This is a genomic window from Cystobacter fuscus DSM 2262, assembly GCF_000335475.2.
In the GTDB taxonomy this organism is placed as follows: Bacteria; Myxococcota; Myxococcia; order Myxococcales; family Myxococcaceae; genus Cystobacter; species Cystobacter fuscus.
Genome location: NZ_ANAH02000007.1, coordinates 284,888 through 339,547, shown reverse-complemented (window position 1 = coordinate 339,547; position 54,660 = coordinate 284,888). Strand labels below are relative to the sequence as shown.

The 54,660-nt window shown below is 69.4% G+C and carries 55 protein-coding genes (2 of these 55 only partly in view); 20 read left to right on the top strand and 35 right to left on the bottom strand.

What is annotated here, in order from left to right; all coding sequences use genetic code 11:
• The 7 genes from D187_RS57745 to D187_RS13710 all read right to left on the bottom strand — a co-directional run.
• Positions 1-1,197 carry the 5' end (the start) of a phage tail protein gene (locus tag D187_RS57745; RefSeq protein WP_020918022.1) on the bottom strand. The gene continues 1,248 nt to the left of window position 1, outside the view, so only the first 1,197 of its 2,445 coding nucleotides appear in the window; the start codon lies at positions 1,195-1,197; the stop codon falls past the left edge of the window.
• A gap of 21 nt (positions 1,198-1,218) precedes the next feature.
• The gene (locus D187_RS13740; protein ID WP_002631206.1) at positions 1,219-2,019 is read right to left on the bottom strand and encodes a hypothetical protein; all 801 of its coding nucleotides are present in this window, start codon (positions 2,017-2,019) and stop codon (positions 1,219-1,221) included.
• On the bottom strand, positions 2,019-4,694 hold the full coding sequence (locus D187_RS13735) for a hypothetical protein (RefSeq protein WP_002631207.1): 2,676 nt from the start codon (positions 4,692-4,694) through the stop codon (positions 2,019-2,021). Before D187_RS13735 ends, D187_RS13740 begins: the two co-directional genes overlap by 1 nt.
• Positions 4,695-4,718: 24 nt before the next feature.
• The gene (locus D187_RS13730; protein WP_043429643.1) at positions 4,719-5,072 is read right to left on the bottom strand and encodes a hypothetical protein; all 354 of its coding nucleotides are present in this window, start codon (positions 5,070-5,072) and stop codon (positions 4,719-4,721) included.
• Between the two features lie 285 nt (positions 5,073-5,357).
• Positions 5,358-5,732: a hypothetical protein gene (locus D187_RS13720; protein WP_002631210.1), complete on the bottom strand. Its 375-nt coding sequence runs from the start codon at positions 5,730-5,732 to the stop codon at positions 5,358-5,360.
• 39 nt (positions 5,733-5,771) lie between these two features.
• Positions 5,772-6,206 (bottom strand): hypothetical protein, encoded by a 435-nt coding sequence (locus tag D187_RS13715; RefSeq protein ID WP_002631211.1) that lies wholly within the window; start codon positions 6,204-6,206, stop codon positions 5,772-5,774.
• Positions 6,207-6,216: 10 nt separating this feature from the next.
• Positions 6,217-6,615, bottom strand: coding sequence for a hypothetical protein (locus D187_RS13710; RefSeq protein WP_002631212.1), 399 nt, complete (start codon positions 6,613-6,615; stop codon positions 6,217-6,219).
• Positions 6,616-7,016: 401 nt separating this feature from the next.
• On the opposite strand from D187_RS13710, the gene D187_RS53825 reads away from it, so the two are divergent.
• Positions 7,017-8,216 carry an SIR2 family protein gene (locus D187_RS53825; RefSeq protein ID WP_081713684.1) on the top strand — a complete coding sequence of 400 codons (1,200 nt, stop codon included), beginning with the start codon at positions 7,017-7,019 and terminating at the stop codon, positions 8,214-8,216.
• A 9-nt stretch (positions 8,217-8,225) separates the two neighbouring features.
• On the opposite strand, the gene D187_RS13705 is transcribed toward D187_RS53825, so the two are convergent.
• From D187_RS13705 to D187_RS13650, 11 genes are all read right to left on the bottom strand, one after another.
• Positions 8,226-8,648 carry a hypothetical protein gene (locus tag D187_RS13705; RefSeq protein ID WP_002631213.1) on the bottom strand — a complete coding sequence of 141 codons (423 nt, stop codon included), beginning with the start codon at positions 8,646-8,648 and terminating at the stop codon, positions 8,226-8,228.
• Positions 8,645-8,974: a hypothetical protein gene (locus D187_RS13700; protein WP_002631214.1), complete on the bottom strand. Its 330-nt coding sequence runs from the start codon at positions 8,972-8,974 to the stop codon at positions 8,645-8,647. Before D187_RS13700 ends, D187_RS13705 begins: the two co-directional genes overlap by 4 nt.
• Positions 8,971-9,636 (bottom strand): hypothetical protein, encoded by a 666-nt coding sequence (locus tag D187_RS13695; protein WP_002631215.1) that lies wholly within the window; start codon positions 9,634-9,636, stop codon positions 8,971-8,973. The genes D187_RS13700 and D187_RS13695 overlap by 4 nt, the downstream gene beginning before the upstream one ends.
• Before the next feature lie 80 nt (positions 9,637-9,716).
• Entirely contained in the window at positions 9,717-10,178 is a 462-nt protein-coding gene (locus tag D187_RS13690; RefSeq protein ID WP_002631216.1) for a hypothetical protein, read from the bottom strand.
• A gap of 69 nt (positions 10,179-10,247) precedes the next feature.
• On the bottom strand, positions 10,248-11,486 hold the full coding sequence (locus D187_RS13685; protein WP_020918020.1) for a phage major capsid protein: 1,239 nt from the start codon (positions 11,484-11,486) through the stop codon (positions 10,248-10,250).
• A gap of 42 nt (positions 11,487-11,528) precedes the next feature.
• The gene (locus D187_RS13680; RefSeq protein WP_020918019.1) at positions 11,529-12,293 is read right to left on the bottom strand and encodes an HK97 family phage prohead protease; all 765 of its coding nucleotides are present in this window, start codon (positions 12,291-12,293) and stop codon (positions 11,529-11,531) included.
• Positions 12,294-12,311: 18 nt separating this feature from the next.
• Positions 12,312-13,676, bottom strand: coding sequence for a phage portal protein (locus tag D187_RS13675; RefSeq protein WP_020918018.1), 1,365 nt, complete (start codon positions 13,674-13,676; stop codon positions 12,312-12,314).
• Between the two features lie 23 nt (positions 13,677-13,699).
• Complete coding sequence (locus tag D187_RS13670) at positions 13,700-15,232, bottom strand: DNA-packaging protein (RefSeq protein WP_020918017.1); 1,533 nt, start codon at positions 15,230-15,232, stop codon at positions 13,700-13,702.
• Positions 15,232-15,867 (bottom strand): hypothetical protein, encoded by a 636-nt coding sequence (locus D187_RS13665; protein ID WP_020918016.1) that lies wholly within the window; start codon positions 15,865-15,867, stop codon positions 15,232-15,234. Before D187_RS13665 ends, D187_RS13670 begins: the two co-directional genes overlap by 1 nt.
• Before the next feature lie 809 nt (positions 15,868-16,676).
• Complete coding sequence (locus D187_RS13655; protein ID WP_002630160.1) at positions 16,677-16,952, bottom strand: hypothetical protein; 276 nt, start codon at positions 16,950-16,952, stop codon at positions 16,677-16,679.
• A 48-nt stretch (positions 16,953-17,000) separates the two neighbouring features.
• Entirely contained in the window at positions 17,001-17,243 is a 243-nt protein-coding gene (locus D187_RS13650) for a hypothetical protein (RefSeq protein ID WP_002630159.1), read from the bottom strand.
• 468 nt (positions 17,244-17,711) lie between these two features.
• Between D187_RS13650 and D187_RS13645 the strand changes: the two genes are divergently transcribed.
• Genes D187_RS13645 through D187_RS49845 form a run of 3 tightly spaced genes read left to right on the top strand, consistent with a single transcriptional unit; the run spans position 17,712 to position 18,938 of the window.
• The gene (locus D187_RS13645) at positions 17,712-18,032 is read left to right on the top strand and encodes a hypothetical protein (RefSeq protein ID WP_245591705.1); all 321 of its coding nucleotides are present in this window, start codon (positions 17,712-17,714) and stop codon (positions 18,030-18,032) included.
• A 57-nt stretch (positions 18,033-18,089) separates the two neighbouring features.
• On the top strand, positions 18,090-18,320 hold the full coding sequence (locus D187_RS13640; RefSeq protein WP_002630157.1) for a hypothetical protein: 231 nt from the start codon (positions 18,090-18,092) through the stop codon (positions 18,318-18,320).
• A gap of 60 nt (positions 18,321-18,380) precedes the next feature.
• A complete protein-coding gene (locus D187_RS49845) occupies positions 18,381-18,938 on the top strand; it encodes a hypothetical protein (RefSeq protein ID WP_002630156.1) in 558 nt (185 codons plus the stop codon).
• A gap of 83 nt (positions 18,939-19,021) precedes the next feature.
• On the opposite strand, the gene D187_RS13630 is transcribed toward D187_RS49845, so the two are convergent.
• The 6 genes from D187_RS13630 to D187_RS13600 form a co-directional block, all read right to left on the bottom strand.
• Positions 19,022-20,179: a helix-turn-helix domain-containing protein gene (locus tag D187_RS13630; RefSeq protein WP_076606157.1), complete on the bottom strand. Its 1,158-nt coding sequence runs from the start codon at positions 20,177-20,179 to the stop codon at positions 19,022-19,024.
• Positions 20,163-20,825: a hypothetical protein gene (locus tag D187_RS13625; protein WP_002630154.1), complete on the bottom strand. Its 663-nt coding sequence runs from the start codon at positions 20,823-20,825 to the stop codon at positions 20,163-20,165. The genes D187_RS13630 and D187_RS13625 overlap by 17 nt, the downstream gene beginning before the upstream one ends.
• Before the next feature lie 155 nt (positions 20,826-20,980).
• A complete protein-coding gene (locus D187_RS13620; protein ID WP_002630153.1) occupies positions 20,981-21,544 on the bottom strand; it encodes a hypothetical protein in 564 nt (187 codons plus the stop codon).
• Positions 21,545-21,875: 331 nt separating this feature from the next.
• Positions 21,876-22,691, bottom strand: a complete 816-nt coding sequence (locus tag D187_RS13610; RefSeq protein WP_002630151.1) for a hypothetical protein — start codon at positions 22,689-22,691, stop codon at positions 21,876-21,878.
• A 64-nt stretch (positions 22,692-22,755) separates the two neighbouring features.
• Positions 22,756-23,223, bottom strand: a complete 468-nt coding sequence (locus D187_RS13605) for a hypothetical protein (protein WP_002630150.1) — start codon at positions 23,221-23,223, stop codon at positions 22,756-22,758.
• A gap of 98 nt (positions 23,224-23,321) precedes the next feature.
• Positions 23,322-23,522 (bottom strand): hypothetical protein, encoded by a 201-nt coding sequence (locus D187_RS13600; RefSeq protein WP_002630149.1) that lies wholly within the window; start codon positions 23,520-23,522, stop codon positions 23,322-23,324.
• 86 nt (positions 23,523-23,608) lie between these two features.
• Here D187_RS13600 and D187_RS13595 point away from each other — a divergent pair, with 86 nt between their 5' ends.
• From D187_RS13595 to D187_RS13585, 3 genes are all read left to right on the top strand, one after another.
• Positions 23,609-24,409: a hypothetical protein gene (locus D187_RS13595; RefSeq protein WP_002630148.1), complete on the top strand. Its 801-nt coding sequence runs from the start codon at positions 23,609-23,611 to the stop codon at positions 24,407-24,409.
• Positions 24,410-24,954: 545 nt separating this feature from the next.
• On the top strand, positions 24,955-25,194 hold the full coding sequence (locus D187_RS13590) for a helix-turn-helix transcriptional regulator (protein WP_043429633.1): 240 nt from the start codon (positions 24,955-24,957) through the stop codon (positions 25,192-25,194).
• A gap of 4 nt (positions 25,195-25,198) precedes the next feature.
• Positions 25,199-26,422 carry a tyrosine-type recombinase/integrase gene (locus tag D187_RS13585; RefSeq protein ID WP_002630146.1) on the top strand — a complete coding sequence of 408 codons (1,224 nt, stop codon included), beginning with the start codon at positions 25,199-25,201 and terminating at the stop codon, positions 26,420-26,422.
• Here D187_RS13585 and D187_RS13580 read toward each other — a convergent pair.
• Positions 26,419-27,882, bottom strand: a complete 1,464-nt coding sequence (locus tag D187_RS13580; RefSeq protein ID WP_020918014.1) for a sigma-54-dependent transcriptional regulator — start codon at positions 27,880-27,882, stop codon at positions 26,419-26,421. The genes D187_RS13585 and D187_RS13580 overlap by 4 nt on opposite strands.
• Positions 27,883-28,356: 474 nt before the next feature.
• On the opposite strand from D187_RS13580, the gene D187_RS13575 reads away from it, so the two are divergent.
• The 12 genes from D187_RS13575 (at position 28,357) to rpmE (ending at position 40,959) form a co-directional block, all read left to right on the top strand.
• Entirely contained in the window at positions 28,357-29,115 is a 759-nt protein-coding gene (locus D187_RS13575) for an OmpA family protein (RefSeq protein WP_002621269.1), read from the top strand.
• 27 nt (positions 29,116-29,142) lie between these two features.
• Positions 29,143-29,577 carry a chemotaxis protein CheW gene (locus D187_RS13570; protein WP_002621268.1) on the top strand — a complete coding sequence of 145 codons (435 nt, stop codon included), beginning with the start codon at positions 29,143-29,145 and terminating at the stop codon, positions 29,575-29,577.
• Between the two features lie 3 nt (positions 29,578-29,580).
• Positions 29,581-29,952 (top strand): hypothetical protein, encoded by a 372-nt coding sequence (locus D187_RS13565; RefSeq protein ID WP_002621267.1) that lies wholly within the window; start codon positions 29,581-29,583, stop codon positions 29,950-29,952.
• On the top strand, positions 29,949-31,748 hold the full coding sequence (locus D187_RS13560; RefSeq protein WP_002621266.1) for a methyl-accepting chemotaxis protein: 1,800 nt from the start codon (positions 29,949-29,951) through the stop codon (positions 31,746-31,748). Before D187_RS13565 ends, D187_RS13560 begins: the two co-directional genes overlap by 4 nt.
• Positions 31,745-33,601 carry a methyl-accepting chemotaxis protein gene (locus tag D187_RS13555; RefSeq protein ID WP_002621265.1) on the top strand — a complete coding sequence of 619 codons (1,857 nt, stop codon included), beginning with the start codon at positions 31,745-31,747 and terminating at the stop codon, positions 33,599-33,601. Before D187_RS13560 ends, D187_RS13555 begins: the two co-directional genes overlap by 4 nt.
• Positions 33,598-36,051: a hybrid sensor histidine kinase/response regulator gene (locus D187_RS13550; protein WP_002621264.1), complete on the top strand. Its 2,454-nt coding sequence runs from the start codon at positions 33,598-33,600 to the stop codon at positions 36,049-36,051. Before D187_RS13555 ends, D187_RS13550 begins: the two co-directional genes overlap by 4 nt.
• Before the next feature lie 69 nt (positions 36,052-36,120).
• Positions 36,121-37,179: a chemotaxis-specific protein-glutamate methyltransferase CheB gene (cheB, locus tag D187_RS13545; RefSeq protein WP_002621263.1), complete on the top strand. Its 1,059-nt coding sequence runs from the start codon at positions 36,121-36,123 to the stop codon at positions 37,177-37,179.
• Positions 37,180-37,186: 7 nt separating this feature from the next.
• Positions 37,187-38,512 carry a CheR family methyltransferase gene (locus D187_RS13540; RefSeq protein ID WP_002621262.1) on the top strand — a complete coding sequence of 442 codons (1,326 nt, stop codon included), beginning with the start codon at positions 37,187-37,189 and terminating at the stop codon, positions 38,510-38,512.
• Between the two features lie 77 nt (positions 38,513-38,589).
• A complete protein-coding gene (locus D187_RS13535) occupies positions 38,590-39,441 on the top strand; it encodes a tetratricopeptide repeat protein (protein ID WP_002621261.1) in 852 nt (283 codons plus the stop codon).
• Positions 39,438-39,569: a hypothetical protein gene (locus D187_RS58720; RefSeq protein ID WP_281171778.1), complete on the top strand. Its 132-nt coding sequence runs from the start codon at positions 39,438-39,440 to the stop codon at positions 39,567-39,569. The genes D187_RS13535 and D187_RS58720 overlap by 4 nt, the downstream gene beginning before the upstream one ends.
• 123 nt (positions 39,570-39,692) lie before the next feature.
• Positions 39,693-40,547: a 5'-nucleotidase gene (locus D187_RS13530; RefSeq protein WP_245591704.1), complete on the top strand. Its 855-nt coding sequence runs from the start codon at positions 39,693-39,695 to the stop codon at positions 40,545-40,547.
• Positions 40,548-40,668: 121 nt separating this feature from the next.
• On the top strand, positions 40,669-40,959 hold the full coding sequence (rpmE, locus tag D187_RS13525) for a 50S ribosomal protein L31 (RefSeq protein WP_002621258.1): 291 nt from the start codon (positions 40,669-40,671) through the stop codon (positions 40,957-40,959).
• Positions 40,960-41,055: 96 nt separating this feature from the next.
• Here rpmE and D187_RS13520 read toward each other — a convergent pair whose 3' ends face one another.
• From D187_RS13520 to D187_RS13500, 5 genes are all read right to left on the bottom strand, one after another.
• The gene (locus D187_RS13520; RefSeq protein ID WP_002621256.1) at positions 41,056-42,468 is read right to left on the bottom strand and encodes a hypothetical protein; all 1,413 of its coding nucleotides are present in this window, start codon (positions 42,466-42,468) and stop codon (positions 41,056-41,058) included.
• A gap of 356 nt (positions 42,469-42,824) precedes the next feature.
• Positions 42,825-43,976: a BMP family ABC transporter substrate-binding protein gene (locus tag D187_RS13515; RefSeq protein ID WP_002621254.1), complete on the bottom strand. Its 1,152-nt coding sequence runs from the start codon at positions 43,974-43,976 to the stop codon at positions 42,825-42,827.
• A 19-nt stretch (positions 43,977-43,995) separates the two neighbouring features.
• Entirely contained in the window at positions 43,996-44,859 is an 864-nt protein-coding gene (locus D187_RS13510; protein WP_002621253.1) for an ABC transporter permease, read from the bottom strand.
• A complete protein-coding gene (locus tag D187_RS13505; RefSeq protein WP_002621251.1) occupies positions 44,856-45,911 on the bottom strand; it encodes an ABC transporter permease in 1,056 nt (351 codons plus the stop codon). Before D187_RS13505 ends, D187_RS13510 begins: the two co-directional genes overlap by 4 nt.
• Complete coding sequence (locus D187_RS13500) at positions 45,908-47,464, bottom strand: ABC transporter ATP-binding protein (protein WP_002621249.1); 1,557 nt, start codon at positions 47,462-47,464, stop codon at positions 45,908-45,910. The genes D187_RS13505 and D187_RS13500 overlap by 4 nt, the downstream gene beginning before the upstream one ends.
• Before the next feature lie 380 nt (positions 47,465-47,844).
• On the opposite strand from D187_RS13500, the gene D187_RS59205 reads away from it, so the two are divergent.
• A complete protein-coding gene (locus D187_RS59205) occupies positions 47,845-48,582 on the top strand; it encodes an immunity 52 family protein (protein ID WP_043429631.1) in 738 nt (245 codons plus the stop codon).
• A 16-nt stretch (positions 48,583-48,598) separates the two neighbouring features.
• Here the strand turns inward: D187_RS59205 and D187_RS13490 are convergent, their stop codons facing one another.
• The 5 genes in view from D187_RS13490 to D187_RS13470 are tightly spaced (each overlapping or abutting the next) and all read right to left on the bottom strand, a layout consistent with a single transcriptional unit that may run on beyond the window.
• Positions 48,599-49,750 (bottom strand): VWA domain-containing protein, encoded by a 1,152-nt coding sequence (locus D187_RS13490; RefSeq protein ID WP_002621245.1) that lies wholly within the window; start codon positions 49,748-49,750, stop codon positions 48,599-48,601.
• Entirely contained in the window at positions 49,734-51,965 is a 2,232-nt protein-coding gene (locus tag D187_RS13485; protein ID WP_002621243.1) for a DUF5682 family protein, read from the bottom strand. Before D187_RS13485 ends, D187_RS13490 begins: the two co-directional genes overlap by 17 nt.
• Entirely contained in the window at positions 51,962-53,047 is a 1,086-nt protein-coding gene (locus tag D187_RS13480) for an ATP-binding protein (RefSeq protein WP_002621242.1), read from the bottom strand. The genes D187_RS13485 and D187_RS13480 overlap by 4 nt, the downstream gene beginning before the upstream one ends.
• The gene (locus tag D187_RS13475) at positions 53,044-54,549 is read right to left on the bottom strand and encodes a DUF5691 domain-containing protein (RefSeq protein ID WP_002621240.1); all 1,506 of its coding nucleotides are present in this window, start codon (positions 54,547-54,549) and stop codon (positions 53,044-53,046) included. Before D187_RS13475 ends, D187_RS13480 begins: the two co-directional genes overlap by 4 nt.
• A protein-coding gene (locus tag D187_RS13470) for an SWIM zinc finger family protein (RefSeq protein WP_002621238.1) crosses the window boundary here: on the bottom strand, positions 54,546-54,660 show its final stretch. The gene runs 1,211 nt beyond the window's last position; 115 of the gene's 1,326 nt are visible here — the last part of the coding sequence; its start codon lies beyond the right edge, outside the window; the stop codon is at positions 54,546-54,548. The genes D187_RS13475 and D187_RS13470 overlap by 4 nt, the downstream gene beginning before the upstream one ends.

Below are 54,660 nucleotides of genomic sequence, written 5' to 3'. Positions count from 1 at the left end.
GCGCGTGGTGCCCCCGGAGACGGAGAGGGAGTGCGTCACTTGGCGCATGGCGAGCGTCTGGGCGTCGACGAAGTGCACCCCGTTGGGGGCGAGGCGCGCCAAGTCGGCCAGCTCGAGCCCGGGGTGTAGCGCCACCTCCACGCTCACCCCGAGCGAGGCCGAGGACAAGTCCGCGAGGGCCGCGTCGGCCAGGCGCCCGGCGGCCGCCTGGGAGCGGATGTTGCTGGCCGCCCCCTCGGCCACGCGCATGAAGCGCGGCACCATGGAGCCATCCGGCGCGCGGTACCCGTAGCGAGCGGTGGCGGCCGCGTCCTCGCGCACCACCACCTTGCGCTTGGGCTGCCCCGTCACGTCCAAGTCGCTCGCGTCCGAGTACACCACCTCCACGAGCGTCCGCACGTCCGCGAGCGAGGTGGAGAGCCCGCCGAGATCCTTGTAGTCCTTCGGGCCCCATTCCCAGACGGGCTCGGAGGCGCTCCTGTCGGGCACCCACAGCCACAGGCCCCAGTCTCCGGTGTCCGGGCGCAGCTTCCAGCGCCACTCGGCGCCTCGAGCGGTGGCGAGCTTCGCGAGGGCGTCGGCCACGGGCTCCACGGCTTGGTTGTAGGGGCCCAAGTCCCAGGCCAAATCGGTCGGCACGTAGAGGCCGAAGGCAGACAGGTGCGAGTCATTGAGAATGGACTGGCACACCGTCTGGAGGGGCGTGCCCGCGGTGGTTCCGTACGGGTGCTCCTGGCGCAGCCATACGTCCTGCAGCACGCCCGCGAAGTCCCGGCCCTTGAAGGTGAGCACCACGTCGCCGGCGTCCACGTCGTCCACCCTGCCGTAGAAGAGGGGCAGCCAGTCCCCGGGGCCGGGCTCGCAGCCCAGCGCGGAGAGGCCCACCTCCACCCGGAAGGCGCGTCCCGCGTCCAGCAGGGGGGAGTAGGCGCCGGCGAGGTTGTTGGCGCGCGAGTCCGTCACCAGGGGCGAGAGGGAAAGGCCATTCACCTCGCGCAGCACCCGCACCGTGGCCTGGGCCACCGGGCTGTCCAGGGACTCGTCCACGTCCACCCCCTCGAGGAAGTCCCGGCCGAAGAGGGCGGAGAGGTTGTGCCAGGTGGTGCCGTCCGGGCCGAGCACGCGGACGCGGCCGCGCACGGTGTAGCCGGCGGGGCAGGAGAGCAGGCGAAGCTGGGAAGGGGAGAGTGGGCGCATGCCCCGGGAGAAGGGCCGCTCTCACGTGCCGTGCAGGGAGAAGTCGAAGGACTCCCCCACGGTGGTGAGGAGCACCTCGGCGCGGCCCGCGCCGGCCTTGCCCAGCACGAGCTGCCCCTGGGCGGGGAAACGGGGACCCTGGGCCACCACGTACGGCAGGGCAGGCCAGCCGCGCGCGCTGTGCCAGGCGTACAGGTGGGGCACCCACGCCGAGGGCACCGAGTAGGGCAGGGCCACCACGTCGTCGAAGTGGGTGGCAATGCCTTGCATGCCCATGTCTCCCAGCACGACGTAGCCGTCTTGGGCCTGGGCAAAGGGGTAGCCCCCGCTCGCATCCACGCGCTTGCCGTCGACGTGGAGGGACAGCCCGCCGGCGGCGTAGAGGATGTGTCTCCAGGGCCCCGTGCCCTCGCGCACCCAGCCCATGAAGGTGCCGCCCTCGCCCTCGTACCCCTGGGTGCCCACGTTCCACCCCACCACGGAGCTGGGGGCGACGCTCAGGCAGGCGCTGCCGTGCCTCGCGCCCACGGTGGAGCGGGTGGCGCCCGTGGCGCTGAGCGGCGCGAGCTCGCGCGAGGTGTAGAGGTACCCGGCGGCGTCCTCGAAGGTGAGCACGTGCCCCGCGCCCTCCACGAGGCCTCGCACCGCCACCGCCTCCGGCAGGGAAAGCAGCCCCGTGGTGAAGCGGAAGTCCTTCTTCTTCACCCGGCCAGTGTCACGCGGCCAGCCGTTGAAGCTGCGCGCCACCTCGCCGAGCGTCACCGGCTCCCACTCCGAGGCGGTGCACTCCACCGGCACCCCGTTGACTCGCAGAAGGGCCATTACCCGCCCTCCACCGCGTACCGGCCCGGGCCCGCGCGGGTGCCCCGGTTGCGGAAGGAGAGGTTGTTCAAGTGCTGCTCGAGCTTGGCGAGCGCGCGGCCCGTGTCCTCGCCAGAGACGTTGACCGTGCCGATGGCGATCGCCGGGGCGGCCGTCTGCGCGGGCGCGGCCTGGGCGGTGCTCGGTGCCAGGCCAGCCGGCAGCAGGGGCGAGGTGCGCGCGTCCTGGGCCTGGAAGCGCCGCTGGGCCACGCGCCACGCCGCCGGCACGTTGGTGAGGCTCTCCGTCGCCTCCTGCAACGCCTTCGTGTTCTTGATGGTGGCCGCCGTCTCGGCCGCCTTCGCGCGGGCCTGCTCGTAGGTGAGGTTGAGCAACTCCTCCTGGGACTGCTTCAGCGCGTCCCGATCCACCTTCACCGCCTCCAACTCGTCGGCCACCTTGTTGAGTCCGTCGAGGAAGGGCAGGTGCGCGAGCGTTCGGAGCAGCAACTGCACGCCCTCCACCAAGCCATTCCACAGCCAACTGATTCCCCGGACCAGGGCCAGGAGCGCGACGCCGAGCATCTTGAGTCCCTCGAAGAGCATGCGCAGGGCGGTGTCGACGAGCAGCTTGATGGGCATGGCGACGAGCTGCAACGCCCCGGCGAACATTTGCAACAGGGGTTCCAACACCTGGAGGACCTCGCCGATGACATAGAAGACGGGCACCAGGGGCTCGAGGAGTTGCCCGATGAAGCTGAACACCGGGCCCAGGGCGTTGGCGATGATCGGCACCAGGCGCAGCACCGACGCCACCAGGGGTTGGAGTGGCACGAGGAAGGAGCCCAGCGCGTCCGCCACCTGCTGGATGACGGTGTTCACCATCTCGATGATCTGCTGAAACCCCTCGGACTGGGTGAGTAGGTCCAACCCCACGGCCACCGCCGCGCCGACGGGCCCGCCCACCATGGCTCCCTGCCCGGCTGACTGCACGAGGCCCTGGAGATTGCCGGTGCGTGAGGCGAGATTGGACGCCAGCGCCTCCCGGGCGTCCGCCACGGCCTCCGCCAAGCGCCGGGCCTCGTCTCGCGAGGCCCGCCAAGCCTCCACGGCTTGCTCGGCTTCTGCTGCCTGGGCGCGCCGGGCGTCCTCCGCGGCCTCCAGACTGGCTTCCGCCTGCAACTGGGCCATCTCGCTCGCCTCCTGCGCTTCTCTCTCTACCTGGCGCACCGTCTCCTCGATGGCGGCAGCCTCTGCGGCGAGGGCCTTGTTCGCCGCCGCCGCGTCCTCGTAGAGAGCCTCGCGCAGGCTCGCGTCCTGCTTCTTCACCCAGTCTGCATACCGCGCGGCCGCGGCCTCCCGGTCGTCGGGCGCGCTGACGGAGGATGGGTCTCCCACCTTGGGCATGAGGCCCTGGAGCCAGTTCTCGATCTGCTCCTTCATGCCGGCGAGCCCGGTGTCCTGAAAGAGGTCCTTCAACCCCCCGACGCTCTCGCTCAGCCCGTACCCGATGGCCTGCCCCGTCTCCTTGCCGATGCTCTTGAGTACCGCGCCGGCGCTGGCGAGCTTCTGCCGGGCCGCGTCGACCACGGGGGAGACTTGCCCCACGATGGCCTTCACCATGCCGGTGCCGGACAGCTTCTGGACCTGGGCGAGGTTGTCGGCCCAATTCTCCCGTCCAGCCTTCCGGGCGACCTCCTCGGCGAAGGCAGCCACGGCGCGGACCTTGGCGGCGAGCACCTCGAGGAACGCGGACGCCAGCCCCAGGGCGAACTCCATGAAGGCGTCGAAGATGCCGACGAACGTGTCCTTCACCTGCGCGGCCAGCCCCCGGACGGACTCGCCGACACCGGCGAGGACCTCCTTGAGGCCCGCTCCGCCCCGGTTCCAGGCCCGGTAGAGGGAGCCCGCGAGGAGCACCAGGGCCGCGACGGCGGCGGTGATCGCCAGCACCGGGGCACCCACCGCAAGGAGGGTGGGCAGCATCGACTTGAACGCCGACCCGAGCCCGCCCGCTTGCCCCGGCAGCGCCCGGAGGTTGGCGGCGAACGTGCGCAGCGACGCGGTCACCGCAGCGAAGACATCCCCCATGCTCGCCTGCTTCAGGTAGACGAGCTGCCAGCCTAGACGGGTGAGCAGCGGGCCCGCACCCCTGAGTCCAGTGGCGAGGATGCCCAGGCCGCCATTGAGCGTGCGCAGTCCCCGCGCGAGCACCACGGTGCCTTCGAAGAGCGACTTGGTGAAAAGCAGCGCCCGCGATGTGGCGAGGCCGGCCGCTCCGACGATCGCGCTGTACCGGACGAAGGAGACGAGCTGCTGCTTCTGCTCGGCGCCCAGTCCTCGCCAGGTCGCCGTCAGGGTGCGCACGCCCTCGGTGAGCTCGCGCACCAGCGGCAGGAAGACCGCGCCCACCTCGGACGAGAGCTGGAGCATGGACGCCTTGAGGTCGTCCGCCGCCTTCTTCGCCGCCTCGTTGGACTCGGCCGCGCCAGCCACCGCCGCACCGGCCACCGCCGCGACCGAGAGCAGTCCCTCGGAGAAGTCCCCCAGGGCAGCCGCCGCCTTGGACATGGCGCCCTCGATGGCGTCGGCCGCTTCCTCTACGTTTTCGAGCAACTCGTCGATGCCCTTGGTGAACTCATTCAGCGACGCGCTGACCGCCACGAAGACGTCGCCGACCTTCAGTGCTCCGCTCATGCACCCCCAGAAGGGGCGAACGGGCTACTTCAACGCGGCGATCACCTTCTGTCGGTCGGCATCCACACCACCCCAGATGCTGAAGACGACGTGCCCCTTGGGCACCAACGTCTCGCCTCCCGGCATCTCGTCCATGGCCTTGCGCCACGTCTCCGCCGCCTCAGGTGTGTTGAATTGGAAGACGCTGACGTTCGTCGCCCCGGATCTATAGCCATAACATCGAGGAGCGACGATCTGGTCCGTGTTCTCCTTCTTGTCCGTCAGAACCACGCCGCGCGCCTGCGCGAAGGACTCGGCCTCCTCGATGGTGGCGAGTCCCGATTTCGAGCAGGCGGCGACGGACAGGAGCACGGCGACGGTGGCGAGGGTTCGGATCATCCCCCCAGCCTCGCGCACCTGCCTGTCCCCGCCAAGTCACGACGTCGGCGGGGCGGCTGGGCTACCCCTTCATGGTGTACCGGATGATGCGCTGGCGGCCGCCCCCTGGGGCTGACGTTGAACTGGAGGCGGGGACGTTGCTCTCCTGGCGAATGGACTCGCTCTCCAGTTGGGCGTCGGCGGCGAGTTCGTACACGTATGAGAGGGGCTGGCTCCGCATCTCCTCGTACGTCCACCCCGCGAGGCGGGCGACCCGGACCACGAGCCCGTGGAGCGGGTCGCCCGTCAGTTTCCCCGAGCGTTCTCCAGGGCCTTGGCGGGCATGATGGCGGCCATGCAGGCGTCGGCCACCTCGACGAGCCCGGGCCAGGCGTACGCCTCCTCCGGGGTGAAGAGCGAGGTGACGGCGTTCGGCAGGAAGACGCAGGTGGCCACGACGCGCGCGCGGAAGCGCAGGACGTCCTCGACGCGCTTCTCCTCGGCTCCCTCGTCGTCGAGGCGCTGGGCCTTGGCGTCGCGGAGCAACGGCTCCAGGACGGCGTCCGGGGGGCGGCGGATGACGAGTTCGATGGCTCCGCCCTCGGCCTCCACGCTGCGGCGGATGTACTCCCGCCAGGGGGCGTTGAGGAGGCGGCGCTTGATGGTGTCGACGTCGGACATGGGATGCTCCTGTTGGGTGGGTAGAGAGAGGGGGGGGCGTCAGATGGGCTCGAACTCGTTGATGCCGAACTCGATGGAGACGGAGACGAGGGTGCCCGCCTCCAACGTCAGGGGGTAACTACCGATGACGCCCTCGTAGCGCACGCCCTGGGCGCCCGTGGCGGCGTCGGGATCCTCCACGCAGACCACCCAGATGGGCTTGCGCGCGGCGTAGGCCGTCTTGATGGTGGTGAGGATGGGGCTGTCCTTCACCACGTCCAGCTCGAGCGTGCCCTTCATGGTGCGAAAGCCGGGGCTGTACTGCACGAGACCCTTGGTGTTGTTGAGGTACTTCAGCTCCCGCAGCTCCATGGAGTCCGGGATGTCGAACTTCTTGAGCGTCTTGGGCTTGTTGGCGTCCGACAGGGCCTCCGTCTTCGTCGCGAGGACGTGAATGGAGTACAGGTGGGCTTCGATGACTTCGGGGGTGGGCATGGTGTGGCTCCTACTGGGTGAGGCGGGCGATCTCCCGCATGAGCACGTGGCCCACCGCCTTCTTGAGCTGGCGGGAGATGCCCTTGGTGGCGCGGCGCAGGAAGTCGGGTGGGGGCTTGAGCGCGTCGCCCCAGTGGAAACCCTGGTGGATGGCCCCCGCAGCGGGGTGCGCGTAACCACAGGTCCACGTGGAGGACTTACGCTCGGGGTTGAAGAAGGGGCCGTCGAGGAAGGCGGTGTCGGCGAGGTTGAGCGGATCGCCCGGAGCTCCACCGCGGGGGACGAGGAAGAGGGAGATGTCGAGGATGCGCCGGGCCGCGTCGCGCAGCGGATGGTCCAGGGCCCGGAGCACCTGCGGGGCGTCGTCACGCAGCTGGCGCAGGGCGGCGGTGTCCACCGTCACCTTCACCCTGATGCGTCTGTTGCGGCGGGGAGCCATGCCCCGGCAGAAGGGGCGGGTGGTTGGCCCGGGATGTGCTCAGAAGACGTCAGGTTGCGAGCCCCCCCCGTGCACCGAGGGGCGCGACAGGATGCGCCCGGTCCAATAGGCGGGAGGGTGGTCTATGGGCGGGAACGGACGGCCGCAACTGGCCGAGAGGCTCCTGCGGGCGGAGGGTGCTCCAAGAGGCGCAGCGGGGTCGTGATGGAACTGAAGGGTCCCGGATGCGCTACCTGGCTGCTCGGGTGGAGCACGCGGAGGCCGAGTGGGATGCAGTGTGTGGCATGCTAGGCGCGGCGGAGACACATCCTCGCTGCGCCAGCCCCGACGCACAATTCGCTCCTGTGCCTCATGGCAGGTAGGCTTGATGCATGAGCAAGCGAGTTTGGATTCTTGGTGCTGGGTTCAGTAGACCACTGGGTGGTCCATTGCTTAACGAGCTGATGCGTTCGGAAGTGCTGAATCATCTCGAAGCATGCTACCCCAAAGCGCAGTTCCCCAAGTTGGATGCACTCATTTACGACCTTGTTCTGCGTCTCTATAGCTATGGCTCAAGAAGCGCAGACAATCAGGCACGAAATCGCTGGAATGACGTTGGGGAGTTTATTTGGGGAGACGCGGAGCAGTTCCTTGACTACATGGACACTGCGGCCGCCGGCGGAGCAGGCTCTCCTGCCTACCATCGGCTTGTGCGCATCTTCAAGTCCTGGAATTGTGCGCCCGATGTAATCCCAGAACCCCTAGAGCTTTCCCGCGCCGCCAAGCGAATTGTGGCGGCCTACTGCTCCGCCTTTCTTGTCGGGGCCGATCCATCCACTGAGCGGTGGAGTCCGTTTGTGGATTGGGCTTCGCGTCTGACAAATGACGATACGATCATCACATTTAATTACGATTGCGTGATCGAGAAGCTCAATGCCGTCACCAACAAAATTCACGTAGTGCGACTGGGTGAGTCGGCGATGCACTCGCTATCCTATCACCAGCGTGCACGCCTGCTGAAGTTGCATGGCAGCGTGAATTGGCAGGTAAAGGGCTTGCCGGACGATTCCAGGGAACTGCCGACCGGTGAAGAGACGGTCGAGGTGCATCATCAGCCGGATTTCGATTTTGCCCTCAAGTGCAAGGATAGTGAGTTGGCGATCGCCAGTCCTGGCCCCCTCAAAAAGCGGATCTCCGACGGCTGGCTGCGGCAACTCTGGGTGGCTGGCGAGGAAGCAATCAGGAGTGCGGATTCCATTGTGTTTATTGGCTTTCGCTTCCCTCCCTCGGACAGCCACGCGCGCGAGCGCTTGTTGACGGCTATTCGAGGGAACGAGAAGGCGTATCTCGCCGTACACACTGTTCTTGGAGTTAATTCTCCGGATGCGCAGCGTCTCCAGAGTTTGCTTCGTTTCGCATTGTCTGACCGCCATCCTATTGCTGATGGGTCCCCGCCACAGAATGCTGGTGGTCTCAGGTTCACGCTCGTTGACCACCCTCTCTATGGTGAGGACTTCTTGTCTGTGTGTCCTGCGAAATGGATTGATGAGCCATGGAGAATGTTTTCCTCGCATTGGCCGCAGAGGCGATGAAATGCGACGTTATGCATGAGAGTGGTACAGAACGCCCACCGTGAGTGACCACCGGGGCCGCCCCTCCTCGTCCTCGCCGAGGTACGTGGGCCCACCGTCCTCGACGTCCACGCTCACGTAGCCCTCGGGGTGGGCGTCGTACAGCGCCTCCCAGGCCGCTCGGGCCCGGGCGCTCCCCTCGGAGTAGCCGTCCGGGCCGCGCGCGGCGCGCACCAGCACCGTCACCGTACAGCGGTGGAGCGCCGTCCTCGCGCCCGCGAGGTACTTCTCCGGCTTCTCCCCGCCGGAGAACCGGCACGCGATGAAGGCGTCCGGGGCGCCGGGCGGGTAGGGCCCCGCGTAGAGCGTGGGCAGTCCGTCCGCGAGGCTGCCCAGGCCCGCTGCCTCGAGCAGGCGCGCCACGTCGAGCTCCACGTCCTTGAGGCGGCTCACACCACCACCTCGCTGTGGTCGAAGGCGCCCGTCTCCAGGTCCTTCCGCTCGTAGGAGTTGAGGGCCCGGCGGCTCGCCGTGTAGTCGGCCGGGTTGGCCCCGGGCAGCCACAGCAGGTCCCGCGGGCCGAGCCGCGCGGTGGTGAAGAGCGTCCCCTCGCACACCACCTGCTTGCCCTCGGCCGACTTCACCAGCCGCGCACCGGGCTCCCACCGGCAGGGGTGGGGTTCGGGCTCGCTGAACTCCTCGCGCCGGCCGTTGTCCACCATGCGCACGAAGCGGCGCAGGTGGAGGGTTTCCTTGAGGTCCTCGGCGATGAGACTCATGCATGCCTCCGTCCGGGCTTCTGGTGGGGTGCGGCGAGCTGCTGGGCCAGTAGGGGCACCGCGCTCGCGTCCGTGCGCCAGGTGACGGAGGCCGTGCCGGTGGCGCGGGAGACGACATTCAAGTCCCGCCCGGCCACCCGGTGGAGTGCGGTGAGGGTGAGCAGCGCCGCCTCCTCGAGCTCCGCCGGCAGCTCGCTCGCGAGGGTGCTGCTCGGGTCCGCCTCGAGCGCCAGGGCCACCTGCCCGGGCGTGCGCCAGCCCGCATCGAAGGTGACGACAATTTCCCCGGTGTCCCAGGCGCGCAGCGGGGTGGGGACGATGCCCCGCGTGGCGCTGCCGGTGAAGGGCCAGGTGCCGCGCCGGTGCACGAGGCGCCCCGCGCGGGGGCAGTCAATGGCCACGTCCCCCGCGGGCAACTCGGCGCCGCGCACGCGCACCGAGCGCAACTGGCGCACCGCGCCTGCGCGCAGCCACACGTACGCGCCGCCCTGGCCCACCACCGTCTCCTCCACGCCCTCGCGGAAGGCGGCCGGGTAGCCGAGGAAGTGGGCCACGGCGCGGGAGGCGGCGAGCACCAGGCCGGGCAGCTCGGTGCTCGTGGAGGGCACCTTCAGGCGATCGGCTGCCCGGGCCAGGGTGGTGAAGTCTTCGGCGAAAGGCATGGAGGCACCTCGAAATGGAAAGCCGGGGAGGCCGCCCGGGGTGGGCCACCTCCCCGGCGGGTAACTGGCGGGCGCTGGGGTTACCGCGGGGCGGGCAGCGTCTCGTAGCCGCCGAGCACCACGTGGGCGGCCACCGTCTGCTTGGGGGAGGAGCCCCCGGTGAAGCCCACCACCACCTTGACGCGGGCCTGGGTGTGTCCGGCGGGCACGCGCCCCAGGGAGAAGTCGGCGCGGCCGCTCTTCTCGTCCCCGGTGAGGGTGACGGAGGCGCCCGCGTACTCCGTCCAGGTGGGGGACTCGCCGCCCGCGCTCGTCTCCAGGGTGAAGACGTGGCTCTGGGCGGTGGGGCCGCTCGTGGCGGTGCCCGTCATGGCGGTGAGGACGGCGCTGCGCGCGCCGTCCAGGGAGAAGGCGTCTCCGTCCGTGTACGTGTTGGCGGCGAGCGTGGCCGGCGAGTAGCCCTTGGGGCCGCTCGCATCCGCGAGGGTGCCCACCATGGAAAGGTACGCGCCAATGTCATTGAGGGAAGGGTGCAATGCCATACGAAGTCCTGGGGTGAGAGGTGAAGGGAGGACGCACCGGGCCCGTGCGGCACCCGGCGCGCACGGGCGTCACTGGAAGGTGAGCTCCTCGATGACGGCGAAGGTGTTGTTGTAGCGCAGCTTCACGTCCACGTAGGTGATGCCCTTGAAGGTGGCCAGGTCCTGGGAGAACTTCGGCTCGCTCATCTCGACGATGATGCCGTTCTCGGGCGCCTCTCCGCCGCCAAATGCCATGCCGAAGGTGGCGGTATCCCAGAGGCCGAAGATGATGAAGTCCTTCCCGCCCTTGCCCTTGCCGCTGGTGCTGTCGGTGACATGGAAGGGGTAGCCGTTGAGCATCCCCTGATCCAACTGCTGCCGGAAGACCCAGCCGGCGTTGTCGCGCAGGCTCTTGAGCGCCATCAGCGTCTTGCTTGTCATCACCCAGCCCGGCTTGGCGCCCTGGAAGGTGTGCTTGCTCTCGCGCACCAGTCGCTCGGCCTTGTCCAGGGCGGTGATGATCGAGGCGAGGTTGGCGCTGGTGATGGGCACCGTGAGCGAGAACTTGTTGCCCGCCACGATCTGCCGCACCAGCCCGAGGGGGCGCGGGCCCGTGCCGTCACCCACGAGGCATTCGAGGTCCGCCTTGAGGCCGATGGCGGCGAGCAAGTCGTCGGTGAAGGTGGCCTCGCTGCCGAGGAAGCTGGGATCGCGCAGCATGTCCTTCGTCGGCTCGATGAGCCCCATGCACTTCTTCGGCGCGAGGATGACCATGCCCGTGTCGATGTTGCTCGGCGTGGGCGACTGGCCCGGTTCGACGAACTCGGCCGTGGCGCCCGAGTTGAGCTTGCCCAGGTTCTTCTTCGAGCCGTGCACCGCCTCGACGCGCACGCCCGCTGCCTGGAGCACCATGACGTCGCGGAGCATGCCGATGATGTCGGTGCTCCACTCCTCGGACATGAGCGCGCCGCCAGTGGTGACCACGGCCCCGTTGGGCCCCTCCGCCTTGGCGGCGAAGCGCGAGCCCAGCTCCGTCGCCGCCTTGGCGGCCGCGTCGGCGAGCGTCTGATTGACGTGCCCTCCGGCCGCAGCCGCCTGGAGATAGCTGGCCTTCGCCGACAGCCCGAAGAACTGCTTGAGCGTCTTGCGCCGCTCGCCCGGGGTGGCTCCCGCCGATGGGGCGGGGGCCGGGGCGGGAGCCGCGGGCCGCGCGGCGAGCTCGTCCGCGACGCCCTTGGAGATCAGCGCGTTGAGTTCCTTCTGCTTGGCCTTGAGCTGCTTGGCCACCTGCTCGTCGATGTACTTCTGCTGCTCGGGGGTGAGCTTCATGGTGAGACCTCGGGAGAGAGGGGAGGGGTAATGGGTGCTGGCTCAGCCGCACACGAAGGGCGAGCGGAAGCGCTTCAGGGACTTCGCCTCGGTGGGCGCCTCGGCGGGAGGCGCGGGCGGCTCGTCATCTCCCTTGCCCGCCTCCTCCTCGGTGTCGGTGGGGTCCTCGGCCGGTTCCTCGGCCTTGGCGGCCAGGGCCTGGGTGAGCTTGCCGAGGGCCTCCACGAGAGGACTCAACTTCTCGTCCAGGAGCGCGCCCAGGTCCTGCCCTTCGGCGTCCTTGCCCGCCTCCTCGGGAGGTGGGGTGGGGGCGTCGTTCTTCTTCGTCTGTCCTTGGTTCTTCACGCGGCAGGCCTCGGGGTTGGCGGGGATGTTTGTGATTGAGACTTCGAGCAGTTCGCACTCCTCGTAGTCGAGCCCGCCCTCGGCGTTCGGCTCGTACTTGGAGAAGCGGAAGAAGATGGAGCAGGTGCGCAGGGTGCGCGCCTCCACCTTGGCGCCCACCTCCTTGGACAAGTCGCCAATGCCGTCGAAGGCAGGCTCCATGAACCACTCCTCTCCCTCCTGGAAGACGCGAGCGGTGCCAATGGCGGGAACGCCGTGCTCGTGATTCCAGAGCAGGACGGGGTTGGCGTTGTAGGCCTCGGTCCTCAAGGCTCCGGCGCGCACCCGGTCGTTGTGCCGATCGAGCACCTCGGAGGTGATGCGGAACACCGGCTTGCCGCTGGCGTCGCCCTCGGACTTGCGCACCAGGTGGCCGAGCGACTTGAGCACGCCGTCAGTGGGCGGGGTGGGGGGCAGCTTCATGCCGGAGGAGAAGGGGTGTCAGCCCTTGGCGGGCCCGCGCGGGGGCGGCTCGTTGTGCGGCTCCTTGGGCCCGTCCTGCACGGGCTGGGCGCCGGGCAGGGGCTGGAAGCGCATGCCGTTGAGCTTCGGGTCCGGGGCCTGGCCCGCGAGTTCGCGGGCCTCATTCATGAAGACGTGGGGCCCGTAGGCGCTCGTCATCGCCTTGAGGCGCCGCTCCCAGGAGTGAGGGCGCGGGTCGTCGTAATCGAGCACGGCGTCGCGGTCGACGAGCGGCACGAGGTGCAGCTGGTACTCGGTGCGCAGGAACTCCAGCCGGGGGAGGGTGGCGTACTCCGCCAGCGTGTACTTCGCCTCCTCGCTCGTGCTGCGGTTGGCGCTGGTGAGGTCTCCCACCAGCTCCGGGGGCACGTTGTACACCTGGCGCACGTAGTCGCGCAGGGACTTCTCAGCCTCCACGAGCTGGAGCGCGCGGAAGTCCTGCTGCACCTGGGAGAGCGTCGTCTTGCCATTCACGAACCAGACGAGCCCGGCCGAGTCCGGGCCGCTGAAGCGCTCCTCGTACTTGGCGCGCAGGTCCTCGACTTCGTCCTCGCCGTCGCCCGCAGTGCCGCCATCCACGCCGACGATGGCTGCCGGCAGGCCGCCCCGCTCGAAGGTGGACTTGAGCGTCTGTTGAATGGCCTCGGACGCGTCGAGCTCGTCCCCCAGCGCGAGGCCCCGGCCAACGCCACGCGCGTGCAGGTTGTCCGGGTCCAGGTGGCGCAGCCACACCATCTCCGAGCGGGGCACCATGCCGGAGAAGTTGTTGTAGACGACGAGGTAGCCCGCGCCCGTCTGGGTGGGCGTCTGGAGGACGCACGCGGGGGGCACCACCTCGTAGCCCACCACCGAGCCAAACGTGGAGCGGCGCAGCCACAGGAAGGACTCCCCGGGCAAGTCGAGGTGGAGCTGCTGCACCTTGCGCAGGGAGCGGCCGGTGAAGTCGGGGTGGGGGTGCTCGAGCAGGGTGAGCAGCTCGTGGGTGTCGAGCTCCACCAGGTCCCCGCGGGCGAGTCCCTTGGCCTGCACCTGGTGGCGCTCGAGCGCGCCCGTCCGGGTGCGCGCCTCCGTACTGAGTCTCTTGCACGTGGCGAGCAGCGCCTTGCCCTTGGGTGTGGTGGCCTTGAGCACCCGCCACCGGGGCGTGGCCACGGACTCCGCCACCGTGTCCGCCACCGCGCGCAGCCAGCCGTTGGTGCGGTAGGCCGAGCACACCGCGCGAGAGCCGCGCCGCGGGGTGAAGGGGTTGATGGGGATGCCGTGGACGAGCGGACGTCCGCTGCCCGGCAGGAGAAAGCCCGCCAGGGCCGCTTTGAAACGGGTGCCGAAAGAGGGGCGCGCCATGCCCGCCGAGAAGGGGCGCGCGGCTACTCGTCGTCCTCGTCCTCCTGGGCCTCGGCGGGACGCCCCGCCACGCCGGCGTTCTGCCGCTTCGGGCACACGTACAGGTAAATGGGCCAGGCGAAGGCGTCCGCCCGGTCGTCGCGACCGTGGCCGCCGTCCTGACCGGTGAACTTGGCGAGCTGCTCCTCGAGGCGGTGGTGTTTGCCCACCATGTGCACCAGGCGCGCCTCGGCCATGGCGGACACCGGGGCCGCGCGCTCGGCCTTGGACTGCATGGCGCGCATGCCCTTCACCTTCACCTTGCCGTCCACCGAGCGGATGACGTTCTTCACCAGCGAGCCGCCGGTGTTTGTCTCCGCGAAGATGAATGCCTTCCGCTTCGGCGCCAGGTGCTCCCAGCGGTGCAGCGCGTCCACGGCCGCCTGGGCCCAGGTGGTGGGCTCGGGGGAGCGAAGCGAGGCGTCCTGCAGCACGTACGTGTGCAAGAGGCCATCCGCCTCCTCGCGGATGCCCTCCACGACAATCCCGTGCAGGTCGCTGTCCTTCTTCTCCCCGGTGGCCGGGTCGACGCTCACCACCAGCTTGTCGAAGAGCGGCTTGCCCTCACGCGGGGCGATGGCCTCCACGCTCTCCACGCGCGAGGCATTCCAGTCCACCTTGCCGTAGAGGCACGCGTCCTCGAGGAAGAGCAGCTCGCCGTGGAACTCCCGGCGGCCGATGGTGGTGTTCTGAAGCCGCCGCGCGTAGGCGATGTACTTCCCGTCCAGGTTGGCCGCGTTGTCGAAGGTGGACGAGCACGCGAGCACCAGCCCGTCCCGGTCCGACAGGATCTCCCGAAAGAGCGGGTTGGGATTGGGCGTGGTGGTGATGATGAGCCGCGCCGGCAGGCCCTGGGCGCGCATCCGCGAAGTCTGGATTCGGGCGACGCGGCGGCACTCCCGATAAACCTCCTCGGGCGACTTCTTCCAGGCGACAATCTCATCCGCCCAGACGACGCTGACGTTGTACCCGCGCAGTTTGTCGGGGTTCTGTGCGGGCACGTAGAAGGCCTTCGCCCCGTTGGGGAAGTCCAGCGTGCGCTTGCTGCGCCGGTGCACCGGGCGGAACCACGGCGGGGCGAGCGAGAGGATGCCACTCGGGCCCTCGAGCTGCGTCTTGCGGATCTCCGAGTCGGTGGGGCCGACGATGAGGATGCGGGCCTCGGGGTCCGCCTGGGCCTCCTCGATGACGGCGATGCTGCCGGCGTACGTCTTGCCCGCGCCGCGCCCGCCCAACAGGAACCAGGTGCGCCACACCCCCGAGGGCGGCGACTGCACGGGACGTCGCCACAGGGTGGGGTCGTAGTGCCAGGCGAGCACCTCCGCGGGGCTCATGCGCAGGTGCCCGTCGAGGGCGAAGTCGGCGGTGAGCTTCGCGCCCAGCTCGCGCTGGCGGCGCAACTGGTCGCGGAACTTGAGCCCCGCGCGCTCGGAGAGCGAATGGCGCCCGTGCGTCTCCGGGCGGATGATGGGCAGGCCCGCGAGCGGGTTGTCCTGCACCGCGACCATGGCGACCATCAGCCAGCCTCCGCGGGCGCGGCCTCACCGGACGGGGGTGGCGTCTCCTCGGGTGGGGGCGCGCGGCTCTTGTCGTCCTCCTCGAGGAAGCGGAGCAACTTCTCGCGCACGCTCTTGGCGGCGGCCTCGGGGGACACGAGCTCGAAGGCGGGCCCGAGCGCGCCGCCCTGTGCCTGGGCGGCCGGCTCGCGCGGCACGGTGAATTGCTTCGGCGCCGTCACCTGCATCAGCCAGGTGATGAAGCGGGGGTTGCAGTGCCGGTCGGTGACGGTGCGCTCGCCCAGCTCGATGAGGAAGCCGAAGCGGTGCGCCCAGGCCTGCTCGCACGCGAAGAGCAGCTCGGTGTAGAGGCTGGCCTTGCGCCGGGCCACGGCATCGCGGCCCTTGGTGAGCCACTTTCCCAGGCAGTCCTCGGTGGTGCCCGCCTTCGCCGCGGCGATCCGCTGGACGCCCGTCCGGGCGAGCGACTCGGCGATGACGGGGATCATCGCCTTGGTGAGCGTGGTGCGCGGGCCGCGCGTGCCGGGCCGTAGGTGGAAGCCCGCGAGCGGATCCGGCAGATCGGACGCATCCTCCCCAGGCCCGTTCGAGGGCTCGCCCAGCAGATCCGGCGGAATGCCCTTGGGCTTGGCCATGCCCCGGAGAAGGGGTGATCGACCTCCAGGACCGCTTGTTCCGTGTGAATGCAGGGCTGACAGTAAGGCAAACCTGTCCGCTTCAACTCGCTACATCATGCAACATGTCGCATGCGAGCTGAGCCACACGGGAGCTCGAAAATTCGACAGGAGAGCTGCCCTCCGTAAGGTCGTTTCATTGCACGGAGGCGAAAATGAAGTGACGAACGGCGTCGAGAGAGACGGGCGCTGCAGTGTTTGCCCCACTGCAGCGCCTCTGAATTCACACTGCCACTGACCCACTAACCACCGAGGTGGTTCCACACAGGTGCCTACATTTAGTGCCGACGACCACAGTGGTCAAGTCTTCGCTCGGCGAAGTTCTTGTTCGCACCAAAGGTGTTCGAATCTCGGATGGTGAATGGGTCGCCACACTTGGATCATTGAAAATGGCGATTTTATCTTCATCGGTACTGATGCTTTGTTACGACCTCAACCAGTTCGAGCCATCGCGATCGTATGACGTCGTGAGAACGTTCATCGAGCGGCATGCCATCTCGTGGAGGCGCCCGCTCATGTCCCAGTGGTTCGTAGAAACCTGTGACACACCAGAAGCGTGGGCCGATGCGCTCAAGCTCTTCACTGATGAGAACGATCGGTACTTTGTGTGTCGCATTCATACGGGGATGAGTGACTTCGCGGGGTATCTCGACAAGGAGATCTGCGACTGGCTGAGGTCTCGATGCCGGTGAGCAGTTAGAAGTTGATCGAGCGGCCTGCGGCGCTCGTCCTCTGCACTGGGCGAGCGCCGTTTCGGCTCATCCCAGAATTCAGGACTGAGTCAGCGGGGTGAGCTCGCGCATCTGCGCGCTGAGGCACTTCGCCAAGTCCTGCACCAGCGTGGCCACGGACCTGGACGCTTCGGAGTCACTGGTGCTCAGGAATGCCGACGCCTCGGCCAGGGCGCGCGCCCCGTGGCACAGGTCGGACATGGAGACGGGCGCGGTGGTGAGCCAATTGACCGAACTGTCCCGTCGCCCCAACTCCGGATTCAACTCGGACACGTACACCTGCATCTCGGACAAATCCACGGTGACGCTCCTCATGGAGCGTTCCTTCTGGGGCGGCGTGGACCCCGAGCCACTCTGCTGCTCTCACTCGGAGATGATGGTCCGAGCCGCGATCTCCCACCGGTCTCGGGTGAGCTGTCCAGCCGGTCCGCCCTTCTTCAGGTCCGACCAGGTGGGCATGGGTCGGCCGTCGAAGGTGGTCCACGGGCCATGGGCACCGGGGTGATCTCCGTAGGCCTCATAGCCGATGCGACCGGGCGTCCAATCTTCGGGGACGGGTTCGGGGGTGGAGGCAGAGGAGGAGAGGGTGGCGGACGACTCGGACATGCGCGCTCCGGGGTGGACTGCGAGGTGACACCCCCGAGAAGGGGCGTGGGGTGCGCCGTTTTGCGCCGTTTCGCACCCCCTCCCGGCGAGGCCCCGAGAGTGATTCCAGGCGGTTAGAGGCTGGGGTAGGGCCCTCCACCTCGATTTTTCGGGGGGTCGTCCGACAGTTTCCGTCCAAAGCTTCGGTGGGGGAGCGTGGGGTAGCCGCGAGCGCGAGATTGCACCGCGCCAAGCAATCGTCCGCCGGGCCGCGCTCGCGGTTTTTGGGGGTGGGGGTGGCCCGGTGTCCCACATGTGCGACATGTGGGCCTCGCCCGGGCGCGAGAGTGCGGTGGATCATCGGGTGACTGTCGCCGCCAACCCCTCGCCGACACTGGGCAAAGGGCAGTTCCCGACGCGCGGCTCCGGCAGGTGGATCGTCCCCTCCCGCGCCGAGGTTGATGGTGTGCGCGCCCCTTCTGGCGGGGCATGAGCACGCCCCCTGCCCCCACCCCCACGGAGTCTCGGCCTTCGCCGTGGCTCACCATGGCCGTGCCCATCGTCGTCACCCTGCTCGGGCTCGCCGTGCAGTGGGGCACGCTGGGCGCGGACGTCCGCCACCTTGAGCGCCGCTGCACCATCGCCGAGGCCGAGCTCACGCGCATCTCCTCCGCCCAGTCCAGCGCCGCCACCCAAGCCGCGCGGATTGAGGCTCGCTTCGACGGCATGGAGCGCGAGCTGTCCCGGCTCGCCCGCGCCGTCGAGCGCCTCACGGACGCTCCGGCCACCTCTGCCCGCTCTGTCCCCTGACGCCTTTCACCCAGGGCGGGCGCTGCCGCTCGCCCACCACCCAACAGGAGCAACACCATGCAGCAGCCCCAGAAGCCGAGCCTTGGCCGCGTCGTTCTGTTCGTGGACGAGCGCGGCGACGAGCACGCCGCCGACGTCGTGAAGGTGGACCCGAGGTGGTGCGGCGAGATTCGCCTGCACGTCAAGACGACCGACCCGGCGCAGCCCATCCTCGTCGAGTCCGCCCCCTTCCAGGAGGGCGTCAAGGACGCGCGCGGGCGCAGTTGGCGGTGGCCGCCCCGCGTCTGAGTCCAACCCTTCAACCCCGGGCGGGCGCTGATGCCCGCCCCTCACCCCCGGAGTACCTCCATGCGTCTGTCCCTGTCGTCCCTCGCCGTCCTCTCGCTGCTGTCCCTCTCCTCGCCCGCGCTCGCCCAGGCCCCCGCGGCGGACACCACCCACGCGGGCGAGCTCACCGCCCACATGTTCGACCAGGCCGTGTCCCAGGCCCGGAAGAGCCCGCTCGCCCCCGTGGCCGCGCCGGTGGTGCAGGCCCCGCCCGAATCCCCGTCCTCCACCGAGGTGGCCCTGGGGGAGGTGGTGAAGCTGGTGGTGCAGGCCCTCACCTCGCGCAACTGGGGCTTGCTCGCGTGCGCCCTGGTGCTCGGCGCTGTCTACGTGGTGCGCCGCTTCCTCGCCTCCCGGGTGCCGTGGCTCTCCAGCGACGTGGCCGGCGTGGTGCTGAGCATGGCCACCGCCGTGTCCCTCTCGCTGGTGGCGGCGCTCCAGGCGGGCACGCCGGTTACCCTCTCGCTGGTGTTCGGCGCGCTGCTCACCGCTGCAGGCGCCTCGGGGCTCTTCAGTTGGGGCAAGAAGCTCACCGCTGCGGCGAAGGCAAGGGTGGCGGTGAAGGCCGCCGTCCACTGACGCGGCTGTTGTCCTGACGCACGAAGGGCCCGGCCTCCACCTCGGAGACCGGGCCCTTCTCGTCCGTGAATGCGAGCGTGTCCTTAACTGCCGACTTGCGTGCGCCTGAAGGGGATGACCCGAGCCCCATCTACTGGAATCTCCGGCTCCTCCCAAGCTGCGTCCTCACCAACGATGCGATTGAGCATAGCCGGCATCCAGCCCAGTTCCTGTGCGAGGTGGCGCGGCGTCGCCCCTGTCCTCGTTGCGATGTGTTTGAGTGAGTTGCGGACCATCTCGGGTGGTTCGTCCGCTGGCTCGTCGGGCTCGCCCTTGTGCCAGTGCCGGTACATGTAGTGCTTCCATGAGCGCCGGTACTCAAGGGCGTCGATGCGTCCCAGGTCGAATGCGCGCCGTACGATGGACGCAGCACTTGCTCCCCATCGCCGCTTGATCGTGAACACGGTGTCCCAGTTCAGCTTCGACTGCTGCGGGAACTCCTTCAGGAAGCCCGTGCGCGGCAAAAGAAAAGCACTCGCGAAGAAGTCGGCGTCCTTTTCCTGCTCGATGTCGCCCGGGCGTAGTCCCCCATGGAGGACGAGGTGACCGAGCTCGTGGGCCATATCCCACCGCGCCCGTGACGTACTCCCTTTGTCGGCGTTGAGGACGACCACTGGACGCTTCGAGCCCAAGCGAGAGAAAGCATCGATCTTCACCGCATCGTGTGCCTTGATCGAGGCCTCGAAGCGCGTCACCACAACCCCGCGGCCTTCCAGCACTCGGACCATGCTCAGAATGGGTCGGTCAAGGCCCAGCCCGAGGGTGCGGCGGCACATCTCGGCGACCCTCTCCACAGACTCCTTCCCGGAGGCTCGTTCGCTCGGGAGAGAGGGTGGAGGTAGTCGCAGGCGCGCCGCCTTGAGGTGCAACGCGACGTTCTCCACGAATAGCCCGAACAGCGTGCCATGTGCCAGGACGCGAGTCTTGGCCGGCCCCGGGATCTTCTCACTCCGGAAGTGGCACTCCTCCTCGCGAAACTCCTCCCTGATGGGTACGCCGAAATAGGACGGAGTAACGTCGAGCGCCTGCGCCAAGGCGACGACGAGTGACTCGGTAGGCCTGCGCAACTCGGTTTCGAAGTGATGAATGGCCGAGTGCGACAGTGTGACCTTCTCGCCCAGTTCGGCCAGCGTCAAGCCGTGGAGGTTCCTTGCAACCCGCAGGTTGCCACCAACGAAGGCTGCCTCATTCGTCGCTCTCATCGTCCGTTATGCCGCCCTCGGCGCCCTCCGTACCAGTTTCCTCGGCTGCCGGGATTTCCTCGGGCTGCGAGGAAGGCAACTCTACTCCTTCTGGCAGGTACTCCTCCACCGCTGCAAGCGGCGCGATGTTCTCCTTGAAGGGGATCTCGAACGCGTTCCGATAAGCTCCGGTACTGTGGACCTCCTCGAGAGTGATGCTCGTGACCTCGCCGGTCTCCTTGTCGCAGTACACCGCAAACCGCCAGCCCCACTCCAGGTCCGGTCGCATGATCTGATTGAGGTCGAAGGCCTCGCGCTGCTTCTGCTGCTCCTTGACACTCAACTTGCGTGCGCTCCGATTCGGCGCCTCGGGCTCGCCGGTGTAGAATCGGAACGGGACGTCGGCGATTGACCCGACAAATTGAAGCGTCGGATCGACGATCCCAAGCCATGGGTATTTGCCCGACTTGTGCGCCGAGATCAGCGCATGGGCGACCCGCGCGTACACGGTGGTGCCTGGCACCCACCTGCCGAAAAGCAGGTCGCCCTTATCGGGCTCGATGTGGCGCGCGACCCCTTCATGCACGCCGTTGATGAGTCGCGCGACGACGAGCAACCGGTCGAGCGTCAGACCAGCACTCAGTTCCCATGGCTTCTTGGCCTTCATGCGGGCGTACGATCGATCGCAAGTTAGAATTGATCAAGTATTTTTATACGGCCCTCGAACTTTGTTACAGGTGCTCCTGTTTTATACAGGCCAATCAAGAAGGGCCCGGCCTCCACTGCGGAGACCGGGCCCTTCTCACGTCCGGAGCGGGCGGGTTACGGCAGCGCCCACACCGGCGCCGAGAAGATGATGGCCGCGCCGATGGCAGCCACCTCGGCGGGCGTGAGCGGCCGTCCCATGGCCTCGCGGGCGGCGCTCACCCCTTCGTCGATGGCCTTCTCCAGGGCGCTCCGCTCGTCCCGAAGCTTGGAGTCCTCGTCCCGAGCCCACGCCTGGTACGCCACGAGTCCGGGGTTGCCCTTCGGGCAGCGATCACCGCCCTGCTTGCTCAGACGGTGGAGGATTTCCCCCACGGCCTCCGGGCTGTGGATGCCGCCCTTCATGAAAGGCGCCATCGCCTTCACATGGAACTCGGTCAGCTTCTGGCGGAGGCACTCCTCGGACTCGGGCGTCATCGTGCCCTTGCCGTACTTCTTCCAGGTGGCGTGGATGTGGTTGGTGATGATGTCGTAGAGATTGTGCCACATCCGACTCCCATCCCCCTTGTTGATGAAGTCCCGCGTCAGCTTCTCCGCGGGCAGGTCCGCCGCGTACGTGACGGTGGGGCCGGAGAGGACGAGGAACACCGACGCGGTGAGCCACTTCATGGACTGCCTCATGGGACTGCCTCCTGAGTCGCCCGGCGCGCTCCATGCGGCCTGGGCAACGAGTCAGAAGGGGCGCGCCTCACGCCCGGCGGACGCTCCCAGCGCCACCGCAGCCCGCGCACAGGGGTTGCTCCAGGCCGCTCCCCTCGGGAGGATGTGGGGGAAGACGCTGACTGTCGCGGCGAAGGGGTGGGTGGCGGTGAAGGCCGCCACCCGCTGAGGCAGCTGCCGTCTTGACGCACGAAGGGCCCGGTCTCCACCTCGGAGGCCGGGCCCTTGTCACGTCTGGCGCGGGTGGCCTACAGCCCCTGGCTCGGCTCCACCTTGGGGCGCGCAGGCCTTCTCACATGCCCTTCCGCAGGTCGCCGCTCTTCCCGGGCACGTCCTTGTAGTCCGGGGGTAGCACCCACACGGGTAGCACGCGGACGGCGACGGCCCGGCTGATGAGGGCGAAGCCCTGGCGGGCCGAGAGGGTGAGGTACGACACGCCGATGCTCGCCATCACCCGGAAGCGCTCGATGTCCTGGCCCGTGAGCTGGCCGCTTGTGGCGCGGGTGAGGAGTTCATCCACAGCCGTCTTGGGGAAGTCCTTCGTGAGCCGCTCGCGGTTCTCGGTGAGGAAGCCGACCATGTGCTTGACCGGGTCCGGGTGTGGAACGATGTCGGGGCCCCAGACGGAGTGAGTGTTCCATCCGGGATTGGTGTTCGTCCATGCCTCGACGAAGGCGTTGGAGCCGAAGCCCTTGGGGCCGCCGGGCCCGTCCTCGTCATCGCACTTGTGTTTCTTGATCTCCTCATAGATGCGCTCGAAGGCGCCCCCGGCACCATCCTGGTCGGGGGACGGGAAGTAGAGGGGACCGCCCTCCCTGCCGAATCCATCAACGACCTGGGCGAACCGGTAGAGCCGCACCTTTACGAGCAGATTGGTGCAGCGCTTTTGCTCCTCGGTGGCGTTGGGGTTGAGGCGGGAGATGGCCTTGGTGATGGCGTCGGCCCGGTCGCACAGGCGGCCCCATGCGCCCGGGTCGACGTTCGGGAGCCGGACCTCGGGACCGAGCGGGAAGCCGGCCTGGCCGGCGTGCGCGGCGCTGGCGAGGACGGTGGTGGAGATGAGTCCGACGAGGATAGGGAACCGCTTGAGCCGCGGGGTGAGCTTCATGGTGCGCTCCTGGGCTGCGGCTCGCGGGATGCTCGCCGGGCCCACGACGCAGAAGGGGCGCGCCTCACGCCCGGCGGACGCTCCCGCTGCCACCGCAGCCCGCGCACAGGGGCCGCTCCAGGCCGGAGCCCTCGGGAGGACGTGGCCCCCAGCCGGAGCCCTCACATGCCTCGCAGACGACGTAGGGCGAGGCGGCGAAGTGCCGGGCCATGGCGAGGGAGAACTCCAGGGCCTCGCGCAGGACAGCCTCGTCCACGGCGAGCGCGCGCCAGGCGCGGCGGGAGCCCGAGGCCGCCGAGGAGCGGAGAATCCACTCCTCATAGGGGAACCGGAGCCCACCAGGCGCCACCGCGGCCAGCGCCGCTTCGTCCTGGAGGAGTTGCGCATGCGCCTGGGCGCACGACTCCTCGAGGGCGGCCACCCGCGCCCGGTACCGCTCGGCCTCGGAGGGGCTGACAGACTCGAGCGCCTGCAGCAGCTCGGCGAGCGTGGGCACGGGGAGAGGGGAGGAGGAGGGCAGGGGACAGGGCATGGGCGCAGCTCGGCGTGGGGTGGAGGGAAAAGACACGGGCCCCGGGCGGAGGGGGGAAGTCCGCCCGGGGCCCGCGGAGGCCGGAACCGCTCGGGGCCTCAGTCGTGGGTGAGTCCGGTGCAGGGGTTGAGGCGGCGCCCGTGCACGGGGCACTTCCACCCGCGCGCCTCGCAGGTGCAGCGCTCGGCCACCGCCTTCTCACAGCAGCGCGGGGGCATGCCGGTGGGCACCTTCGGCTCGGGCTCCTCGTCGGGCAGCCCCATGAGGCGACGGTGGCGGGCGGTGAAGAAGTGCTTCATGCCCGCGGAGAAGGGGCGCGTGAATATCCCGAGCTGGACAGCGTCGGTGCGGGCCGTGGTACACCCCGGCGCGGGAGGGCCGCGCCATGTCCAACACCCCGCGAAGGAGCCAACTCGGGCCGTACCAACTCGGGCCGAGGTACCGGAACACCGGAGAGGACCTGGGCCGCATCTACCGAGCCCGGAATGCGAAGACCGGCGCTCCGGCGCTGGTTCTCCAGCACACCGATCGCCAGGCTCTGGACGTCCCGGTGGCTGACTGGACGCTGCGCCTCTCCTCCTCCGTGTCCCCCGCGTACCTCTCGCTCGAGGTGGAGTCCGCGCCCGAGGATGCCGACGCGCAGGATGTTGGGGAGGAGCTGGACTTCTTGCTCTACGACTTGCACGAGGTGGTCACCCGTACCCTACGTAACCCGGAGACGCTCCGGCACCTGCGCGCTCTCCATGTGCCAACCGCGCGTGCTGCGCCGCCTGCGACTCCAGCTTGGCTCCGCCCGGCGTTCGGGGCCGTGCTAACCGCATGCTTCGCGCTGCTTCTCCTTCGCGCGGGCAACTCCGCCCAGGTGGAGGACTGGAGCTCCCGCCCCGAGCTGGTCACGGCCCGGCGCGATGCTGGCTGGGATGCTGGTGGGGATCTGACGGGGTTGCTGCTCACCGACACTGTCGACGTCGGACCGGTCGTGCTCGCCCGGCCCATGCCCAAGAAGCCCTTCGACGTTCAGAAGCGGCCGCCGTGCAACAAGGCATTGGAGGAGGAGCACTTCGACGGCTGCTGGGTCGAGACGAAGAAGTCCGCCCCATGCCCGGATGAACTGTACGAGCTTGAGGGGAAGTGCTTCCTGCCGGCCGCCAAGCCGCAGCAGAGGCCTGCATCGCTCTTCCGCTGAACGCTTGCGCTTCAGGTAGAGCGGTAGTATCCGTTTTAGTTAGTTGCTGTCTCTCTGCGGAACAACCTGTGGGCTAGCAGGTCTCCGCAGCACACCACCAATTTACAGGGCTCGCCGTGCATCAACGGGCGACCCTTATCCAGACCGCCCCACTGGTACGTCCACGGGGTCGTCGGCCGCGCCCCTGTACCGGTCTAGCCCCCGGTGCCGGGGCGTTGGTTTATGGGGTGTGCGGTGGAGCATCTCCAGCGTCCTCTTACTCTGCTGAACCCGGCCGCTCGCGCCTCGTGCGCTGGAGCGCCAAACCCATTCCCTTCCAGTTCATCCTGTCCGGTCCGCACTGCGCGCGTGACCTCGGACGCACATCCGTCGCGTCGGACGCGTAGGCGCGGGTGTCTACGCGATGGATGGTGGCACGAAGGTTGTTAACGGCGCGGTATCCGAGAGAGGGGCGGAGAGGGGCAGGGGGAGTCATCAACGCACAGAAGGCGGCAGACGTACGGGGACGTCGTCTCCGTGCGAGCCGGGGAGTGAGCGTGGAAGCGATGAACGACTGCAACAAACAAGAGCGACGGCCGGGGTTGGTGGCGGTGCCGGAGGGCGGCCTGTGGGAGTGCGAGCAGGTGGCCGCCTTCCTCAACGTGTCGAAGTCGTGGGTGTGGAAGCAGGTGCGCGAGAACCTGGGGCTGCCCTACGTGATGCTTGGGGCGCGCAACTACCGCTTCGATCCGGCGCAGGTGCGCGCGTGGGTGCAGGCCAAGTCGAAGACGGGACAGGTGGGGTGAGGGCGTGACGAGCGCGTACTTCCGGCCCAACACGAAGGGGAAGGCGGTGCTCGCCGCGGGCAAGCGCCTGCAGCGCCGCGCCCCCGACTTCGGCACCTGGTGGATTCGCTACCGGGACGCCGCGGGCCGGGCTGCGCGCGAGCGCACGGCGGCGCGCATGGAGGCGGAGGCCGAGCGCATCGCCCAGGAAAAGGCCATGCACTCGGAGCGGGTGGCGGCGGGACTCGCCCCGGCGAAGCCCGTGCCCATGACGTGCGACGAGCTTTTCCGCCGCTACCTCGAGGCCACCCGGCACCTGAGTTCGCAGGATCCCACCGCCTCCTACGTGAAAGTGTGGTTCGGCCCCCACTTCAAGAAGAAGCCGGTGGCGGCCGTCACTCCGGCCGACTGTGACGCGCTGCTCGTCCGCGCGCGCAACGCGGGTAAGTCCGACTCCACCGTGAAGCAGCTCTACGTGTTCGGGCGCTTGTTCTTCAAGTACGCCCTGCAACTGGGGGCTCGTCGGGACAACCCCTGGACGCTGCTGCCCCGCCCGAAGGTGGCGATGAAGAAGCCGCGCTTCCTTTCGCGCGCCCAGGTTGCGGCGCTCCTCGAAGCCGCAGGTCCTCACCGGTTGCTGCTGCTCACGGCGGTCCTCTCGGGCCTGCGCCGCGGCGAGCTCGCCGCGTTGCAGTGGACCGACATCCACTGGGAGGAGGGTCCGAGCGGCGTCCTCTACGTGACTCGGAGCTGGGAGCGGAGCACCACGAAGAGCAGCAAGGAGCGGCTGGTGCCCGTACACCCAGCGCTCCGTCCCGAGCTGCGTGCCGCGTACGAAGCCGCCCCCCGGGACGGGCACGGACAGCTCATGGATCCGCTCGTGTTCCCGTCTCCCAAGGGGGGCCTGCGCAGCCAGGGGTGGCACACCGCGAAGCTCGTGCACCGCATTGCCCGCTGGGCCGGGATGGAACTGCCCGAGGGCTTCACCTTCCATGACTTGAGGAAGACGTTCCTCACCCACTTGATTCAGGACACCGGCGGGAACATCGGCGCCGGGCAGCTTCTGGCCGGGCACTCCACACCGGCCGTCACCGCCACCTACTACTTCGCCCGGGACGTCGGCTTCCTGGTTGAGGCGGTGGAGGGCCTCAAGCTCGTGCCGTCAGCAGCCGTGGCTGGCGCGCACACGGCGAGCACACGGCAGCTCAGAGCAGTCCCCACCGTCGTCGGAGGTCACCGAAATGACTAATGATTTTCAGGGGTTCCAGTGTCCTGGCTCCCTCGCTTTATCCCGAGGGCTTTTAGCTTCTTGTAGAAATGGCCGCGCTCCAGATCCAGCAACCGCGCCGCCTCGGTGACGTTGTCCTGGGTATGTGCGAGCGCGAACAGGAGGATCTCCCGTTCGGCGTCCTCGACCTGCTCGCGGAAGGTGCGGTCCGCGCGGGGCCGGAAACCACCCGGGGCCCCCGGGGGCATGGCCGCGGGAGCGGGCGCGCGGGGCCCCGGAGGAGAGGGAGCATCGGAGGGGGCGGGCGGTGGGGCGCCCTTGCTCCGAGGGAGCAGCTCGGCGGCCTCAGCGCCGGTGACGGTGGGGCCCTCACAGAGGATGGCCAGCCGCTCCACGAGGTTGCGCAGCTCGCGCACGTTGCCCGGGTAGGAATGGGCGGCCATCACCGCGAGGGCGTCGGGCGAGAGGGACAGCGGGCGGCGGCCATTGCGCGCGCATGCCTCCTTGAGGAAGGTGTCGATGAGGACGGGGAGGTCCTCGCGCCGCTCGCGCAGGGGGGGCGAGTGAATCTGCACCACGTTGATGCGGTAGTAGAGATCCTCGCGGAAGCGGCCCGCCTCGATCTCCTTCTCCAGGTTCTTGTTCGTCGCGGCGATGACGCGCACGTCGACCTTGAGCGTCTCGGCGCCGCCCACTCGCTCCAGCTCGCCTTCCTGCAACACGCGCAGCAGCTTGGCCTGCATCGCCTGGGGCATGTCGCCGATCTCGTCCAGGAAGAGCGTGCCCTCGTGGGCGAGCTCGAACTTGCCCCGGCGCATGCTCACGGCGCCGGTGAAGGCGCCCTTCTCGTGGCCGAACAGCTCGCTCTCGATGAGCTCGTGCGGCACGGCCGCGCAGTTGAGCTTCACGAAGGGGCCGCCCTTGCGCCGGGAGTTCTGGTGCAGGGCGCGGGCGATGAGCTCCTTGCCGGTGCCGTTCTCCCCGGTGATGAGCACCCGGCCCTCCGAGGGGGCGGTGCGTTGGATGAGGGAGAAGATGTGCTGCATGGCCGGGCCGCCGCCCACCATGTCGTAGCGTCCCATCTCCGCGCGCAGGGCGCGCAGCTCCTCCAGGGCGGCCTGGTGCTTGAGCGCGTTGCGCAGCGCCACGAGCATCCGGTCCCGGGCGATGGGCTTCTCCAGGAAGTCGCGTGCCCCCAGTTGGGTGGCCTTCACCGCCGTGTCGATGGTGCCGTGCCCGGACATCATGATGACGGGCAGCTCGGGCTTGAGCTCCATCAGCCGGGCGAGCACGGTGAGTCCGTCCATGTCCGGCATCTTCACGTCCATGAGCACCACGTCCACGGGCCGCGCGGACACCACCTCCAGGGCGAGCTGCCCATGGGCCGCGAGCTCCACGTTGTAGCCCGCGAGCTGCAGCGAAGTCTGGAGCGTCAGCAGGATGTTCTTCTCGTCATCGACGATGAGGACGGAGGCGGGCATGACGGCGCACCTGGGGAGCGGACAGGGGGTGGACGTCGCACCGTCTCGTAAATCAGCCAACCCTTCAAGGGGGCCGCGCCTTCCCGGGGTCCCCTTGGACGGCTCGAAGACGGCTCGGGGCCGCGGAACGACAGACAAGATTCCCACGCCGGGGCCGCGTGCTTGTCATTCTTTGCCGCGCTCCCCGCCCGCTGGCCCTTTTCGAGTCCGGGGGTCAAGGGAAAAGCGGACCCTGTGCCGTCCGCCCTGGCTCGGTCCGTGCTTCTCTCCACCGGGTTGAGTGGACGACAAAACTTCCGACCCGCGTGGAAGTGTCCAATAGCAGTGCGTTCTTGCACCTGAAACAGATCGGCAAGGAGCGGGCCCGCTCCGGCCACGGGGCAATGGACAAAAGGCTTTGACTCGATGTTCCAGGGCGGGCTAGAGGCGAGCGCGTTGCCCATCCACTGGATGACATCATTTTTTGGAGGATCAATGCGTCGGATCTCGATGGTCGCGGGGCTCGCCCTCGCCGTGGCCGTACTCACCGGCTGCCCGCCGACCTACCCCAACTGCAAGAGCGACGAGACCTGCCAGGAGAAGGGCGAGGTTTGCGTCAACGGCACCTGTCAGGAGTGCTCCACCGACGCCAACTGCAAGGAGGGCTTCGCGTGCCAGGGGAACAAGTGCGTGCCCAAGGCGCCCGAGTGCTCGCGTGACGAGCAGTGCACGGGCGGGCAGATCTGCGAGGGTGGCAAGTGCGCCGCGCCGCAGTGCACCGCCAAGGCCGACTGCCCCGGAGCCCAGGATTGCCAGAAGGGCCGCTGCGCGCTGCCCCCCGGCGCCTGCAACTCCAGCACGGACTGCGGTGATGGCCAGGAGTGCCAGGACAACAAGTGCGTGGCCGCCTCGGCCCCCCAGGGCCAGTGCGACTGGGAGCCGGTGCGCTTCGGCTTCAACGAGTACACCCTGCCCTCCGATGCCCAGGGCCGTCTGAGCGAGCTGGCCCAGTGCATCAAGGCCGCGGGCTCGGGCCGGATCGAGCTCGCCGGGCATGCGGACGAGCGTGGCACGGAGGAGTACAACCTCCAGCTGTCCAACAAGCGCGCCGCCTCGGTGCGCAAGTACCTGCTGGACCTCGGCATCCCGGCCAACCGCCTCAAGGCGGTGGGCTACGGGGAGAACCGGCCGGCCGAGCAGGGGGCTTCGGAAGACGCCTGGGCGGCCAACCGTCGCGTCGAGTTCGTTCGCTAGCTCTCTTTTGAGGTAGGCTGCGCGCGAATGGCCTCGATCGAGACCGAGACACGGCAGTCCTACCTCGTCTTCGCCTGCGGCGGCAGCTGGTATGCCGTGCCCGCCGAGTGCGCGGCGGAAGTGGTCAGCTTTCCGGAGCTGACGCGGGTGCCCGGTGCCGCCGGGCATCTGCTGGGCGTTTTCGCTCACCGCGGGGAGGTCATCCCCGTGGTGGACATCAGCATGTTGGTTTCCGGGGAGCGCGAGCCCACGCGTCGCGCGGTGTTGGTGCGGCTCACGCGCGGCACCCTGGCGCTGACGGCCAGCCGCGTGGCGGGCGTGTCCCAGGTGGATGGCCGCCTGGAGCCGCTGGGCGCTGGCGGGGTGCACCTGCACCTGCGTGGCCCGGCTCGCAGCGCGCAGCGCGACGTGGCGGTCATCGACCCCGAGGGACTGTTCGACCACCTCAGCCAGGGAGGCTGAGCGATGGGGACGGACAGCCGTATCACGGGCACGCTCCTGTGCCGTGCGGGCGAGGGCCGCGTGGCGTTCGCCGCGCATGAAGTGGCCTCCATCGAGTCTCCGGAGACGTTCGGGGGCTGGGCGGGCTCTGCCTGCGAGGCGTTCGCGGAAGCGTGCATCTCCGGGCGCATCCTCGTGGCCGCCTCGGGCGAGGCGGTGGGGGTGAGCGCGCTGGAGATCGACGCCGAGCCCTTGACCGTATTGCCCGCGCCGGCCGTGCTCGTGCGCGTGGCGGGGGGCAGCTTGAGGGGCTTCATCCAGGTGCGTGGCATGTTGTGGCCGGTGATGTCCCTGGTGGACTTCGGCCGTTTCCTGGCGCCCGGGGAGGCCGCGTGAGGGAGCCGAAGGATCTCAAGGGGCTGTCGGCGTGGACCCTGCGGCCGTCCTGGTGGGGCGGGGTGCTGGGCCTGTTGTTGGCCTTGCTGTACGGGTACGTCACGCACTCGCTCCCCTATGAGGGCCTGGGGCTGTTCCTCGGGTTGGTGGGGGCGGTGATGACGATGAACGTCCTGCTGACCTCCGCCCAGGAGCGGCACGCTCTGCGTGTGTTGTGGGCGCTGGAGCAGGGGCGGCTGCCTCCGACCCCGGACAACCTGCGCCGGGCGTTGCAGGAGGTCCGCCGCGTTCCCGGACGCTCCTTCTGGTTCACCCTCCAGGGGTGGTTGGGGGGCACGCTGCTCCTGGCGGCGACCTACACCTCGCTGGCCGGAGTGCACTGGATGGTGGGCGTGCGCATCGGCCTGGTGGGCGTGTCGCTCGGGCCGCTGTCCTCCATGCTCGTCTATCTGCTGGTGGTGCGCCGCAGCCGCCGGGCCGCCGTGCTCATCGCGGACAAGGGCCTGTCGCCGCAGGAGGTCATCTCGGCCCTGCCCGCCGAGCGGTTGCGGCTGCGCAGGCGCCTGGTGTTGTTCACCGCCGTGGCGGTGCTCTGTCCGTCCGTCTTCATCCTCGACGTGTCGGTCAGCCGCACCATGGACACCTTCGATCAGATCCTCCAGACGAGGAATCCCCAGGAGCAACAGCGCGTGGTGCATCAGGCGCGCCGGGCCACGGGCCTGCCGCTGGGGGTGCTCGCCGGGCTGGTGGTGGTGCTGGTGCTGGGCACGGCGTACGTGGCGGGCACGGCGCTCGCCGAGCCGCTGCGTGCCCTGTCGGAGGACGCCACGCGCATCGCCCAGGGCGAGGTGCGCACCCCCCGCTTCATCCCCGCCGAGGACGAGGTGTGGGCCGTGTCCGCTGCCTTCACCCGCATGCAGGCGCAGCTCGCCCAGGCGCTCGTGCAATTGCAGCGCGCGGGGCTGCAGATCTCCTCCACCACCGAGCAGCTGGTGGCGACGTCCGCGGATCAGGAGTCCGGCGCGGGCGAGCAGGCCGTGTCGCTCAACGAGACGCGCGCCACCACCGAGGAGCTGGCGCGCTCGGCGCAGCAGATCGCCGTCAACGCCGAGTCGGTGTCCGCCATGGCGGAGACGACCTTCGGGGCGGCGCAGAGCGGGCAGCGCAGCGCGGCGGCCTTCCTCGCCGCCATGCACCGCATGAAGGGCGACAACCAGGCCATCGCCGACGCCGTGGTGCGGCTCAACAAGCGGGTGCAGCAGATTGGCAAGGTGGTCGAGTTCATCAACGAGATCGCCGACAAGTCGGACCTGCTCGCGCTCAACGCCGAGTTGGAGGGCACCAAGGCGGGCGAGCCCGGCCGGGGCTTCTCGCTCGTGGCGGCGGAGATGCGCCGGCTGGCGGAGAACGTGTTGTCCTCCACCCTGGCCATCGAGCGGCTCATCGATGAAATCCGCGACGCCACCCAGGCCGCGGTGATGGCCACGGAGGCGGGGCTGAAGACGACGGAGCGGGGAGCGTCGCTCGCGGCGCAGGTGGACGCGAGCCTGGGCCTCATCCTCGAGCTGGCGCGGCAGACGTCCCACGCCGTGCGCTCCATCTCGCTCGCCACCCAGCAGCAGCAGACGGGGACGGATCAACTCGCCGCGGCCATGGGCGACATCCTGCGCGTGACGGAGGAGAACGCCGAGGCCACCCAGCAGATGGTGGTCGCCAACACGGACCTGTCCGCGCTCGCGCGCGATTTGAAGGCCACCGTGCAGCGCTTCCGCGTGGCGGACCGGGAGGGAGCATGAGCCGTCCCGTCTTGTCGTGGGTGCACCGGCCCTTCAGCCGCCCCCTGATGGGCGCCATCGTCACCGCCAACGTCATCACCGCCGCGCTCGGCTCGCGCTACGCGCTGTTGACCGCCAGCCTGCGCTTGAAGGAGAGCCTGACGCTGTTCCTCTCCCTGATGGGCAGCTTCTGCCTGGCGGCCATCGCGGTGGTGTGGTTGCTGGCCCTGCGCCGGCTGCGCGTGCTGCGCGAGGTGGAGGTCCTCCGCCCTCCCGTGGTGCCCGAGCGCTTGAGTCAGGCCCTGCTGGAGAACCACCGACTCGCGGACTTCGCCTTCGTCGCCACGCTGGTGGGGTGGCTGCTGGCCGCCGCGTTCGCCAACGTCGCGCTGTGGAGTCTGGGCGGGTTCACGGGCTCGCTCGTGGAGCTGCGCACCTGCCTGCCGGGCCTGCTCTTCGGGCCGCTCGCCGCGCTGCTCACCTATTGCATGGTCACCCTGCGCTCGCGCGCGGTGGGCTTGTACCTGTCGTCCCGGGGACTGACTCACCCGCAGGCCATCGCCGTGGCGCCCAAGCGCGCGCAGATCCGCCTGCGGCTCATCCTCTTCACCGCCATCGTCGTGGTGACGCCCGCGGTGTTCATCTGGGACGTGTCCTCGGTGCTGACGCACCGGGCCTACGATGAGCTGCTGGCGACGAGCCCGGATCGCCAGGCGGCCCTGGTCGAGGAGCTGCGCATGGACGCCATCGAGGTGGGCGGCGCGATGTGCCTGCTCGTCTTCGCCGTGGCGCTGGCGGCCGCCTACCTGGGTGGCACGCTCCTGGGCCGTCCCATGCGCCAGCTCGGCGAGGCGGCCCACCACATCGCCGAGGGGGACCTCAGCCTGTCCCGCCTCATCCCCGCCGAGGATGAGATCTGGTCCGTCTCCGCCGCCTTCTCCACCATGCGGGCGCACCTGGCGGGCGTGCTCGCGCAGCTCCAGCGCGCCGGCAGCCGCATCGGCACCACCACCGAGGAGATCCTCGCCACCTCCTCGCGCTACGAGGCCGGGGCCGCCGAGCAGGCCAGCTCCCTGGATCAGACGAGCGCCACCACCGAGGAGCTGGCTCGCTCGGCGCGGCAGATCGCCGAGAACGCGGGAAGCGTGGCGGAGATCGCCCACAAGACGCTCGCGGCGGCCAAGGCGGGTCAGGCCAGCTCCGAGGCCTTCATGGAGACCATGAGCCGCATGCGTCACGACAACCAGGCCATCGCCGCGGCGGTGGCCCGGTTGAACAAGCGCGTGCAGCAGATCGGGAAGATCGTCGAGTTCATCAACGGCGTGGCCGACAAGTCGGACCTGCTCGCGCTCAACGCCGAGCTGGAGGGCACCAAGGCCGGTGAGGTGGGGCATGGCTTCTCGCTCGTGGCGGCGGAGATGCGTCGTCTCGCGGAGAACATCATCGAGTCCACCAAGGAGATCGAGGGGCTCATCGAGGAGGTGCGCGACGCGTCGGGTGGCGCGGTGATGGCCACGGAAGGGGGCGTGCGCGCCACCGAGACGGGCACCACGCTCGCCCAGCAGGTCTCCGAGTCGCTGCGGCAGATCGTCGAGCTGGCCGGGCGCACCTCGGACGCGGTGCGCGCGATTTCCCTCGCCACCCAGCAGCAGCAGGGCGGCACGGATCTGCTCGCCGAGGCCATGGCGGACATCCTGCGCATCACCCAGCAGAGCCACAACGCCACCAAGCAGGTCATCAGCGCCAACGGGGACCTGTCCACGCTGGCCCGGGACTTGAGGAGCGTGGTGGAGCGCTTCCAGATCGAATCCTCCGCGTCCTCGGCTTTCTCCTCCGCGTCCTCGTCTTCTTCCTCCTCGGGAGCACTCGGGTGAGCAGCGCGCGGGAGAAGTTGCTCAAACAGTTCCGCGAGCTGGTGGGCGTGCGCCTGGAGCGCATCAACCGCCGCATCGTGGAGCTGGAGGCGGGAGCGAGCCTGGAGGCGGGTCGCACCGTGTTGCGCGAGCTGCACGGCCTCAAGGGCGAGGCGCGGATGATGGGCTTCGACGCCATCAACGCCGTCGTCCACGAGATGGAGGAACTGGTGCGCTCCACCGAGCGCGCCGACCACGCGCTGTCCGCCGGCTCCATCGACGCGCTCCTGCAGGCGGGGGACGCGGTGTTGGTGTTGTCCGGCGCCGCCGTGCACGAGCCTCCGCAGCCACCTCCCGAGGTGGACAAGCTGGTGCGCTGGCTGAAGGAGTGCACCCGCCTCGAGCAGTCCGGCCTCGCGGGGGCGGGGCAGGGGAGCGCGGCCCCCTCGTCCCGCGCGGCTCCTCCTCCCGCGCCTCCCCCTCGCCCCGAGCCCTTGGAGCGGGACGAGGAGGAAGTCACCCCGGCCTGGGGCTCGGCGTCGCTCAACCTCGCGGCTCCGTCACTGGTGTCGCGTCAGGCGCCCCCGCCCGCGCCGACTCCCCCGCCCGCCGCTCCCCGGACGCCGGGAGGAGGCCGGATGGGAGGGGGCGAGCCCGCGCGCCCCGTGACCTCGGCGGTCGTCACGGCCACCGCCGCCGCGATTGGCCGGATGCCGCCCGCGGCGCCCGAGCCTCCCGTCCGGGGCACGGGGTCCTCCCCCGCGGTCCGCCCGGGGGAGCGCGCGGATGGCTCGGTGCGCATCGGCGTGGCGAGCCTGGATCGGTTGACGAGCGCGGTGACCAACCTCACCCAGGTGTCGCGCCGCCGCGAGCTGGCCACCACCCGGCGGTTGGATCTGGCGCGCGAGCTGAGTCTGTTGGCGCGCGTCGCGGAGGACCTGGGCCCGGCGGGCGCGGAGCTGGCCGAGCGGCTGGGCCGCGCCAAGGAACTGGCGGCCACCCTCCACCGAGAGGAGAAGCTGCTGGCCAACGAGGAGCTGAGGGACCTGGGCTACGTGGCCGACGAGGTGCAGCGCCTGCGCATGCTGCCCTTGTCGGTGCTCTTCGAGCTCTACCCGCGCATGGTGCGCGACCTCGGGCGCGAGCTGGGCAAGGAAGTGGAACTGAAGGTGGAGGGCGAGGACACGCGCGCCGACCGGGCCGTGGTGGAGGCGCTGAGGGATCCGCTGCTGCACCTGGTGCGCAACGCCCTGGACCATGGCCTGGAATCGCGCGTGGACCGGGTGGCCGCGGGCAAGCACCCCCGGGGCCGGTTGTCACTGGTCGCCGCGCGCGATGGCAACCGGCTCGTGCTTCGGGTGGAGGATGACGGGGTGGGCCTGGAGCCCGCGCTCCTGCGCCGGGCGGCGGTGCGCAAGGGCTTCCTGGACGAGGCCGCGGCGTCGGCGTTGACGGATCAGGCGGCGCGCGAGCTCATCTTCCTCTCGGGCTTCACCTCCCGCGAGGTGGCCACGGACATCTCCGGACGGGGCGTGGGGCTGGACGCCGTGCGCAGCTCGCTCCGGGCGCTGGGCGGCGACGTGCTGGTGTCGTCCGAGCCGGGGGAGGGCACGCGCTTCGAGCTGCGGGTGCCCGTGTCCCTCACCGTCTCCCCGCTGCTCTTCGTGAAGGTGGCCGAGGAGACGTTGTGCCTGAGCGCCGCCCATGTCTCGCGGGCGGTGAAGGTGGAGCCCGGTCACCTCAAGGACGTGGCCGGGCGCGCGGTGCTGCAGGTGGATGAGCAGCCCATGCCCTTCGCCTCCCTGCGCTCCCTGCTCGGCCTGGGTGCCGAGCCGGGCCTGGACGAGGGCGCGCTGGTGCTCGTGGTGCGCAGTCAGGGCGCCATGGCCGCGCTCGCGGTGGACCGCGTCCTGGAGGAAAGCACCCAGGCCATCCTCCCGCTCAAGGGGCTGCTGGCCCACTACCCCCACCTCACCGGAGCCACCACCCTGGCGGATGGCCGGCTGGCCATGGTGCTGTCCGCGGCGCACCTCATCGCCAGCGCCCGGGGCCTCACCGGCTCGCGCATCGCCCGCTCGGCTGCCCCCCGGCCCGCGCCCGCTCCCCGCCGCCGTATCCTCGTGGTGGACGATTCCCCCCTGACGCGCGAGCTCATCTCCTCCCTGCTGGAGGCCGTGGGCTACGACATCGTCATGGCCACCGACGGAGCGGAAGCCCTGGACCTGCTCGCCCAGAATCCGGTGGACCTGGTCTGCACGGACCTGGAGATGCCGCGCGTGGACGGGCTCGAGCTGACCCGCCGGCTCAAGGAACACCCCACCCACAAGGTTCTCCCCGTGGTCATCCTCACCACCCGTGGCGGAGAGGCGGACCGTCAGCGCGGGCTCGCCGCGGGGGCGGACGGCTACATCACCAAGGGTGACCTGGTGCGTCAAGATCTCGTGGATGTGGTTGGCCGGCTACTCGGCTGATGGCGCGATGCCGCATGTCGGGCCACATTGGCTATACTCCAGGAAGTGCGCACGGGGTATGGAAGTCACATGGGCAAGAAAGTGTCGGTGCTGGTCGTTGACGACTCGCACATCTGCCGACAGCTGATTTGCGAAGCACTGAGCCGGGATCCGGATCTGGAAGTGGTGGGAACGTGCGCCAACGGCCAGGAGGCTCTCGACGCGGCACGAGATCTCCGTCCCCAGGTCATCACCATGGACGTGGAGATGCCGGTGATGGATGGGCTCACGGCCGTGGAGCACATCATGGCCGAGGTGCCCACGCCCATCCTGATGCTCACCGCGGATCCGCGGCAGCAGGCGCCGGAGCTCACGTGCCGGGCGCTGGAGATCGGCGCCCTGGCGCTGCAGATCAAGCCCTCCATCGACGCGGGCACGGAGGCGTGGAACCTGTCGCGCGAGGTGAAGCTCTTGTCCTCGGTGCGCGTCATCCGCCACATCCACAGCAAGCGTCGGCCGCCCCTGCCGGGCGGAGGCGTGGCGCCGCCGGCGCCGGTGGGCATGCCCTATGGCGTGCTCGCGGTGGCCAGCTCCACGGGAGGCCCCCAGGTGCTCTTCCGCATGGTGTCGGAGCTGCCGGCGGACTTCCCCACGCCCATCGTCATCGTGCAGCACATCAACGCCGCCTTCTCCGAGTCGTTGGCGGGCTGGCTCGCCAACTCCTCCAAGCTCAAGGTGCGGCTGGCGCAGGACGGCGAGCAGCTGCTGCCGGGCAACGTGCTCATCGCCCCGCCGGGCCAGCACATGTCCATTCCCTTCCGGGGCCGGGTGGCGCTGCGGCCGGGCGTGGAGCGTGACGGGCACATGCCCTCCGGCACGGTGCTGCTGGAGAGCGCGGCCAAGGCGTACGGACGGCGCTCCATGGGCCTCATCCTCACCGGCATGGGCGAGGATGGCGCGGACGGCATGCTCGCCATCAAGCAGGCCGGGGGCATGACGCTGGCGCAGAACGAGGAGTCCTGCGTGGTGTTCGGCATGCCGGGCGCGGCGGTGGCGCGCAAGGCGGTGGACCACCTGGTCCACGGAGACGACGTGGCGAGCACGCTGGTGCGCCTGGTGCGCGGTGAGTCCCTCTCCGTGGGTCGCTGAAGCCTCGGTGCCTCCCTACCGCACTCCCTTCGCCAACATCCACGCGCTCGTGGCGCGGCGCACGGGCACGGCCCTGAGTGAGCTGCAGAGCCGTCGCCTCGACGAGCGGCTGGCGGGGCGGGAGGGCAGCTCGAGCGCGCGCTATGTGCTCTACCTCCAATCCCCCGCGGGGGCCGCGGAGTTCGCCGAGCTCATCGAGGCCATCTCCGTGCAGAAGACGGAGCTGTTCCGGGACGAGTCCCAGCTCGAGGCGCTGCGCACGCACGTGCTGGTGCCGCTGGTGGCCCGGGCCCGCCGGCCACTGCGGTTGTGGAGCGCGGGGTGCGCCACGGGCGAGGAGGTGGCCACGCTGCTGGTGATGCTCGCCGAGGTGGGCGCGGATCCGGCCAGCACGGTGCTGGGCACGGACATGTCGGAGGCGGCCATCTCTCGCGCGCGCGAGCTGTGCTTCAGCTCGGAGCAGCTCCAGCGGGTGCCGCCCGGCGTGAGGGATCGCTGGTTCGTGCCCCTGGGCTCGGGCCGCCACTCGCTCGTCGGTCACCTGAAGGAGCGCGCCAGCTTCCTCGTCCACAACCTCATGGAGCCGTCCTACCCCTCGACGGTGGAGGGCCGGGGCTTCGACATCATCGTCTGCCGCAACGTGCTCATCTACTTCACCCCCGAGTCCTTCACCCGGGTGGTGGAGTCGCTCGCCGAGCGGCTCGCGTCCGAGGGGCTGCTGGTGCTCTCCTCCGCCGAGCCGTTGCTGAGCGCTCCTCCGAGCCTGCGCACCCTGCGCTACGCGGACGCGTTCTTCTATGGCCGCGCGCCCCCGGCGGCCCCTCCCGGTGTCCCGGCCCCTTCCCCGTCGGGACTGCCCGCGGTGCGGCCCTCGCAGTCGGGGCTGCCCGCGGTGCGGCCCTCGCAGTCGGGTCTGTCCGCGGTACGTCCCTCGCAGTCGGGGCTGCCCGCGGTGTCTCCCTCCCGGTCGGACGCTCCGTCGGAAGCCGCTCGCGGCGAGGACTCCGCGCATCGCGAGGCCGATGCGCTCTTCAGCCAGGTCCTGGACGCGGTGGGCAACGAGAACCAGCCGAATCCCCAGACGGAGGAAACCCTGCGGCGGTGCCTCTGGTTGGACCCGGATCTGTCCGCGGCGCGCTATCTGCTGGGCCTGGTGTTCGAACAACGCGGCGCGTGGGCGGAGGCCGCGGGCGAGTACCGGCGCGCGCTGCGCTCCCTCGAGGAGGGCAGGGCGCGCGCCACTCCTTTCTTCCTCAACAACTCCCGGCTCCAGGTGGCCTGCGCGCGGGCCATCGAGCGCGTGGAGCGGGCCACTCCCCCCACGTCGCGCTGAGGGGCGGACAGGCGGGCCCCCCCAAGCGTGAAGAAGCACACGCGCGCCGGGACTTTGCCCGATAGGATGCGCCGCCTATGCGAAGGCTTGCCCTCATCGCCCTCCCTTTCCTGCTCTCGGGCTGCTTCTACCCGGCGGCCCGCGGACGCGCGCTGGAGACCCGGCTCGATCAACTCGATGCCTCCCAGGTCCAGATCCAGGCGGAGCTCAAGCGCACGCGCGAGCAGCTCGACGCCACGCTGCCGCTCATCGACGAGAAGATCGCCCAGGTCTCCAAGGCCCTGGAAGGCCTGGACAAGGCGTCGCGCCGCTCGGGCGCGGACATCGGCATCCAGCTGCAGAAGACGGTGGAGGACCTGGCCCAGCTGCGCGGTCAGGTGGAGACGTACGTCTACAAGATTGGCGAGCTGGAGGCGGCGCTCGCGAGGACGACGGAGGACACCGACAAGCGGCTGCTCGAGCTCAAGGGAGAGCAGGCGCTCAAGGAGGCCGAGGCCCGCAAGAAGGCCGAGGAGCTCAAGCGCCCCACGGACAAGAAGGAGTTCCTCGCGCTGGCCCAGGACAAGGCCAAGGCCGGTGACGTGGTGCTCGCCCGCCAGCTCTACGGGGAGTTCCTCAAGAAGTGGCCCAAGGACGCGCTCGTCGCCGAGGCCCACTTCGGGCTGGGCGAGAGCTACTTCGCCGAGGACAAGTGCCGCGAGGCCCTCTTCGAGTACGGCAAGCTCTTGCAGGAGCACCCCAAGGCGGCCTCCACGCCAGAGGCCTACCTGCGCTCCTCGGAGTGCTTCCAGAAGCTGAAGATGCAGGACGAGGCGCGGCTGGCGCTCGAGGAGCTCGTGAAGGGCTACCCGAAGACCGATGCGGCCAAGACGGCCAAGACGCGGCTCGCGGAGCTGGACAAGGCCAAGAAGAAGGGAAGCAAGAAATGAGCAGGCGTCCGTTGCTCCTGGTGGTGCTGGCGCTGCTGCTCTCGCCCTGGGGGGCCGGGGCGGAGCCCAAGCACGTGGTGCTCCTCTTCACCGGAGACAATGGGGGCGAAATCGCCCCCTGTGGTTGAAGCCACAACCCGTCTGGCGGTCTGGCCAGACGAAAGACGGTCTTCTCGCGGGAGCGCGCGAAGGGGCCGGTGCTGGTGCTGGACTCAGGAAACGCTCTCTTCAAATCACCCGCTCCCGGAGGCATGGCTCGGGAGAAGGAGCGGGCCGTGCTGTTGCTGGAGCAGATGGATGCCCTGGGCACCGCGGCCATGGCCGTGGGCGCGCGCGATCTCACCCTGGGGGCCGGCTTCCTCTCCCAGACGGTGAAGGGCAGGACGCTCAAGCTGCTGTCCGCCAACCTCGTGGACGCGGAGGGCAAGCCCCTGTTCGCCGCCTCCACCGTGGTGACGGTGGGGGGGGTGAAGTTCGGCGTGGTGGGCGTGTCTCCCTCGGGTCCGGTCTCCACGGCCAAGGGGGTCAAGGGCCTGCCTCCGGCCAAGGCGGCCCTCTCCGAGGCGCGTCGGCTGCGCGAGAAGGAGAAGGTGGACGTGGTGGTGGTGCTCGCGGCGCTTCCCCAGGCCGAGTTCCAACCCCTGTCGGTCCAGGTGGGCACCCAGGTGGACTTCCTCCTCCAGTCCCACGAGGGCCGGGCATTCCTGCCCCAGCGCAACGACTTCGCCGTGATACTCGGGGGGGGAGAACGAGGCCGGCAGGTCGCCCGGCTGGAGCTCTCCGTGGAGGGGAAGAGCCCCTTCCAGGATCTCTCGTCCGCCGAGCGAGCCCAGCAGGGCGTCAAGCTCGTCGAGGAGAACCTCCAGCAGGCCCGGCGCAGCCTCGCGGCCTCCAAGGATGAGACCGTTCGGGCCTCGTGGCTCGAGACGATCACCAGCCTGGAGAAGCGCGTCCAAGAGCTCACCCTCGAGGCGAAGCTGGTCGGGAAGGCGGGCGAGCGCACCTTCCGCTTCTCCTACCTCCAGCTGGGGAGTGATGTGGTGGATGATCCGGAACTGAAGCGGCGCGTGGAGCGAATCGAGCCGCCCGGGTCCGCATCTCATTAGAAGGGACAGGGCCCGGTCACGGGCCTTGTGCCCCGCCCGGCGCGCCGTTATAAGCGCCGGCCTACCTCGAAAACGCCAGACCTCCCACCTTGGGGTGGGGGCAAGGCGCAGGGAGTTTCACATGAAGCCCGATCTGCACCCGGTTTACGCCCCGTCTCGCATCACCTGTGCGTGTGGCAACGTCGTCGAGACGCGGTCCTCGCGTGGCTCGTTCGCGGTGGAAGTCTGCTCGAACTGCCACCCCTTCTTCACCGGCAAGTACAAGCTGCTCGACACCGCGGGCCGCGTGGAGAAGTTCCGCAAGAAGTACGCCGCCAAGCCCGCCGCCGGCGAGGGCGCCGCGGAGGGTGCTGCCCCCGCCGCCGCTCCCGCGGCTCCCGCCAAGAAGGGCGGCAAGAAGGCCGAGGCCTGATCGTCTCGCCCTGTCGTTGAGTCACCGCCGAGCACGGCGCCGGAAGTCCTCCCCGAGGGCTTCCCGCCGTGCTCGCGGCGTTTTGAGGGACAGTGCTCAGAACAGCTTGTCGAGCGAGGCGGCCTGCTGGTCCCGAAGTGCCGGCAGGGCCACGTTCATCAAATCGCCCAGCCCGCCGCCCAGTCCGCCCAGCCCGCCGCCCCGCCCAATATTCGACGGTAGCGAGATCCCGTTGCGCCGCTCGTCGTTGCCTTCGTAGTTGGCGGAGAAGACGCGATCCGCGAAGTCCTCGCGCAGCATCCGCTCCTCCGTGCCCCACGGATTGGTGAAGTGGATGTACTTCTTCCCATTCTCCTCCGAAGTCCCCGTGACGAGCACCTCGTGGTACGAGTGCTGCTTTCCTTCCTCCTCGAAGCGCATGCCCGTCAGCACGTTGTTGCCGCGCTTGAGCTCGGAGTCGATGACGCTCAGTGCCTTGTCCTTGTCGTTGTCGCCGAAACTCTCGTGACGCATGTTCTTGCCGTGGATCGCGTCGTTGAGCTTGTCGAGATTATCGGTGGTCGCGCCGGCTCCCTCGCCCGTCTTGTCATTGTAGTCACCGTCCCCATTGGAGAACTCCATGAGGGTGGGGGCCAGGATGCGCTGGTTGATGGAGCGGCCGGAGCCGTCATCCTTGATGGACGCCTCCTTCTCGCGCTCGAGCGTCGTCTTGCCGTCGGCCAGCTCCACCTTGCCCTCGTTGCTGGCCAGGCCCTTGGAGATGCGCGCGTACTCGGCCGGGTTCTTGTCCGCCAGGTCGATGCTCAGCGCGGTGGGCGCACACGTGCCCTTGCTCCCCTGATTGATGGAGCTGGGCGTCGCCATTTCCCGGACCAGGGTGCCCGTGAAGTCGCCCCGGTTGATGCCCTTGGCGAGGTTCTTCCCGCTGGCCGCATCCGCCAGGTGGTCGAGCGTGGTGCCCTCGCCCTTGAGGTCCTTTTCGCCGGGCAGCTTGCCCTGGAAGAGCATCTTCTGGAGCGCCAGCTGTTCCGAGCCCTTGTCGTGGTACTCGCCGATGGCGTCCTTCACTTCCTTGTACTTCTTGCGGTCGCCCTCCGAGAGCTTCGCCAGCTCCTCTTTCTCCAGCTTCTCGTTGGCCTTCACCTGCGCGGACGCGATCCCCTCTTCCTTTTTGCCGGTGGCTTTTCCATCCGTCCCGTCATTGAGGACCGTCCAATCGTCGTCCCGCTTCTCACCTGAAGAGGGGTTGAGGATCTCATCCGCCCGGAGCAGCGCCTCTTCCTTGTTCTTGGGCTCCTTCCCCGGCTTGGGAGCACCCGGGGCGGGTGCGGTGGCTTCGAACGTCGAGGTCGCCTCGTAGCCTGGCTTCTGCTTGGCCTCGGGCTTCGTCGGCGTGGAGGTCTCGGGCGAGGGGCCCCCCTGCTTGGCAACGATCGTGTTGGGCTCGGTCTCCTTGGGCGGGGGCGGGGTGTAGACCGGGGCGTTGCGAACTTTGCTGAGGGAGGTCATGGCGGAGCCTGTCTTGGGGCCGCTCTCCTGGTTGGGAGGAGGAGAGGTATTGAGAGGGACAGAAACCTTGTACCAGGACTTATCTTGGAATACATCCCCTCACTGTTGGTTTCATGTGCTCTTGGCGTTTGAGAATTCAAGTTAGGGATTGTTTTTGAATTCTCACACCAGGATGGACGCATGTCCCCAGGACCTGAGAACGCCGTCGCTGGCATCGCCGGGGCCACCCTCTGCCTGCATGTGGCTGGGCATGGGACGGCGTCGGGTTTCCATGTGCTCTTGGTTCGTGAGAATTCAAGATCGGGATTGTCCTTGAATTCTCACCTCATGAAGGGCCCCCCGGTCTTTCTTCTCGTCTACTTGGGCTCGTCGGCCACCGGGCCGGTGACGCCGGGGGCCACCCACTGCATCTGGTTGAGCTCCTCCTTCGTCAGCGTCTTGCCCGCGGGCACGCGCGTGGCTCCGTGGCGATCCTGGATCGGGCCGGTGAAGGGATCGAAGCCGGGCTTGCTCGAGGACATGTCCTTGAGCAGCTCCTGCACCCGGTCATACACGGACACCTGCTTGCCGCCGACCGTCATCTGCGCCTTCTTCAGCGCGTCCACGAACTTGGGATTGATGGGCACTCCCGGCTGGCCGCCCATCTCCACCGCGCCCTCGCGCAGCAGCCACCAGTAGTCCACGTCCTGGAGCTTGCCCGGCGCGTACGTGCCGTCGCGCACCTTGCTCAGGAAGTCGATGTAGATCTTCTCCCAATGCACCAGCTGTCCGGACACCACGTAGTCCGGCGCGAAGCGCTGCATGGACGAGTAATGCCCGAAGGCCGGCACCTTCTTGCGCCCCGCCACCTGCACCACCGTGGCCGTGTCCTCGGTGAAGGCCAGCACGTCATTGCCCTCGGCCATCAGCGCCTCGGCCGCCTCGCGCGCCTTCACCGGGCTCACCCAGGCGCTGATCCACTTCACGTTCACCGTGGCCTGGGGATTCACCGCGCGCACGCCCAGCGCGAACGCGGAGATGTGACGCTTGAGCTCGGGGATGGGGAAGGCGCCCACGTAGCCCACCTTGCCGGACTTCGTCAGCGCTCCCGCCATCAGGCCGTTGAGGTAGTAGATTTGATAGAAGTCGGCCATGTAGGTGGCCATGTTGGGCGCCCGCTTGAAGCCCGTGGCGTGCGCGAACACCACCTTCGGGTACTTCCTGGCCGCCTCGAGCGTCTGATCCATGAAGCCGAAGCTGGTGGTGAGCACCACCTGGCAGCCGCCCTTCACCAGCCGATCGATGACGGGCAGCGCCTGTCCCTCGGGCACGGACTCCACGTACTGGGTCTCCAACCACGGCAGCGCCTTCATCGTCAGCTTGCGTGCCTCGTCGTGCGCGTGGCTCCAGCCAATGTCTCCCACGGGCCCCACGTAGATGAAGCAGGCCTTGAGCTTCGCCTCGTCCGCTCGCGCCGAGCCCGCCAGCCCCAATGCCAGCAATACCAGCCACATCACAGGTGACTTCATCCGTATGCTCCTTGTCTGATTACCGCTCGCCTCGATGATAGGGTTTGCCCAACGACGCTGGCGCCGAGCCCTGGGTGCGCCGCAGCCCCGCGAGCGCCAGCACCCCCACCACGAGCAGGTAGGGCATGGCCGCGAAGAGCTCGGTGGGCACCCGGCTCTGGTCCTGGAGCCGGAATTGCAGATAGTAGAGCAGTCCGAAGAAGACCGAGCCGAGCACCGCGCGCGGTGGGCTCCACCCCACGAAGATGACCAGCGCCACGGCGATCCACCCCAGGCCCGCCGTCATGCCATCCGTCCACGCGGGGCGGTAGGCCAGCGACAGGAACGCGCCGGCCAGTCCCGCCAGCGCTCCACCCACGGCCACCGCCAGGTAGCGCACCCCCGCCACGCTCACGCCCAGCACGTCCGCCGCCGCCGGGTTCTCTCCCACCGAGCGCAGCACCAGCCCCGGCCGCGTGGCGTACAGGAAGGCCCAGAGGCCCACGGCCAGCACTCCCGCCGCCACGGTGAAGGGCAGCTCGGGCGCGGGCTCCATGAGGATGGCGCCCTCGTAGCGGTTGCCCAGCAACCCCGACACGCCCAGCCCCAGCATCGTCAGCGCCAGCCCGGACACGTACGCGTTGGCGCGCAGCGTGAGCGTCACGAACCCATGCAGCAGCGCCGCCAGCGCTCCGGCCACCAGGGACAGCGCCACCGCGAGCCCCAGCGACTCCGTCTCCGTCGCCACGCCGAAGGCCGTCAGGGCCCCCAGCGCCATCATCCCCTCCACCCCCAGGTTCACCACGCCCGCCCGCTCGTTGACGAGCGCGCCCAGACACGCCAGCAGCAGCGGCGTGCCAAAGGAGAGCGCCCGGAGCAGCGCCTGGAGCATTTCGTCGATCATCGTCCCCACCTCACGCGGTAGCGCGCCAGGGCCTCGCCGGAAATGAGGCAGAACAACAACACTCCACTGAAGACGTCGATGACCCGGAAGGGCATGTTGAAGCTGATCTTGAGCAGATCCCCTCCCGCGAGGATGACGCCCATGAGAGGCGCGGTGAGCAGCACCAGCGCCGGGTGACCCCGGGCCAGCCACGCCACGATGATGGCGGTGAAGCCGTAGCCGAGCGAGAGCTGGGTGGGATCCAACAGCCGGTGATGGATGCCGGCCACCTCGCCCACGCCCGCCAGCCCCGCGGCTCCGCCCGACAGCAGGCCGGTGAGCAGCACCACCCGCCCCGTGGGCAGGCCCGCGTAGCGCGCCGCCCGGGGGCTCGCCCCCACCACGCGCAGCGCGTAGCCGAGCGACGTCCGCGTGAGCAGCACCTGCAAGGCCACCGCGAGCACCGCCCCGAGCACTCCGGTGGGCCAGTGCACCAACGTGTCCCCCAGCACCGGCAGCGAGGCCGCGTCCGGGAACGCGTCGGTATAGGTGTAGCCCTGCACCTGCTCCCCCCGCCACGGGCCACTGACGAGGTAGAGCACGAAGGCGCTGGCCACCGCGTTCAACATCAACGTGGTGAGGATCTCGTTCACGTCCACGCGCGAGCGCAGCCACGCGGCGGGCAGGGCCCACAGCCCTCCAGCCACCGCGCCCGCGAGGAACATGAGGGGCAGGCTCGGCGCCCCCGGCGGCAGGAAGAGCGCGACAGCCGCGCCCCCCACCGCGCCCATCAGGAGCTGTCCCTCCGCGCCGATGTTGAAGAACCCCACGCGGAAGGCCAGGGTGAGCCCGCTCCCGATGAGCAACAGGGGGAGGGTGCGGCGCAGGACCTCCGCCAGCCCCTGGCGCTCGCCCAGCGTGCCCTCCAGCAGCGCGCGGTAGACCTCCCACGGGCTCACGCCATAGGCCGCGAAGACGCCTCCAGTCAGCGCGAACGCGAGCACACCCATGCCCAGGTACACCCCGAGCGCCTTCACCCGGCGAGGCCGGGGCTCCTGTTCCAGGCGGATCACGCCGCGCCCTCCGTCGCCTGCGTCATCATCCGCCCGAGCCGCTCCACGTCCACCTCGCCCGCGGGCCAGGGCCCCCGCAGCTCGCCCTGGTAGAGCGAGGCCACGCGATGCGAGAGCGTGAACAGCTCCTCGAGATCCTCCGTCACCAGCAGCACGGACATGCCTTCCTGGGCCCGCTCGATGAGCAGCCGGTGCACCCGCTCGGTGGCCCCGATGTCCACTCCGTAGGTGGGATGGACCGCGATGAGCAGCCGGGGCGAGCCCGCCAGCTCCCGGGCGAGCACCGCGCGTTGGATGTTGCCACCGGACAGCAGGCGCAGCGGGGTGCGCGGGCTCGGCGTGGCGATGCCATACGTCTGGATGATGCCGAGCGCCTCGCGTTCCATGCGCGCCCGGTCCAGCCAGGGCCCGCGTCGCAGTGCCGTGTTCCACGTGCGCAGGGCGAGGTTCTCCGCCACGCTCAGCGAGGGCACGGTCCCGGCGGCGCGCTCCTCGGGGACATGGGCCACGCCCTGGGCGAACAGCTCGGCCGGTGACGTCGCCCGCAGGAGCTGCCCCTCGAAGCGTACCTGCCCCTGGTAGGGCCGCAGGCCCGTGAGCGCCTCCACGAGCTCGCGCTGGCCGCTGCCCGCGACTCCCGCGATGCCGAGAATCTCCCCAGGTGCCAGCGAGAAGTGGATGTTCTTCACCGCCCGCGTCCCGCGATCCGAGAGCACCTCCAGGCCCTGGACCTCCAGCCGCACGCCCGGGCGAGGAGGCGCGAGCTGGGGCCGGGGCACCGCCTCGCGACCCAGCATCAGCTTCACCAACTGCTCCCGTGTCGTCTCCCGCGCGGAGGCCTCGCCCACCTTGCGGCCCGCGCGCAGCACGGTGATGCGATCCGAGTGCGCGAGCACCTCATCCAGCTTGTGGCTGATGAAGAGGATGCCCACGCCCCGGGTCTTGAGCTGGGCGAGCTGCTGGAAGAGCGGCTCCACCTCCTGGGGGGTGAGCACGCTGGTGGGCTCGTCCAGGATGAGGACGCGGACGCCTCGCAGCAGCGCGCGGAGGATCTCCAGCCGCTGCTTCTCCCCGGCGGAGAGGTTTTCCACCCGGGTGTCGAGGTCCATCGGGAGGGGCTGGCCGGCGAGCCGCTCGCGCAGGGTGGCCCGCAGCCGGCGCCGGGTCATCAACCAGCCGCCGCGCAGGCCGAGCGCGAGGTTCTCCGCCACGGTGTGGCGCTCCACGAGCAGGGGATGTTGCGGCACCAGGGCGATGCCCCGCCGCAACGCCTGGGCGGGAGAGCCCATGCGCACGAGGCGCCCGTCGATGAGGATCTCTCCCGAGTCCGGTGCATCCAGCCCGTAGAGGATGTTCATCAACGTCGTCTTTCCCGCGCCGTTCTCGCCCAGCAGGGCATGGACCTCGCCCGCGTGGAGGTCGAGGCTGACGTGGTCGTTGGCGACGACGCCGGGAAAGCTTCGGGTGATGTTCGACAACCGGAGGAGCGGGGGGGACGTCTCCATGCGGGCCGCGAGCTTGCCACAGGGCACGGGCGCGCGGATCGGGTTCACGCGCGAGCACGTCGAATGCGATCCGAGGGACTCAACATTCCCAGGGATCGAGACAGGGCTCACGCTCTGTCTTCGTGCGGGGCGGCATACTGCGCGACACGGCACTGGACGAGAGGCCGTTTCCGGGGGAGCCGTTGTCCCCTTGGGCTGGGGGGAGCGCATGTCCGCTGAGCGAGGACGGAAGTGGGTGGCCCTGTTGCTGGGGCTCGTTGTCGTGGCCACGGGTTGCGCGACGGTATCCACGACATCTGGCGGTGCGTTGCTGGACCACGGCCCGGGTGCCGCGTCGGGCCCGATGCCTCGACTGAACCGCGGCAGGGGTGACAAAGGTGTGACCGGAATCGAAGTAATTTATACCTCGCCATTGTAGGAGAATATTCATGTCCAAGAAGTTTCAAAGGATTGATTCGTACTATGCAGGTGCTTATTGGGGGCCGCGAAAGGAGTCACCGGAGGATTGTGCCCGGCGAGCAGAAGTCTTCCTATCTGCCATGGCGAATGTTGACCCATCCTTCTCTCGCTGGTTTGAACAGGGCAGGTCCCGAAAGGACGCACTATCTCGTCCCGTCGAATCTACCCGAGAGTCACTCGAAAAACTGATCCGCCGAGGAAGGGATCGGCAATTCGAGGAACTCGGTTACTCTGTCTGGGCATGGAACGGCGTGTGTGCCGACTACGAGGATAGCGGCTTCAATTTTTTATGCGGCGCCTACTCGGAAGCCGTGAGCAACGTTTGTGTATGTAACCTGCCAAGCCGTGGGCCGAATTCGGAGCGGGTTCTGAGCGTGCCAGTTCTCACTGGCCTCGTGCGGAGCATGGTTCTGGCTTGGGATCCAGAGCGCGCCATCGCCTCGTCAACGATGTTCCGTGACAAGATCACCTCCACGGGGGACGCGGGGACCTTCGTGGGCTGGATCATGTATTTCTCTCGCGGCCGGGGCACGGTGCCTCCGCTGCCCGCTCCCGTTCGCATCGAGCCGGTGGAGGACAAAGGCATGCTCGTCATCCTCACGCCCGACTCGGCCTCGGTTTCCAACCCCGAACACGTCGAACTCGCTCAGCGCGTCCAGGGGCTGCTGGACAGAGCGGGCCTTCTGAAGCCCATCGTCACTCCGTGACGCATCCCCGCCGCGCTCACCCCGGGCGGGCCACCTGGAGTTCCTGGCGTGAAGCCCAGGCGCGCAGGTCCTTGCGTTGAAGCGCCGCGGCCATGAGTTCCGGGAAGAGGTCCGGCGTGCACGCGAAGGTGGGGATGCCCAGCGCCGCGAAGTGCGCCGCGTGGTGCGGGTCATGCGAGGGCGTGCCCTGATCACTCAACGCGAGCAGGCACACGACCGTCACGCCGCTCTGGACGAGCGCGGCGGCCCGCTGGAGCATCCGCTGCGCGTTGCCTCCCTCGTACAGGTCCGTGACGAGCACGAGGATGGTCTGCGCCGGGCGGGTGATGATCTGCTGGCAGTACCCGAGCGCCTGGTCGATGTCCGTGCCCCCTCCGAGCTGGGTGCCGAACAGCAGGTCCACCGGGTCCGACAACTGCTCGCTCAGGTCCACCACCGCCGTGTCGAAGAGCACCATCTTCGTGGACACCGCCCGCAGGGACGCGAGCACCGCGCCGAAGATGCTCGAGTAGACGACCGACGCCGCCATGGAGCCACTCTGGTCGATGCACAGCACCACGTCCCGCAGGCTCGAGCGCTTGCGCCCGTGGCCCACCAGCTTCTCCACCACCATACTCTTGCGCTCGGGCAGATAGTTGCCCAGGTTGGCCCGCAGCGTCCGGTCCCAGTCGATCTCCGCGGCCCTCGGCCGGCGCGTGCGCGAGGCCCGTGACAGCGCTCCCCGCACCGCCCGCTCGGTGGGGGCCCGCAGCCGCCGCTCCAGCTCGTCCACCACCTTGCGCACCACCCGGCGCGCTGTCTCCTTCGTCTTCTGGGGGATGACCTTGCGCAAGGACAAGAGCGTGGCCACGAGCTGCACGTCCGGCTCCACCGCCGCCAGCATCTCCGGCTGGAGCAACATCTCTGTCAGCCCGAGCCGCGCCATCGCATCCCCCTGCATGACGCGCACCACGGGCGCGGGGAAGTACTCGCGGATGTCCCCGAGCCAGCGCGCCACCTGCGGCGAGGACGCGCCGAGTCCCGCCTTGCGCTCGGAGTCGTACAGCGCCTCGAGGGTTTTATCCATGCTCCGCTCGGTCTCCCCGAGCGACACCCCCAGCGATTCCTGCGCCGGCTGCCCCAACACCAGCCGCCAACGCTCCAGCCGCTCTTCATCCGAGGTTTTCATCGAGCCTCACTCCCAAGATGAGCGACAGCACGGGCAGCACCTGAGCCACGCGCTCGGGATCCAGATCGTCTCCAGCCCTCGTGCCCCGGGCCGCTCCCGGCGCCATGGAGGGCCGCCGGATGCGCTCCGCCATGGCGCGCCGCTCGGCCGCTCCGAAGCGCGAGAACGCACGCCGTACCAGGGGAAGCTGCTCGACGAAGGTCTCCCGCGTGAGGCCGGAGAGCCAGCCGTCGAGCGCCGCCCACAACTCGTCGCGGTGCAGCAGCAGCAGCGCGCTCCCGGTGACGAGCCCCTCCAGCCACGCGGCCGCCTCGGCGGGGGGCACCGCCGGTGACAGTGCCTTCCGGGCGAGTGGGCCCAGCACGGCGTCCTCCACGTGGCCCATCTCCACTCGCAGCCGCAGCGCCGCTCCGCGCAGCAGTCCGTGCACCGCGTCCCGCTGCACGAGCCCCTCCAAGGCCTGGGACCACTCCTCCAGACGCGCCTTGTCCTCCAGCAGCACCAACGCGGCGTGCAGGGCGCTCAACTGGCCATGGCGCTCGCGCGCGGCGTCTTCGTCCAACGCGACGCACGCCCCGGGCAACCCGATGAAGATGCGCTCGAGCAGCCCGTGGATGATGGCGAGGATGGGCTCGGTGGGCGTCTCCCGGACGCTGCCGTAGCGCACCGTGCGCACCAGGGGAGGGAAGGCCTCCATCAGCTTCGGCACGTCCGCCGAGCGCGTGGAGAGCTCCTGCACATGGCCCAGCACGGTGTCGATGGACGCGGACAGCTCCGCGAGGAGGCTCGCCTCGAGCAGGGCCGTCAGCGTGTCCAGCTCCTTGGCCTCGGCGGCACGGGTCTTCACCCGGCCCGTGGCCGCCGACTCCACCGTGTTGCCGAAGAGGCTCGCCTCCACGACGCGCACGGCCAGCTCGGGCTCCCACTTCACGCGCCAGTTCTCGCGGAAGGTGCCCTTCGCGTTGCGCGTGTCGTCCTCGGGCGTGCCCCAGGGAATGTCGAGCAGCCGCAGCCGGTGCAAGAGCCGGCTCCGGCCCCGGTCGAGCTCCTTGCGCAGGTCCAACTCCAGGAGCTTGCTCTCGGACGTGGGCGGCAGGCGCAGCGACTTCTGCAGCGCGGCCAGGTCCCTCGCGAGCGGCACCGCGGGCACGTCGGAGGGCACCTCGCCCAGGCCCGTGCCCACCTCCAACCGGTCGTGCACGAGCGTCAGCGGGGTCGCGTCCCCCTCGCACAGCACGCTGAGCGCGGCGTCGCGCAGCTCTCCCAACCCCACCGCGCTCCGCCCCCGCAGCGCCGCGAGCGCCTCGGCCAGCCGCACTGTCTCGATGACGCTCGCGGACGATGCGTCCAATCCCTCGCCGCGCAGGAGTTGCGCGATGCGTGCCGCCCAGGTGCTCACCGGCCGCTCGGGGGTGAGCCACAGGTGCGCGTACCACCCGGGGGAGTCCACGCCCGCGCCGTACCCGCTGCGCCAGCCGAGCCGGTCATACGTCCAGGGAATCCACGTGGCCGCCACCTTCGTCTTCGGCAGGCCCTTGAGCAACGCGTCGTCCTCGCGCGCGGGCCGTGCCTGGACGAGCGCCGGGGCATGCCACGCGCCACACACGACGGCGATCCGCTGGAAGCCCTCCTTCCGCGCCTGGCGGATGCAGCGCCGCATGTGCGCCTCGCGCAGGGCCTCGCGCGCGGGAATGTCGCCCCCCACCTCGCGCACGGCCGTCATCGCCTCCAGCACCGCCTCGAAGACACCCCGCGCGTCCTGGCGCTGCTCGATGAGCTGCTCCCACCACGCCTCGCCCTCCTCGTGGCCGGCCGCTCGCGCGAGTCCCCCGAGCGCATCCTCCCGGGGCGGCTCCGCCTTCTCCTGGGCCAGGGCCTCGGGCACGAGCTGGTGCGCCTGGGGCAGGTCGATGAAGCGCACCGGCAGCGAGCGCCCCAGGGCGTACTGGACGGCCTGCCACTCCGGAGAGAAGACGGCGAACGGGTAGAAGACGGCGTGCGCGGGCGTGTCGAGCGCGTAGACGAGCAGCGCCACCGGCGGCTTCATCCCCGCCTGGGCCGCGAGCGGCAGGAGTTCGTCCGCGTCGGGAGGGCCCTCGATGAGCACCACGTCGGGTTGGAGCGCTTCCAGCGCGGAGCGCACGCCGCGCGCGCTGCCGGGCCCATGGTGCCGCACGCCGAGCACATGAACGGCCGCGCCCGGCTCCGCGCTCACAGGACCTCCATGCAGGCGCGGTAGAGGTCCTTCCACCCCTCACGCTCCTTCACCACCGTCTTGAGGTACTCCAGCCACACCACCCGGTCCTGCACCGGATCCTTCACGATGGCGCCCGTGAGGCCCGCGGCCAGGTCCGGCGCCCGGAGCACACCGTCCCCGTAGTAGCCCGCCATGGCCAGGCCCCCGTTCATCACGGAGATGACCTCGGCCGTGGACAGCGCGCCCGAGGGCGTCTTGAGCTTCATCGTCCCATCCAGCGTCGCGCCTCCACGCAGCTCGCGGAAGAGGGTGACCACCCGGCGGATCTCCTCCAGCGCGGGCTTCTCCGCGGGCAGCGCCAGGGTGCGTCCCATCTCGGCCACGCGCTTCTCGACGATCTCCACCTCCTGCTCCAGCGAGTCGGGGGTGGGTAGCACCACCGTGTTGAAGCGGCGCAGCAGGGCGCTCGACAGCTCGTTCACGCCCCGGTCTCGGTTGTTCGCCGTGGCGATGACGTTGAAGCCCGCGCGGGCCTGCACCTCGCTGGACAGCTCCGGAATGGGGAGCGTCTTCTCGCTGAGCAGGGTGATGAGGGCGTCCTGCACCTCGCCCGGCATGCGCGTCAGCTCCTCGATGCGGGCGAGCCTCCCCTCGCGCATGGCGCGCATGATGGGGCTCGGGACCATGGCCTTCTCCGAGGGGCCCTCCGCGAGCAGCCGCGCGTAGTTCCAGCCATAGCGCAGGGCCGCTTCGTCCGTGCCCGCCGTGCCCTGCACGAGCAGCGTCGAGTCCCCACAGATGGCGGCGGCCAGGTGCTCGCTCAGCCAGGACTTGGCGGTGCCGGGCACGCCGTAGAGCAGCAGGGCCCGGTCGGTGGCGAGCGTCGCCACGGCGATCTCCACCAGCCGCGCGTTGCCGATGTACTTGGCGCTCACCCGGAAGCCGTCGGGCAGCGTGCCTCCGAGCAGGTAGAGGCGCACGGCCCAGGGCGAGAGCGTCCAGCCCTGGGGCTTGGGCCGGTCGTCCGCCCGGGCGAGCGCGGCCAGTTCCTCGGCGTATTGCTGCTCGGCGTGCTGACGGAGAAGGGCGGTGGCGGTCACGGTTTCAGCTCCTCGTGAAGGGTCCGGCAGAGCGAGACGCTCGTCTGGAAGCGGTGGAGTTCCCGCTGCCAGTAGGACAGGGGGGCGGGCAGGTCGATGGGCTCGGCGGCGGCGGCGAGACACGCCGCGGGCAGGATGAGCGCGGAGCGGGAGAGGACTCCGAGCAACGCCAGCGCCCGGGGCGTCGCGTCGTGCTGCTGACGAAGGGCCGAGAGCCAGGCCCGGGCGAGCTCCTCCGGCCAGGGCGCGGGCGTCAGGGCGAGGGCGCGTTCCAGCGGGGGCAGGGCCTGGGCTCCGCGGAACACGCGCAGGGTGTGCCCGGCTCGCTCCGGGGGAGGCAGGGCCTCGAACAGCGTGGACGCCAGGTTCTCCGCGCGCTCGGGCGGGAGCACCTTGGGATTCTGACGGGCCCAGAAGTCGAACAGGGCGGAGGCCCAGGCCGGCGAGGCACCCAGGTGCATCGCGTGGGCCCAGCCCACCGAGACTCCAATGCCATCCTCGCTCCGCCCGGCGGCGGCGACGAGCTGCTCCGGCGTGGCGCCGAACGCGTTCTCCCAGGTGGACAGGGGCAGGGCCGACAGGAGCCGCTGGAGCCAGTGCTCGCTCTGGCCGATGCCGGCGGGCGGCTTGTCCAGACCATCGCGCTCGGCCTCGGCGTCCCACTTCGCGGGGAAGCGGACGCGGATCGTCCCGGGCGCTTCCCAGTGCAGCACCGCCCGGGCCCGCTCCTCCATGCGTCGCGCGAAGGCGGACGTGGGCAGCCGGGAGAGCAGCTCCCTCGCCACCTCGCGCACCCCGGCCGCGCGATCCTTGCGGCCCAGCTCCAACAGGGCCTCGTCCTCCGGGGAGAGTCCCTGCTTCAGGCTGGAGAGGAAGCGGACGCGGTGATCGCTCTTCTCCTGGGCGAAGGTGCCCTGGAGCCAGGCACGGGCGCGGGCCGGCTCCGTGAGCCGGGTCTGCTCGAGCATCGTGCGCCGCTCCTCGAAGGTCCCCTCCGCCCACACGCGCTCGGCCTCTTCGGGGGAGGTGCCAGTGCCGGTCCGCGCGGAGCGCCATTCGGGGTGGAGACGGGCGAGCCACTGGCCCCGCTCGCCCAGCACCGGAACGATCGCCTCGCGCATCGGTCCCTTGAATCCGAGCAGGCGGGGCAGCAGCTCCGGGGGAAGGCGGCGGCGCACGTGGGCCATCCGCTCGAGGATCGCCCGCAGCATCTCGGCGTCCGCGGCGGCCATGACCTCCACCAGGAGGGCGCTCACGCGGGGAGGACAGACTTCCAGGGTGTCGGGCGGTGCCGCTTCCCCGGGCGGGCCGAGCTGGGACAGGCGGCCACCCGCGGCCCGCGCCACGCCCCGCGCTCCGGCCGCGAGCAGCACCCGCTTCTCCACGGACAGGGCGCTCAGGGCACGCGCCGTCTGGCCCTCCACGCCTCCCAGGGAGTCGGGCTCGGGCGCGTGGGCGGTGCCCAGGAACGCGAGGCGCGTCAATGCATCCAGATCGTTCACCGCGCGCCTCCCAGGGCGTACAGCGTTCCGTCCACGAGCACGCTCAGCGGACGCAGCCGTTCCCCATCCCATTCGCCGAACACGTCCACCGGGTGGCCGCCCGAGAGCGCC

What these genes read in the sequence shown, in the direction of transcription:
- D187_RS13740 (WP_002631206.1), bottom strand. Translation starts at nt 2,019, where the DNA reads ATGGCCCTTCTGCGAGTCAACGGGGTGCCGGTGGAGTGCACCGCCTCG.
- D187_RS13735 (WP_002631207.1), bottom strand. Translation starts at nt 4,694, where the DNA reads ATGAGCGGAGCACTGAAGGTCGGCGACGTCTTCGTGGCGGTCAGCGCG.
- D187_RS13730 (WP_043429643.1), bottom strand. Translation starts at nt 5,072, where the DNA reads ATGATCCGAACCCTCGCCACCGTCGCCGTGCTCCTGTCCGTCGCCGCC.
- D187_RS13720 (WP_002631210.1), bottom strand. Translation starts at nt 5,732, where the DNA reads ATGTCCGACGTCGACACCATCAAGCGCCGCCTCCTCAACGCCCCCTGG.
- D187_RS13715 (WP_002631211.1), bottom strand. Translation starts at nt 6,206, where the DNA reads ATGCCCACCCCCGAAGTCATCGAAGCCCACCTGTACTCCATTCACGTC.
- D187_RS53825 (WP_081713684.1), top strand. Translation starts at nt 7,017, where the DNA reads ATGAGCAAGCGAGTTTGGATTCTTGGTGCTGGGTTCAGTAGACCACTG.
- D187_RS13700 (WP_002631214.1), bottom strand. Translation starts at nt 8,974, where the DNA reads ATGAGTCTCATCGCCGAGGACCTCAAGGAAACCCTCCACCTGCGCCGC.
- D187_RS13695 (WP_002631215.1), bottom strand. Translation starts at nt 9,636, where the DNA reads ATGCCTTTCGCCGAAGACTTCACCACCCTGGCCCGGGCAGCCGATCGC.
- D187_RS13690 (WP_002631216.1), bottom strand. Translation starts at nt 10,178, where the DNA reads ATGGCATTGCACCCTTCCCTCAATGACATTGGCGCGTACCTTTCCATG.
- D187_RS13685 (WP_020918020.1), bottom strand. Translation starts at nt 11,486, where the DNA reads ATGAAGCTCACCCCCGAGCAGCAGAAGTACATCGACGAGCAGGTGGCC.
- D187_RS13680 (WP_020918019.1), bottom strand. Translation starts at nt 12,293, where the DNA reads ATGAAGCTGCCCCCCACCCCGCCCACTGACGGCGTGCTCAAGTCGCTC.
- D187_RS13675 (WP_020918018.1), bottom strand. Translation starts at nt 13,676, where the DNA reads ATGGCGCGCCCCTCTTTCGGCACCCGTTTCAAAGCGGCCCTGGCGGGC.
- D187_RS13670 (WP_020918017.1), bottom strand. Translation starts at nt 15,232, where the DNA reads ATGGTCGCCATGGTCGCGGTGCAGGACAACCCGCTCGCGGGCCTGCCC.
- D187_RS13665 (WP_020918016.1), bottom strand. Translation starts at nt 15,867, where the DNA reads ATGGCCAAGCCCAAGGGCATTCCGCCGGATCTGCTGGGCGAGCCCTCG.
- D187_RS13655 (WP_002630160.1), bottom strand. Translation starts at nt 16,952, where the DNA reads ATGAGGAGCGTCACCGTGGATTTGTCCGAGATGCAGGTGTACGTGTCC.
- D187_RS13650 (WP_002630159.1), bottom strand. Translation starts at nt 17,243, where the DNA reads ATGTCCGAGTCGTCCGCCACCCTCTCCTCCTCTGCCTCCACCCCCGAA.
- D187_RS13645 (WP_245591705.1), top strand. Translation starts at nt 17,712, where the DNA reads ATGAGCACGCCCCCTGCCCCCACCCCCACGGAGTCTCGGCCTTCGCCG.
- D187_RS13640 (WP_002630157.1), top strand. Translation starts at nt 18,090, where the DNA reads ATGCAGCAGCCCCAGAAGCCGAGCCTTGGCCGCGTCGTTCTGTTCGTG.
- D187_RS49845 (WP_002630156.1), top strand. Translation starts at nt 18,381, where the DNA reads ATGCGTCTGTCCCTGTCGTCCCTCGCCGTCCTCTCGCTGCTGTCCCTC.
- D187_RS13630 (WP_076606157.1), bottom strand. Translation starts at nt 20,179, where the DNA reads ATGAGAGCGACGAATGAGGCAGCCTTCGTTGGTGGCAACCTGCGGGTT.
- D187_RS13625 (WP_002630154.1), bottom strand. Translation starts at nt 20,825, where the DNA reads ATGAAGGCCAAGAAGCCATGGGAACTGAGTGCTGGTCTGACGCTCGAC.
- D187_RS13620 (WP_002630153.1), bottom strand. Translation starts at nt 21,544, where the DNA reads ATGAGGCAGTCCATGAAGTGGCTCACCGCGTCGGTGTTCCTCGTCCTC.
- D187_RS13610 (WP_002630151.1), bottom strand. Translation starts at nt 22,691, where the DNA reads ATGAAGCTCACCCCGCGGCTCAAGCGGTTCCCTATCCTCGTCGGACTC.
- D187_RS13605 (WP_002630150.1), bottom strand. Translation starts at nt 23,223, where the DNA reads ATGCCCTGTCCCCTGCCCTCCTCCTCCCCTCTCCCCGTGCCCACGCTC.
- D187_RS13600 (WP_002630149.1), bottom strand. Translation starts at nt 23,522, where the DNA reads ATGAAGCACTTCTTCACCGCCCGCCACCGTCGCCTCATGGGGCTGCCC.
- D187_RS13595 (WP_002630148.1), top strand. Translation starts at nt 23,609, where the DNA reads ATGTCCAACACCCCGCGAAGGAGCCAACTCGGGCCGTACCAACTCGGG.
- D187_RS13590 (WP_043429633.1), top strand. Translation starts at nt 24,955, where the DNA reads ATGAACGACTGCAACAAACAAGAGCGACGGCCGGGGTTGGTGGCGGTG.
- D187_RS13580 (WP_020918014.1), bottom strand. Translation starts at nt 27,882, where the DNA reads ATGCCCGCCTCCGTCCTCATCGTCGATGACGAGAAGAACATCCTGCTG.
- D187_RS13575 (WP_002621269.1), top strand. Translation starts at nt 28,357, where the DNA reads ATGCGTCGGATCTCGATGGTCGCGGGGCTCGCCCTCGCCGTGGCCGTA.
- D187_RS13570 (WP_002621268.1), top strand. Translation starts at nt 29,143, where the DNA reads ATGGCCTCGATCGAGACCGAGACACGGCAGTCCTACCTCGTCTTCGCC.
- D187_RS13565 (WP_002621267.1), top strand. Translation starts at nt 29,581, where the DNA reads ATGGGGACGGACAGCCGTATCACGGGCACGCTCCTGTGCCGTGCGGGC.
- D187_RS13555 (WP_002621265.1), top strand. Translation starts at nt 31,745, where the DNA reads ATGAGCCGTCCCGTCTTGTCGTGGGTGCACCGGCCCTTCAGCCGCCCC.
- cheB (WP_002621263.1), top strand. Translation starts at nt 36,121, where the DNA reads ATGGGCAAGAAAGTGTCGGTGCTGGTCGTTGACGACTCGCACATCTGC.
- D187_RS13535 (WP_002621261.1), top strand. Translation starts at nt 38,590, where the DNA reads ATGCGAAGGCTTGCCCTCATCGCCCTCCCTTTCCTGCTCTCGGGCTGC.
- D187_RS58720 (WP_281171778.1), top strand. Translation starts at nt 39,438, where the DNA reads ATGAGCAGGCGTCCGTTGCTCCTGGTGGTGCTGGCGCTGCTGCTCTCG.
- D187_RS13530 (WP_245591704.1), top strand. Translation starts at nt 39,693, where the DNA reads ATGGCTCGGGAGAAGGAGCGGGCCGTGCTGTTGCTGGAGCAGATGGAT.
- rpmE (WP_002621258.1), top strand. Translation starts at nt 40,669, where the DNA reads ATGAAGCCCGATCTGCACCCGGTTTACGCCCCGTCTCGCATCACCTGT.
- D187_RS13520 (WP_002621256.1), bottom strand. Translation starts at nt 42,468, where the DNA reads ATGACCTCCCTCAGCAAAGTTCGCAACGCCCCGGTCTACACCCCGCCC.
- D187_RS13515 (WP_002621254.1), bottom strand. Translation starts at nt 43,976, where the DNA reads ATGAAGTCACCTGTGATGTGGCTGGTATTGCTGGCATTGGGGCTGGCG.
- D187_RS13510 (WP_002621253.1), bottom strand. Translation starts at nt 44,859, where the DNA reads ATGATCGACGAAATGCTCCAGGCGCTGCTCCGGGCGCTCTCCTTTGGC.
- D187_RS59205 (WP_043429631.1), top strand. Translation starts at nt 47,845, where the DNA reads ATGTCCAAGAAGTTTCAAAGGATTGATTCGTACTATGCAGGTGCTTAT.
- D187_RS13490 (WP_002621245.1), bottom strand. Translation starts at nt 49,750, where the DNA reads ATGAAAACCTCGGATGAAGAGCGGCTGGAGCGTTGGCGGCTGGTGTTG.